This is a genomic window from Niallia sp. HCP3S3_B10 (assembly GCF_052064465.1).
Taxonomy (GTDB): domain Bacteria; phylum Bacillota; class Bacilli; order Bacillales; family Cytobacillaceae; genus Niallia; species Niallia hominis.
In genome coordinates this window covers 1-57,671 of record NZ_JBQHVO010000005.1, presented here as the reverse complement: position 1 = coordinate 57,671, position 57,671 = coordinate 1, and the positions used below count along the sequence as shown (strand labels likewise).

The window sequence follows — 57,671 nt, the reverse complement described above, 5'->3', positions numbered from 1 at the left end:
CTTATGGATATTTTAGTAATAGAAGATAATAAAAGTGTTTGTTCCATGCTGGAAATGTTTTTTATGAAGGAGGGCTTTCAGGTAACCTTTCTTTCTAACGGCTTGGAAGGATATAAACATTTGAAGCAAAATAAATATGATATGATTATTTTAGACTGGATGCTTCCAGATTTAGATGGTATAACAGTTTGTCGCAAAATAAGAGAAACAGATAAAGAGACACCTATTATTATGTTAACAGCAAAGGATGGGGAATCAGATCAAGTACTTGGGCTAGAAATGGGAGCAGATGATTATGTTACAAAGCCCTTTAGTCCACTAGCCTTAATTGCAAGAATAAAGGCAATTTGGAGAAGAAAGTCTAATGAAGAAGATGGAAGCGGAAATGCAATTATTAAAGTAAATAAAGAAACGAGAGAAGTATTGATTGATGATCGACCAATATTGGGATTAACACCAAAAGAATTTGATTTACTTTCATTCTTTGTTCAGCACCCTAAACAAGTGTTTTCCAGAGAACAGATATTACAGCAAGTATGGGGATTTCAGTTTTATGGAGATGATCGTACGGTTGATGTCCATATTAAAAGACTCAGAAGAAAAATAGGAAGAGATAGTCAGCCCTTTTTACATACAGTATGGGGTGTAGGATATAAATTCGATGAAACGGTGGTAGTACATGAGAATTAAATACATCTATCAGCAGCTAATAAGTCATTTAAGTGTCATTCTGGTGGCACTATTAGTATTAAGCTTGGTTTTTTCCCATTATATAGAGAAATTAGTATTTTCGATGAAAGCAGATGAATTACAGGGCTATGGATATAATATTGTTCAAGATGTTCAAGGAGCGGATCTATGGTCTGCTTCCACGTATTCAACTTTATTACGTTATTCCGAAGAGCTGAAGGGGACAGGAATAACGATAGGCATATTTAATACACAACGAAACCGGATTTGGTCTTTCGGAAAAGATTTGGATATCAATATTACTACGGCAGAGTGGGATGAAATAAAAGACGGAAGTAGCACGGTTATTAAGCCTAGTACAAGAAGAGGAGATCAAGAGGTAGCACTTGTTGCGATTCCATACTCTGTTAATGATGTTGTTGTGGGTGGAATTATTTTAACATCTCCTCTTGTAGAATCGAAAGAAATGATTCAAGAAATTAATCGCTATTTGATTTATATTCTCTTCTTAGTTTTTGCAATTGCTTTATTAATGAGTTTCATTTTTTCAAGGGTGCATGTTAAGCGGATAAAAAAGCTCCAGGAAGCTACAAGTCATGTTGCAGAAGGGGATTATAGTGTAAAAGTATCATCCTCTACTTTTGATGAGATAGGGGAACTAGGTCAAGATTTTAATCAGATGGTAGATAGACTAAGAGAATCAAAAGAAGCAATAGATGCGTTAGAAAATCGGCGCCGACAATTTATGTCTGATGTTTCACACGAATTAAAGACTCCTTTAACAACGATAAGCGGCGTGATTGAGGGCTTAAATAATAATATGATACCAGAAAATGAGCGGGATAAAGGACTCAAACTAATTAGCCAAGAAGCAAAAAGACTTATCCGGCTAGTAAATGAAAATCTTGATTATGATAAAATTCGCTCCAATCAGATTGTTTTAATGAAGGAATTCATTTCCCTTGAAGAAGTTTTGGAGATTATTTATGAGCAGCTATCCTTTCTAGCAGAGGAAAAGGATGTAAAAATCTATGTAGAAGTCGATCACGATGCGGTAATTTATGCAGATTATGATCGTTTAATCCAAATCTTAATGAACATTACGAAGAATAGCATTCAGTTTACTGAAAATGGAAGCATTTGGCTGAGTGGCCGAATGGAATCCGACAGAACAATCATTGAGGTTAAGGATACTGGCATTGGAATAGATGCGCATGAAATAGAAAATATTTGGAAGAGATTTTATAAAGCAGATCTCTCAAGGACGAATAATCCATATGGAGAATTTGGACTTGGTTTATCGATTGTTAAACAATTAGTGCAGTTCCATGAAGGGGATATTCAAGTAACGAGTGAAAAAGGGAAAGGAACAACCTTTACCATTTTCTTTCCACTTCCACAGGAAAAGTGACGGTGCTAAATTCATTTGTATAGCATAGGCTGAATGGGGCTCATTGTTGCGAGTCACTTAAGTTCTAATATCCACTTAGCAGAAAAGCTAGAGATTAGTACTCAAAGGATATTTAGGAGGAATGGAATTGTTCCGAAATTCTTCTATGTCTTTTCAAATTTTGTTCATAATTTATTCATATATATTGGTTACTATGTATGTATAAAGACGTTAATTGAAATGAAAAGAAAATAAATTAATGGAAATAATTGTTCGAAATTAGAAATAGGAGGAGAACAAAAGATGAGTGATTATGAAAAAAGAAATGAATGGGAGAAAGAACTGCCAGAAGATAATCAACTGAACTTAAATACAGATGATTCTTCTGAAAAGAAGCAAGAACAAGCAAATGAGGAGGAGCCAAAACTTAAAGAGGAAACAGATATGCGACAAGAATCAGAACAGCCTATTTTATCTTCTGATATAGATGAACATATCCGTCTTGATAAAGAAGAGATGGAGGAAGTGAAAGCTACGGAACAAGCAATCGCAAGTTCAACTGAAGAAGGTAGAACAGAAAGAGCCCAATTCAATAGTAAAAAAGGTAATTCAAAAGCAAAAGGTTTCTTCTCTTTGTTGGCAGCAGGTATAGTAGGTTCCGCCTTAACTTTTTTTACAATTCCATATACTGATTTGTACAATGATTCTTATGATAAGCTGGAAAAGCAAGTGTCTGAGCTTTCTACTAAAGTGGAAAGCAAGCAAACAGGAGCCATTACAGCCAATACAACAGCCAATACAACAACTAGTGATGGGACAGTAGCTATTGCTGATATGGTAGAAGCTTCTTCTAAAGCAATCGTTGGAATTGAAAACCTTCAACAGCAACAGTCAAATCCATTTTCAGAAGAATCCAGTGATGTGGAGTCTGGGTCAGGTTCTGGCATAATTTTCAAAAAGGATGATCAGTATGCATATATTGTAACAAATAACCATGTTATTGAAGGGGCAAATTCATTAGAAATCTCTCTATATAGTGGAGAGAAAACGGATGCAAAATTGATTGGCGCAGATGCTTTAACCGATTTAGCTGTCGTAAGAATTGATGCCAAATATGCAACAGATGTCATTAATTTTGGAGATTCTTCTACACTAAGACCTGGAGATCAAGTATGGGCAATTGGTAATCCCCTTGGCTTAGAGCTATCTAGAACGGTAACACAAGGAATTGTTAGTGCGGTAGAACGAAGCATAACGGTTAATACATCTGCAGGCGATTGGGAATTCAATGTAATCCAAACAGATGCAGCGATAAATCCTGGTAATAGCGGAGGAGCTCTTATTAATTCTTCAGGAGAGGTAATAGGGATTAACAGTTTAAAAATTGCTGATTCTGGTGTAGAAGGATTAGGATTCGCAATCCCAAGTAATGATCTTATACCAATAGTAAATGATATTATTGAAAAAGGAAAAGTAGAGCGACCATATCTTGGGGTAGGATTAGCGAGCTTAGAGGAAGTTCCTAGAATGTATTTACAAGACCTACCAAACGAGGTTTCAGAAGGAGTAATGATTACAAATATTGATTCGAATTCTGCTGCTGCAGAGGCGGGCTTAAAAGTACAAGATGTGATTGTCTCTATTGATGGGAAAAAAATCACGAATTCAACCGATTTGCGTAAATATCTTTACACAGAAGTGAAAGTAGGAGACAAAGTCGAGTTAGAATTCTATAGAGATGGTAAATCGCAAAAAGTGGAATTAACATTAACAAGTAATAATACAACAAGTTAATCGACACGTTTCATGTGAAACATAAAAAAATTGTCGAAAAAATTCCATCTTATTTTAAAGGTAGGATGGAATTTTTTTAAATCTGTTAATAATTTCGTCATAATTATATGATAATATAATGTAAGAGTTATAATGGGGATATGCTCGTTATATCCAAAATTTTGTGCAGAGAGGATTTTAGCTTAATATGAAAAATAAAAAGGTTCTTATTCCTATTTTAGCGGTAGTACTAGTAGCGTTAATAATAGGAGCGGTTTATTTAACACAGCGAAGTGAAACGGTTGCAACAGTAGATAAGGAAAAAATTACGCAAGAACAATTAAATGAAGAGCTAAATAAGCAATATGGCGCAAGTGTATTAAGTATGATGATTTCTAATAAAGTTGTAGATCTGGAAGCTGATAAGGAAAAAGTGAAAGTAACTGATAAAGAAATCCAAGCAGAATTGGATAAGATGGTTGAACAATACGGTGGACAAGATACCTTTAATACATTATTAGCTCAAAATGGATTAACAGAAGATGTGTTTAAAGAGCAAATTGAGCAAAATTTAAAAGTAACAAAAATTCTTGAGCCTTCTATCGAAATCACAGATGATGAGATTAAAACATACTTTGAAGACAATAAAGAAAGTTTAGACACACCAGAGCAAGTAGAAGCAAGCCATATTTTAGTAGAAGATGAAGAAACAGCTAAAGAAGTGAAGAAGAAGCTAGATGAAGGTGGAGACTTTGCTGAATTAGCGAAAGAATATTCAACCGATACACAAACAAAAGAGAGTGGTGGAGAATTAGGTTATTTCTCTTCAGGACAAATGGTTGAAGAATTTGATAAAGCTGCTTTCGCTATGGATGTAGATGAAATTAGTGATCCAGTGAAAACAGATTATGGATATCATATTATTAAAGTTACTGGCAAACAAGAAGCAAAAGAAGCAACATTAGAAGAGTCAAAAGATCAAATTAAAGAAACATTATTAGATCAAAAAGTACAAGAGCAAGCTAGCACTTGGTTATCGGAGGCAACTGCAAAATATAAGATTGAAAATAAATTAGAAGCTGATGCTGAGTAAATAAAGAGGTTGTGACATAAGTGTCCTAGCCAAAAATTAGAGCCAAACAATTACACGAAAATTTTCGTATAGTTGTTTGGCTTTTTTATGAGCTTTTTTTAATAAAGTGGACTAATATCAACATTCGCAGGCAGCTCAAATGGGTTCTTACCATTGATATGATCAAAAAATAATATCCCATTTAAATGATCTATTTCATGCTGAAAAACGATTGCTTCATAATCCTTCAATTTAATTTTTACTTCTTCCCCATTAATAGTATAAGCTCGAACGGTTATTCTTCGGTAGCGCGGAACATAGCCTACGATTGGTCGATCAATGGAAAGGCAGCCTTCGCTTTCCGGTATAAAGGTCATGGCAGTAGAATGACTAATTATTTTTGGATTAATGAGCATAAATTCCAACGGTTCGCCATGTTCTTGTTTTATATATGCGGCAAACATTCGTTTATTTAATCCAATTTGATTAGCTGAGAGGCCAACACCAGCCCGTAATTGATATTTTTCTGATAGGACAGGATCCTGACTATTTTTCAAGTATTGCAACATGCATTCAAGCTCTTCTCGATCCTCTTTCGTAGGAGGAATCGTAACTTCTTTTGTTTTTTCCCGAAGGATGGGGTCGCCTTCTCTTACGATATCCTCCATTTTTATGATGTAATCTTTTGTAAATTTACTCATGTAATAACTCATCTCCACAAATATTGTATATAAGTAAAATAGCAGAAGGTAGTTAGTATGTCTATTCGTAAAGCATATAAGTAGGTAAATTTGAGTTTTTTGATGGAAAGGTTCTAGCAACAAAACGGTGATAATTTTAGTAGAAAGCTTACATATAAAACAATGAACAGGAAAGGATATAAAAGATATAAAATAATTATCTAAAATGGAAAGGAAGAATAAAATGAAAAAAATGATGCTAATAATGCTAGCTTTTGTAGTAGCATTAACAGGCTTTGGTTCATTGACTAGTGCAGCTCCATCCCTGGCAACACCAGACAAAAAGGAAATATCTCAAGAAGATACACAGTTTTTAAAAGAAATGGCAAAAAGTCTTGGCATTAAAACAGAAGGAAAAGATCCTATTGCAATAAAAAAAGAAATTCATGAGGTATTAATAAAGAAAGAGGCAGAAAAATTAGGAATCAAAACAGAAGGAAAAGATATACAAAAGATAGCGATGGAAGTACATACTGCTCACTTAAAGGAAGAAGCAAAATCGCTTGGAATTAACACAGAAGGAAAAGATGGCAAAACATTGATGAAAGAAGTATTTGAGGCGAAAATTTCGAAAAAGGCTAAAGAGTTAGGAATCGATACAAAAGGAAAGAATATGCAGAAATTGGGTAAAGAGGTTCACGAAAAAATGATTATGGTGGAAGCAGAAAAGCTGAAGATCAAAACAGAAGGAAAGGATTTAAAGCAAATTGCTGATGAGATAAGAGATTCACAAATTATTAGTAAAGCGAAAGAGCTAGGGCTAGATACGAAAAATAAGGAGCCAAAAGAATTATTAAAGGAAATGATGATTAAGCATCCTGAGGAAGTGAAAAAGTTAAAGCTATTTCCATCATATGGGCAACATTTCATGTTTAAAAAGCACCATAAAATGAAACGAGAAGACTAAAAATCAAGCGGAAAAATCACTTATAATGTCAGGTGGTTTTTCTTTTTTATTTATACGTTCTATATATTGAACATATAAACAGGTTACAATTTTTCAAAATTTGGGAAAAGAATAGAAAAAACCAATAATATACAATGTTTGGGCAAAAGGATATTTTCTCCAAAAAAATAGGAAAGGTGACTAAGTGTTCAATATATTGAAATGAATCCTTTGACCTATTAACATACAGAGTTTTGAAACGTTTTATCTATTTTTCAAAAAAAAATAGATAAATACATGTTATTTTCCTGAAGGATTAGTATGCTTAAATTAGCAGACTTAATCAGTAATAATTTATTAATTGAAAATTTACACAAAAATTTTCATAGAAATAGGAAGTAATTATTTAAGGGAAAGAAATCTGTTAAGTACCTGCAGTAAAATGGGAGTAATAGGAGGAATAAAGATTGAAACAATATTCCAAACTACGAATTACGGAAAAAGATGATAATATTTATAAGGCACTGTGTGATTTGTATAAGGAAAAAGGGGAAAAAGTAGGGATTGGACCTACTGAGATTGGAATAAGAGTTGGAAGAGATTCTTATGATGCTTCTGCGTATTGCAATGCATCTTTAAAAAAGCTAATTCATTTCAAAAAAATAGAAAAAGTAGATAGTGGAAAATACATACCAATCGATTAAAAACAGCTGTAGGAAAAACGAGTAAGAGGGAATTTTTCTTAAAAGGGTACCATGGGATAATTGGAGGCGTTATTATTCATAATTTATGGATAATCTCATCGACAACGTTCTTAGAGTGGTAACCTAATTAAGGGGAATTCTTTTTTGTTTTTTGGGAAATTAATCTAACTAGAAAGTTGCTAAGTATGTATTTTTTTGTAAATAAAAAATGATGAAATACAACAAAAAATGATTGCATGTTATACAAAGTATTGTATAATAATTGGGTAAAAGTAAACTTTAAGTTTATAAATACCAAACTTTTATGTCTTTGTGTTTACTATTTCTAAACAAAAAGTAGGTTGAATGATGGAAATTGGCAAAAAAATAAAAAATTTACGGTTGAAAAAAGGACTTACACAAGAAGAATTAGGGGAACGAACGGATTTAAGTAAAGGGTATATATCCCAGCTAGAGAGAGATTTAAGTTCTCCTTCTATTGAAACGTTTTTTACTATTTTAGAGGTATTAGGATGTACACCAAAAGAATTCTTTGATGATGATGAACGAAAGCAAAAAGTTATATATACAGAGGACGATATCACCGATTTTTTTGATGAGGAAAAAGGCTATCGCATTCAATGGCTAGTACCAGAATCGAATGAAAAGGAAATGGAACCAATCCGGTTATTCTTTTATCAGCATGGAGAATTTAAACAATTTGAACCATCTCTATCGGAAACATTTGCCTATGTAGTGGAAGGCGAAGTATTGCTTAAATTAGGAAAGCAAGAGTATAAGGCAAAAAAAGGGGAATCTATTTATTATCATGCTACAGAAGAACACCAACTAGTGAATTTAGCAGATGGTGTAACAGAATTGATTCTCGTAGTTACCGAATCTTACTTATAAGGAAGGATTTTTTTGCTAATAAAATACTGTTTACTTTAGATTTAGCTGCTTTGTAAACAGAGGGAGCTTTAAAGACGATAAAGGGCTGTCAACAGCAATCTTACAAAATAATAGATAAAGAGGAGGATATTATGTCTGAGCAGCATATTATTCGATTTGAAAATGTAACAAAAAATTATGATCAAGATACAACTGTTCTAAAGAATGTAAGCTTTGAAATTGAAAGAGGTAAATTTTATACCTTGCTTGGACCATCTGGCTGCGGGAAAACGACTGTTTTACGATTAATTGCCGGATTTATGGAACCTACAGATGGAAATATTTACTTTAATGGGAAGCAGATTAATAAAATTCCAGCCAATAAGAGACAAGTAAATACAGTTTTTCAGGATTATGCGCTTTTCCCCCATTTAAATGTATTTGAAAATGTGGCCTTTGGTCTGCGCATAAAAAAATGGAAGAAGCAAGTAATTGAAAACAAGGTGAAAGAAGCGCTTCGTTTCGTCAATTTAGAAGGCTATGAGAATAGAGAAATCAGTGAAATGTCTGGTGGGCAGAGACAACGTGTTGCTATAGCTAGGGCCATTGTAAATGAACCAGAGATTATTCTTCTAGATGAACCATTATCCGCATTGGATTTGAAGCTTCGCACGGAAATGCAGTATGAACTTAGAGAATTACAAAGAAGATTAGGTATTACCTTCATCTTTGTTACACATGACCAAGAAGAAGCATTGGCGATGTCGGATGAAATCTTCGTTTTAAACAAAGGACGAATCGAGCAAAGTGGAACACCAATAGATATTTATGATGAACCAATTAATCGCTTTGTTGCAGATTTTATCGGTGAATCCAATATTGTTCCTGGATTGATGAAAAAAGATTTTATTGTCCATTTTGGAAGCAAAACGTTTGATTGTGTGGATGGTGGATTTAATGAAAATGAAGCAGTGGAAGTAGTAATTCGCCCCGAGGATTTAGAAATTTCATCTGTTGAGGCAGGAAAGCTAAAGGTAAAAGTAGACTCTCAATTATTTAGAGGAGTCCATTATGAGATTTGTGGCTATGATGAAGACGGAAATGAGTGGCTTGTCCATTCCACAAAGAAAGCTACTGTTGGAACCGAAATTGGTCTTTACTTTGAGCCAGAAGCCATTCATGTTATGCGACTAGGAGAAACAGAGGAAGAATTTGATAAGCGACTAGAAGCGTATGAGGGTGTAGTCAATGAAAAGTAATACAAAATGGTATACTTTCCCATATTATCTTTGGATTGCACTCTTTGTCATTGCCCCAGTTGCACTGGTTGTCTATTATTCATTCTTTGATATTGAAGGGGCATTTACGTTTGAAAATTATCAGAAGTTCTTTACACCTGTTTATTTAAAGATGACATTAAGTTCCTTTTGGTATGCATTTTTAATCACATTCTTTTCCTTGCTAATTGCATATCCTACCGCTTATTTATTGACGAAAACAAAGCATAAGCAATTATGGCTGTTATTAATTATATTACCTTCCTGGATTAATCTTTTATTAAAAGCTTATGCTTTTTTAGGGATATTTGGAACACATGGTGCAGCAAATCAAATGCTGGACTTTCTGGGAATAGGCGAGCAACAGCTATTATTTACAGACTTTAGTTTCCTATTTGTAAGTGTATATATATTTATACCTTTTATGATTCTTCCTATTTTTAATGCATTAGAGAAGTTAAATCCTAGCCTAGTTGATGCTTCCCAGGATTTAGGAGCATCTTCTTGGACGACGTTTAAAAAGGTAATATTCCCACTTACAATAAATGGAGTGAAATCAGGGTGCCAAGCTGTATTTATTCCGGCTTTATCACTATTTATGATTACACGCCTAATTGCAGGTAATCGTGTGATTACATTAGGAACTGCAATAGAACAGCATTTCCTTATTACACAAGATTGGGGAATGGGTTCAACAATTGCTGTATTTTTGATTATTAGCATGATTATTATCATGGTTCTTACAGGGAACAGAAAGAGAGGGGTATAAAAATGAAAAAGCTATCAAAATTATCTGTTCTCTATTTATGTATTGTTTTTGTCATTTTATATGCTCCAATCTTTTATTTAATCTTCTATTCCTTTAATAGTGGAGGAACCATGCATGATTTCGATTCCTTTACATTTGATTGGTATAAAGAACTATTTCAGGATACAAGATTACTAGTGATCGTTTTAAATACGATAATAATTGCCCTTTTATCTGCAGCAATTTCAACCATTATAGGGGTACTTGGAGCGATTAGTATTTCCATGATGAGGAAAAAGGGTCTTCGAAATTCTATTTTATCCTTAAATAATGTTCTAATAGTAAGTCCAGACGTTATTATTGGTGCGTCTTTCTTAATTTTCTTTACTATCATTGGAATTAAACTAGGTTTCTTTTCCGTACTATTATCACATATTGCCTTCTCGATTCCGATTGTTGTCATTATGGTATTACCAAAGCTAGAAGAAATGAGCCCAACTTTAGTTGATGCAGCATTAGATCTTGGAGCAAGCTGGAAGGATGTTCTTACAAAAGTTATCATTCCTTATATCTCACCGGGGATATTTGCTGGATTCTTTATGGCGTTGACATACTCCTTAGACGATTTTGCTGTAACATTCTTTGTAACTGGTAATGGATTTACGACGCTGTCTGTGGAAATCTACTCTTTAGCAAGAAGAGGTATTTCTTTAAATATAAATGCATTATCAACCTTGTTATTCTTATTCACGCTGCTTCTTGTGATTGGCTATTATTTCATTACGCAACGTGTCAATAAAGCTTCGCAAGCGGGGGTGAGAAAATGAAGTCTCTAATTCGCGGATTAATTACTATCTTTGCACTGTCTTTCATTCTTTTATTTATTGTTAATCAATTAAATTCAAGCAGAGGGTATACAAGTGGTAATACATTGACAGTATATAACTGGGGAGATTATATCGATGCAGATTTAATTACTAAATTTGAAGAAGAAACAGGAATTAAGGTTATCTATGAAACCTTTGATTCCAATGAAGCGATGATGACAAAAATTCAGCAGGGAGGAACAAGCTATGATATTGCGATTCCCTCTGAATATATGATTGATAAAATGAAGGAAGAGGATTTATTAATTCCGATTGACCATGCTAAAGTTCCTAATTTGAAAAACATAGATAGTCGATTTATGAATCTATCCTTTGATCCAGACAATAAATTTTCGATTCCGTACTTTTGGGGAACAGTTGGAATTGTCTATAATCCAACGATGCTTGGTGGAAAAGAAATTACTTCTTGGAATGATTTATGGGATAAAGATTTAAAAAATGAAATTATGCTTATAGATGGTGCCCGTGAAATTATGGGGATGAGCTTAAATAGCTTGCATTACTCTTTAAATGATAAAGATCATGAGCATTTGAAGGAAGCAAAGGAAAAATTAGATATGTTAACGCCGAATGTAAAAGCGATTGTTGGAGACGAAATTCGAATGCTCATTGAAAATGAAGAAGCATCTATCGGTGTCTTATGGTCTGGAATGGCAGCTGAGATTATGTGGGAAAATGAAGAGGTAGAATATGTTGTTCCAGAAGAAGGCTCTAATCTTTGGTTCGATAATATGGTTATTCCCAAAACGGCAAAGAATGTGGATGGAGCTCATCAGTTTATTAATTTTATGCTGGATGCCCAAAACGCTGCGCAAAATACAGAATATGTTGGCTATTCAACCCCAAACAAGGCAGCGATGGAATTTTTGCCAGAAGACATTACTGGGGATGAGCGCTTCTATCCTGATGAAAAAATGACTTCAAAATTAGAAGTGTATGAGAACCTAGGTCATCGTTCATTAGCGGAGTATAATGATTTATTCCTAGAGTTTAAAATGCATCGAAAGTAAATAACGGAAAGAAAACAGTTCGCTAAACTATAGTGAACTGTTTTTTACTTCTAAAGGGATGTTAATCTGTATCCCCTTTATGTGAAAACAGCTTATTAAACAATTTCTCTACATTTTTGTATGCAACCTGACTATACGGAAAATACTAACGGAAAACAAGGTGGGTTATAAAATGAAAAAAATAATATGGTTCTTGTGTTTTCTTTCCTTTCCGTTAGGGATTTCCGCACAAGAGGTGGATTCCTCTAAGAATCAAGTGAGAAAGGAACTTGCAATCGTTATTGATGATTTTGGTAATAATATGAAAGGAACAGATGAGATGCTCAACTTACCTGTTCCCATTACGGTTGCTATTATGCCTTTTCTTTCCACAAGTAAAGAAGATGCTATTCGTGCACATAAAAAGGGACATGAAGTAATTGTTCATCTGCCATTAGAACCGAAAAAAGGAAAAAAAAGCTGGCTTGGACCTGGTGCTATTACAACAGATTTATCAAATGAGGAAATTAGAAAGCGAGTTAAGGGTGCTATAGAAAGCATTCCTTATGCAGTGGGAATGAATCATCATATGGGGTCAAAGGCAACGGAAGATGAAAGGGTAATGAGAATTATCCTAGAGGAGTGTCATAAGCATAATCTTTACTATTTAGACAGTAAGACAACAAATAAAAGTGTTATAAAAGAGTTAGCAGAGGAACTCCATGTACCTTATTTAGAAAATGATCTCTTTTTTGATCATATTTACACAAATCAGCATATTGCTAAACAAGCTAGTAGGTTAGCCAAAAGGCTAGATAAGGAGCAGGAGTTTATTGCTATTGGCCATGTAGGAATCTCTGGTCCTTCTGTAGTAAGTGTTTTAAAAGAATACATTCCAGTCTATCAAAAGGATGCTGATATTGTACCGCTTTCTACACTAGTAGAAGGCTATGAACTGCTTGATACTGATTTACCATAAGAAAAAGAGCAAAATCATCACGCTATATCGAAATCGATATATAACGCTGATTTGTACTCTCTTAATTAGATTAAACTATGAAACGGGTTTCATAACAATAGCTGTTTTTGAAAAAAATGACAAAATACATGTTGCTTTATAGAAAAAGGAGACAGACCGTTTTTCTAGTCTGCCTCCTTCTTTGCAATGTATTAATTATTTAGAGAATTATCATCATTTGGTTTTTGGATAGATGTTTGATCGATTTTTGTATCTAGTTTATCCAATCTTTTTTTGGCAAAGTCTTTGCCTCCGAGACCAAATGCTAATCCAAATGCTAAAGCAAGTCCGCCTAGGATTAGGATAAAGGCAGAATTCACAATAGAAGATGCTACCCCTAATTGGTCAAGTGCCATAAAAACGGAAATGGTAATGATCGCATATTTTGCAATTACCGGTAAAAGCTTGAAGTGAGCGCCTTGTAAAACACTGCTTAACAATTTCTGGACAAGATAGCCTAACCATAAGCCTACGCCAATGATTACTATTGCAGCGAGAACCATTGGTAAATAAGCAATAACAGCAGTTGATAAGGTTACTAAAAATTCTAGTCCTACTATATTTAATGCCTGTACTGCTAATAAGAAAACAATCAGGATTTGTACGATAGAACCAATAATATTTGAAATACTAGTATTAGGGTTAATTCCCATTTTTCGTACATAAGTATCTAGACTAAGCTTTACCAATAAGGTAACAACCATTTGCTTTACCCATTTTCCTATCCAAATGCCTACTAAGATGAGGATAATGGCAATAGCGATATTCGGAATCATTGTTAATATATCATTTAACATGTTAATAGCTGGCTGGGAGATTCCTTGAATATCTAACTTCTCAAGCGCTGATATAACAGTTGGGATGAGAATGAAAATAAATACAATGTTGCCAATAACAGAAGATAGGCTTACATTCTCTAAAAGCTTGCTTATGCCTAATCGATTAGCTAAAGAATCTGTACCAATTGTTTGTAAGAAGTTTGTTAGAATGGTACGAACAATCTTTGCAACAAACCAACCGACTAAGACGATTAGTGCAGCTGCTAGTAGCTTTGGTAAAAAGGCAAGTATGTTTTGAAGCATATTGGCAAATGGTTCGGAAACACCATATAAATTTAGTGCATCTAATACTGCAGGTAAGAATAACAATAGGACTAAGTAGAAAACAATATTTGCGACTTTATCCATTATATTTTGCGGGTTATTCTTTTCTGTAAGATTCCATTTTTGCAGTTTCTCATGGACCTTTAAGGTAGATCCTGTTTTTTTAATAAGGAATTTTAACCCAGTTGCGATGATCCATGCTACCACAAGAATCAATCCGGCTTTTAGAATATTAGGAATAGCTCCAAGTATAGAGGACAGCATATTCACTAATGGAGAAGTAATAGCCGTTAAATTTAAAATATTAAAGAATAGGGAAAAGACGAAAACCAATAATAAGTAAAACACGATTTTACTAATAATTTTTTCAGATGAATATTTTCGTGGTTTTCCTTCTGGGAAAATTTTATCATCCAATTTTGTTTTCTGTAGTCCTTTATATAGGGCTTTTTCAATAATTTTAGCAACAATCCACCCTATGATTAAAACAACCACAGCTAAAATAAAATCTGGTAGCTTGTCCCAAAAGGAATTCCAATTCCAATTATAGTTCATATCCTTCACTCCTTGTTTTTAATTTATACTACTAATACCCAGCGAGTGAAGGATTAAACGTTGTATATAATAGAGCTTCTAATCAAGAATATATATAAAAAAAGAGAAGAGCTTAATGATAGCCTTCTCATTTAGGGTGCAATATTTTTTGTTAATAGGTTTATTTTAGGGCTTTTTCTTCAAAATCATAAAGGCAATCATTACTACCTACCATGATTAGAATATCTCCTTTAAGGATTACTTCATTTGCCGATGGAGAGACGATTGTTTCTCCTGCTCGCTGGATGCCAATAATTGTACAGCCATATTTTGCACGTACGTCTAAGTCTAAAATGGATTTATTATGTATTTTAGCTGAAGCCACCATTTCGACAATTCCGTGTTCTTTCGAAAGCTGAATATAATCAATCATACTGTCGGAAATAACGTGATGGGCAATTCTTTTTGCCATATCCTGTTCCGGATGAATCACACGGTCAGCACCAATCTTCTCTAAAACACGTTTATGATATACATCTGCTGCTTTTACCCAAACTTGGCTAATGCCCATTTCTTTTAAAAGCATAGTAGTAAGGGTGCTAGATTCTACATCATCTCCAAATGAAACAAAGGCATGATCAAAGTTTCGAATACCGATTTGTGTTAGTGATGCTTCGGTAATATTCGTCATTTGTACGCAGAGTGTAGCGAATGCTCGATATTTTTCCACTTTTTCCAACGACTGATCGATTGCTAATACTTCTGCTCCCATTTTATGAAACTCTTCTACTAAACTGCCACCAAAGCTGCCTAGTCCTATCACTACAAATTGTTTTTTCATACTTACCCTCCTAGGGATGAAAAAATACATACTTTGCCATCATTATACTTTTTTATAGAAAAGAAATAAAATAATTTTTCTTTTTTGATAGGGAAAATAGTATTGGGGAAGAGGGGTTTCCTTCCAAATAAAAACCACTTTTTCGTTAGAAAGAAAAAGTGGTTTAACTATGTTTATTCAGAAAGATACGCTGTTAACATCCATAAATGTTTCTCAATTTTGCCAATTAGATCGACTGCTAAATCATTTGTAATTACATCTTCTAATTCATCTGCATGTTCTGCTAATGCTTTTAATTGTGTGTTAATTTGGCTGTAATCTTCTACTAAAGATTTTACCATTTCGTTGGCAGTTAGTTTCTCTGTACTTTCTTTTAATGTTGAAGTTTCGATAAATTCTTGTAATGTTGAAACAGGTTTTCCACCAATTGCAAGAAGGCGTTCTGCGATTTCGTCTACTGCTTCAGCAGCCTCGTCGTACAATTCCTCAAATTTTTCATGAAGTGTGAAGAAAAAAGGCCCTTTTACATACCAGTGATGTTGATGAAGTTTTGTGTATAATACGCTCCAGTTAGCAATTTGTACGTTTAGTTCTTTTTGTAATTCAACTTTTGTTTGTAATCCCATTTTAACAAACTCCCTTCGATTGATTATATATTAATTATAACAAATATTAATTTAAAATCAATATTTATTTATAATTATTACAATTTATTTTTAAAACAAATGAAAAACGCTTGTCATCTCAATAGGTGAAGGAGGGGGTAGATTTTTACTTTTTATTTTTTGTTGTCCTATAAAAATTTATACCCCAATTAGACCGGAAAGGAAACAAAAGGAAGAAAGAATTCATGAAATGGACATATTTAAAAGAGGATGGGACAAAACTAAATAACTAATCTTTAAAGACGAACAATCTTTAATCCAGCTCTTAAATAAAGCTACTTTATTTTTTAAAAATATAGTTAAGTGTAAAAACTAAGTCGTTCCATTGCGCTACAGACGCACGATGCGCCGGGGAGGAAGCTGAGCCTCCTCGCTGCGCTGCGGGGTCTAAAGCTTCTCTATTTCCCGCAGGAGTCGAGCGACCTCCGCTCCATTTCACTTCGTTTTTAAACATTTTCCAAAAAACAAACACGAACTATAATATAATTATTTTGCATTATAGTTCGTGTTTGTTGTTGGTTTAAATACTTATGTCCCAGCCTCTTAACGGCAAAACATGATTCTCAATTTAAAAAGATAGAGAATTGCTAGAAAACATATAGGACTTATAATGATAACGAATGCTAAAAATGAGTCCCATTGCCATCATATTCGTCATTAATGAGCTACCTCCATAACTAATAAATGGAAGGGGGATGCCTGTTATTGGTAACAACTGTATCGTCATCCCGATGTTTTCGAATACATGGAAGGTTATCATGCTAATCACTCCAACAGTAATATAAATACTGTAAGGATCAGCTGTTTTTAATGCTGTTCTCACAAGGTGATAAATTAAGAAAAAATAAAGAATGATAACAATACTGCCACCAATAAAACCGTATTCTTCTCCGATAATGGTGAAAATAAAATCTGTATGTCTTTCGGGGATATATACTTCCTCATTTCCTAATCCTTTTCCGCTAATTAGGCCAGAACCTATTGCCATTAGGGATTTAACTAACTGCAATCCTGCATCCCCCGCATTATGGGGATCAAGCCAAGAGCTAATACGATCGAATTGATAGGGATCGACTCCCAAATATTTTTCTAACAGTTCTCGCCCAAAGATAGCTAAGTAGAAAACGATAGAACCAAAGGCGGCAGCTGATCCATATAACGGAATAAGAATTTTCCATGAAATTCCTGATACTAGCATCATGCCAATTAAGATTGCCATTAGCACGAGGGTTGTACCAAAGTCCTGTACAATGACTAAACCAATCGGTATTCCAGCCACAATTCCAAGCTTACACATTAAAATAAAGTCAGTTAAGAGCGACTTATAAATAGTTTTCTTATGATGATTCGTTATAACTTTTGCGATTGCTAAAATATAAAAAATCTTCATATATTCAGATGGTTGAATACTACCAATGTGAGGAATGACATACCAGCTTTGGGCTCCACCCCTTTTAGGAGTAAAATCGGTTACTGGGGCAAATAAAAGACCAATTAGTAATAATGCTCCTATCCCATAAAGAATCCACGTTATTTGTTGAATCTGTTCATTATCAAAATACATAATAATAGCAATGACAATAGAACCAATTGCATACCACATAATTTGTGATTGTAAGTAGGAAGCGTTTGCGCTGTATATAGCAATACAGCTAACTAAACAAAATAACATAAGCAAAAGACATAATGTCCAATCGAAACGTTCGGAAAATCCTTTTTTCGTTCTCATTCTAGCAAACCCCTAGTTCAAATTTCTTATATTTATATAGACGGAAGAGAAGGTGAATTTGTTTCCTTATTTTTCATAATCCAGTGAAAATATTGGTTTGTATCTAAAGCTGAGGTAATTATTACAAGTATATGGTCAGAGGCAGAATCAGTATGATCTAAAAAAAACAATTTATAATCCAAACCAAATATATGCCCAAAGTGTAAAATAAATTACCAAACGCAAAAAAAAGACTGTCCAAGTTAGACAGCCTTTCTTTCACATTAAATGAGCTAGAAAAATTTGGGCAATTCCGAAGTAAATAAATAACGAAAAGATATCATTAAGCGTCGTAATTAACGGACCTGATGCAACGGCAGGGTCAATATTTAATTTATAAAGAATAATAGGAATAATGGTACCTGATAATGTTCCGATTATAAGTGTACAAATTAATGAAAGGCCAACAACTAAGCCAAGCATCAGATCGCTTTGCCAAACATAGGCAATAATCATAATAATAACGCCACAAGTAATCCCGATTATCAAGCCAACTAATAATTCTCTAAATATCAACTTTGTTACAACTGTTTTATTTATCGTATTAGAAATAAGTCCACGTACAACAACTGCTAATGATTGTGTTCCTGTATTACCAGTCATCCCTGAAATCATAGGCATGAAAAAGGATAGAGCCACTACTTTAGTCAGAACATCTTCATAATTGCTTATAATGCTTCCAGATACGACGCCAATAAATAAAAGTAAGATTAACCAGGGGAGTCTACGATAGGCTGCTACAGATGCTTTTGTATCAAAATCAATCGATTTCCCTGAGGCAGATAGTTTTTCGATATCTTCATTTGCTTCTTGGAAAACGACGTCAATCATATCATCGACGGTTACAATTCCCATCAAAATATTATCATCATTCACAACTGGAATGGCTAAGAAATCGTATTTTTGTATGGTTTGTGCCACTTCTTCTTGGTCTTGGTCCACTGTAACACTAATGACCCGTTCATACATAATGTCACGAATTTTATCCTGTGGTTCAGCAATCAAAAGGTCACGATAGGAAACAACACCAACCAATTTTCTATTTTGATCAATCACGTATAGATAGCTTAATGTTTCTGCGAAATCTGCAAACGATTTTAGCTTATCAACAGCTTCACGAGTAGTGTAATAATCGCGAATCCAAACAAAACGGTTTGTCATGAGACGTCCAGCAGTTTCGTCAGGATAGTTCATTAAGTTTTGTACAATTATAGACTCTTCTTTTTTCATTTCAGAAAGAAGCTCTTTAATTCTATCTGGTGCTAGTTCATTTAAAAGGGAAGCTAGATCATCATTATCCATTAAATCTAGCACTTTCCCGGTCTTGTCCATTCCTAATGTGTTTAGAACCTCAAGTTGTTCTTCTTTATCTAATTCTTCTAAGAGATGGGCTAATAAGTCGACTTTCAGAAAAAGCAAAAAACGAGCCCTATGCTTTTCGGGGAGGCTCTCATAAATTTGAGCTATATCATATGGTTGTAGCTCATCAACGATGGATTCAAATTCAGATTTATTATTGTCTTTTAGCGTCTGAATGATGTGAAGTGTGATTTGATTTTCTGTCATTTGGTGTATCATACTTCTCACTCTCCCTTCCGAGGTTTAAGGCAGTTATTCGACATATACCCTGTCTTATTATATGTAAATTAACGAAAGAATGAAATGGATAATTCTTTGCAAAAAAGGAGATCTTGAGAAAATTTTTGATAAAACACATAAAAAAACCTTGTTAAATATTCTGACAATAAACTTGAAAAGATTAGATTCTAAATTAAAATAGGGATATAACATGAATGACCGCAGGCAGCTGCCGCTATTGCGACTTTTTTTCGTATATCCTTAATAATTGGGTTAAGGGTCTCTACTAGAAACCGTAAATTTCTTGCTACGAAAAATATGCTTAACTAGCATATTTTTCGTAGTTTTTTTGTGTTTATTCCGAAATATAAACAAGCACAGGGGGATTGGAATGGGAAATATTTTAATCAGAAATGCACAAATAGTTACGATGAATCAAGCAGAAGATATTATTTTGGGAGATATTTATATAGAAGAGAATATCATAAAAGCTATCGGAAGAGATCTTCAAATAAATCATGTAGACAAAATTATCGATGCGACAAACAGAACGGTAATCCCTGGTTTTATTCAAACACATATTCATTTATGCCAAACATTGTTTCGCGGCAAAGGGGATGATTTAGAACTGATGGATTGGCTTAGAAAAAGAATTTGGCCACTTGAAGCCGCACATGACGAAGAGTCTATTTATTATTCAGCGATGCTTGGCATAGGAGAGCTGCTGGAAAGTGGAACAACTACGATTGTGGATATGGAAACCGTCCATCATACGGAATATGCTTTCCGTGCCATAGCTGAGAGTGGAATCCGAGCTGTTTCTGGGAAAGTGATGATGGATAAAGGGGATGAGGTTCCTTTGGCATTACAGGAAAAAACAGCAGAGTCTATTCAGCAAAGTGTCGACTTGTTGGAGAAGTGGAATGGCTTTGATGATGGAAGAATTCACTATGCGTTTTCGCCCCGCTTTGTGGTCTCATGTACAGAGGAGTTATTGAAAGAGGTAAAGACGCTTTCGGATAAATATAGGGTCAAGGTACACACCCATGCTTCAGAAAACAAGGGAGAGATTCAGATTGTGCAAGAAGAGACGGGGATGAGAAATGTTGTGTATCTAGATCATCTTGGATTAGCAAATGAGCGTCTGATTTTGGCGCATTGTATTTGGCTAGATGAAGAAGAGAAACGAATTATTAAAGATAAAGGAGTGCATGTGAGCCATTGTCCGGGTTCTAATCTAAAGCTCGCCTCAGGGATAGCAGATACACACCATCTCCTTTGTAATCATGCTTCGGTTAGCTTAGGAGCAGACGGTGCTCCATGTAATAATAATTTAGATATGTTTAATGAAATGAGATTGGCCGCACTTATTCAAAAGCCTATTCATGGTCCAACTGCCATGGATGCAAAAACAGTCTTTAGAATGGCGACTATAGGTGGAGCAAAAGCAGTTGGCATGGAAAAAGAAATTGGCAGTCTTGAAATTGGCAAGAGAGCAGATCTGGCTATTTTAAATCTGCATAATTTTCATACCTTTCCTTCCTATGATGTGGACCCGATTTCGAGAATAGTCTATTCCGCAACAAGAGCTGATGTTGAAACGACCATAGTGGACGGTAAAATAGTGATGGAAAATAAAATAATCAAAACGGTGGACAAACCTATTGTACTAAATGAAGCAGATAAAAGTATTAAAAGGCTGTTGAGCAAAACAAATATAAGTTAGTGCTAGCAATATACCGTGCTTCAGGGAGTGGTCATAACCATTTTTCTAAAGCACGGTGTTTTTTTGTGGTCTCTATAGGATAAAAGGGAAGAATGACTGATAGTAGGAAAATGTTGTTCCTTTTTTCTAAATTGAAAATTTTGTAAGCTATTTTGCCTAAATTTTGTTAAACTAAAATGGTTACAATAAGCACAACTAGATGTATGATGGAAAGTAAGGATAAGGGGTCTGTTCCATACGGACTTAAATAGAGGAAAAAGGGAAAAATTTTCTTGTAATCAGATAAATAAAATGGAATAAAAGCAATTTCAGCAATTAGAAAGTAAGCTAAAGCTATCCGTTTACAAGCTAATAATGTTTGGAGGTTTACTTGATGAAAAAAGGCAGTAATGATATTCGAGATGTGGTTTATATCCATTTAAATGAGAAAGAGCGCTTTGTTCTTTCTTACGGTATAGAGTTTAGAGAGTTTTATAGAATTTTGGCTGAGACTCTTTCCTCTGTTTTGTTGTTAAAGCATCAGTTTGAAGATGGAGAATTTAATATTCATACACAGTTCGAATATGTTCCAAACACTAAATTAGCAAAGTTATCAAAGGAAGATGTTTACGGATACGGGGATTTTGTATGGGTCGATTTTGATGAGACAGAGATTTTAGATATCTTAGAAGGTCAAACAATTGCCGAGCTTCTTTATTTGGGACATAAGCTGGAGCCGCTAAGAAAACCATTTTTTCAGCAATTGAATAATCAATATGCTTATTTGGCCCATGATGATGGCTGGTTTAATAAAATCTATTATAAGAACATGGATTCTTTTTATCAATTATTTGGGGATGTCATTGCAAAGAAAGTGACAGACCTTAAATTAGAGAAGGGGTTGCTTGGACTCAAAAAGAAGCGGATATATCCTTCCCCTCCTAATGAAATCGTCATGGAGCTAAAACATTATATGAATGAAGGAATGGTGTTATCCATTGAAAAAGCCTCTCAGACGCGATTGAAAATGGAAATTCCAATATGGATTTTAGGCGATTTTGATAATATGGATGATATGTACGAGGAATATGAGAAGAATAGCAAACAAAAAACGGATGCCTTGCTTATTTTTGACAAGAAATTAAGAGAATGGCATTTAACGAAGGCTTAATTGGTGGATAATATGAGTGAAAGAATAGTTGTAGGCTTTCCAGCGGAATTAAAGAAAATGACTTTTGTGGAGCGGCCTAACCGGTTTATATTGCATTGCTTGAATGAAGAGACAAATCAACTCGAAAGGGTGCATTTGGCCGATCCTGGAAGACTAATGGAGCTTTTAATAGAAGGGGTAACTATTTATGTTCTCCCAAGTATGAATCCTAATCGAAAAACGAAATGGACGGCAGTTTATGTCGAATCAAATGGTATTCTAGTGTCTATCAATACAACATATCCTAATAAGCTTGTTGAATCTATATTGAAAAAAGCAATCATTGAGGAGCTTTCTGTCTATCGATGGGTGAAATCGGAATACACATATGGAAGCTCTAGATGGGATTTTTTATTAGAGGATGGGGAAAAAAATCAGCTCCTTCTTGAAGTGAAAAGCGTTACATTAGCCAAAGATGGAATAGGGATGTTTCCTGATGCTATCACGAAAAGAGGCTCTAAGCATGTGCAAGAATTAACGGCTATTGCTAAGGAAGGAACATTTAAAACAGCTATTTTATTTGTTGTGCAAAGAGGAGATGTTGAAATAGTGACAGGTGCAGCAGAAATTGACCCAGTCTTTGCGAAAAACTTAGAGGAAGCTGCAAAAGCAGGGGTGCAATTACTAAGCTACACTTGTGTTTTAACAGAGCAAGGAATCGGATGGGGCAATGCTATTCCAGTGGATCCATTTTTAAAAATTAAATAAAAGGACATTTATTTTTGCTACCTTTGATGTATAATCAAAAAGGACGAAAAATGAAATAGATAGATGATGGTGAGACTTTTTGTAAAAGATTGATGAGGAATGTCGAAAGACTTTCTCTTTTTTCAGAAAGACTCTTAAAAGGGAAGTTGGTGAAAATCCAACACGGTCCCGCCACTGTAAATGATTGCACATGGAGAAGTGCCACTGTACTTACCTGTATGGGAAGGTTCTATTGTTGCGACAATCATGAGTCAGGAGACCTGCCATTTTCTATACACCTAAATAAACCTACGAGGATAGGGAGGTGTGGAGCGCGCTTTGAAATTATTTTTAAAGTCATCCCAACATCTCTATGGACGATAATAGGGATGTTTTTTATTTTTCACATATTTATTTCAGGAAGGTGAAGAATGATGAAAAAGTTTTATTCTTTATTTTTAGCAATACTGCTCGTAGTTGGGTCGCTTGCTGGATGTGGTGAAGGAAAGACAGAAAATAATAATGATAACAAGGAGCAGTCAACTGCACAAGAGGCTGCTTTTCCTGTAACGATTAAAGATGCAATCGATCAAGAAGTAGTAATTGAGGAAAAGCCAGAAAAAATAGTTTCTTTAATGCCTAGTAATACGGAAATTGTATTTGCGCTTGGGCTAGGAGATGAGTTAGTTGGAGTTAGTGATTATGACAACTATCCAAAAGAAGCAGCGGAAAAAGAAAAAGTAGGCGGCATGGAATTTAATGTGGAGAAAATAATCTCACTGAATCCAGATGTAGTTTTAGCACATGCATCTAGTGCCCATAATTCGACAGAAGGCTTGCAGCAAATCCGCGATGCCGGAATTGATGTTGTTGTTGTGAATGATGCAACTTCTTTTGAGGACGTCTATAAAGGGATGGAAATGATTGGACAGGCTACTGGAGCAGAAACGGAAGCAGATAAGCTTGTTGCTGATATGAAAGAGAAGTTAGCTGCTATCAAGGATAAAGCAGCAGCGATTTCTGATAGTGACCAAAAATCTGTTTATATAGAAGTAAGCGGAGAACCAAGTATATTTACGACTGGTACAAATACATTTATGCAAGAGATGTTAGATACCATTAATGCGAAAAATATTATTTCGGAAGAAGGCTGGATTCAAGTAGACCAAGAGGCAGTGATTGCAGCAAATCCAGATGCTATCATTACTACTTATGGTGCTTACTCAGAAACAAGCCCAATCGATCAAATTAGCTCGAGAAAAGGTTGGGAAGAGATAAAAGCAGTAAAAGAAAAGCAAATAGTAGATGTTGATTCTGACATGGTAACTCGTTCTGGTCCTCGTTTAGTTGAAGGAGTAGAGGCCGTTGCCGAAGCGGTGTACCCAGATGTTTTTAAATAAAAGAAAAGCGGCTTATGTTTATGCCGCTTTTTTTCTCCTTTTTGCGATTGTAATGGGAATATCTGTTGGAACTATATCTGTTCCTATTTTGTCTGTGGTAAAAATATTAGCAAGCTATGTTGGGCCAGAAAGCTTATTAACTAATGTCGAGCCAATGCATATCAATATAGTCCAAAATATTCGACTCCCTAGAGTGCTGTTGGCGGGACTTGTCGGTGCGAGCCTATCCATTTCGGGAGCTGCTTTCCAAGGGTTATTGAGAAATCCATTGGCAGATCCTTATACACTTGGGGTTTCATCTGGTGCTTCTGTTGGAGCTGTTATTACATTGTTCTTCCAATTAAGTATCCCATTTCTTGGCGCACTGACTTTGCCATTTATGAGTGTACTATTCTCCTTCTTTACGATTTTATTTGTTGTCTTTTTTGCGAAAAAAATGGATCCTGCGATGCGAGTGGAAACGATTATTTTAACAGGAATTATTATTGGTTCTTTTTTAAGTGCATTTATTTCGCTTATGATCGCATTAACAGGCAATGAACTTCGCCAAATTATTGGCTGGTTACTTGGAAGTGTCTCCATGAGAGGGTGGGAATATATAAAAATTATTCTTCCTTTCTTTGTAGTTGGTTCTGGTCTTCTTCTTTCGCAAGGAAAGGAATTAAATGCTTTAGCGTTTGGCGAAGAAAGAGCACAGCATTTAGGTATTCATGTACAAAGAAGAAAAATGATTATTTTGCTGGCTGGCTCTATGTTAACAGGTGCAGCGGTTGCAGTATCTGGGACAATCGGATTTGTTGGTCTTGTTATTCCACATTTTGTTCGAATCATTGTAGGGTCAGATCACCGTCATTTAATGGGGGTATCCCTTTTTGCAGGCAGTGGCTTTATGATTCTGGCTGACTTATTAGCTAGAACAATTATTTCTCCAACAGAACTTCCGATAGGGGTTATTACAGCTTTAGTAGGTGCCCCGGTGTTTGCGGGATTATTACTGAGAAGAAGGAAGAGGAGTTTAAACTAATGCTTAATGTACAGAATCTCTTTTTTCAATATGAAACAAAACAAATTTTACAGGATATTTCTTTTACGGTGAATAAAGGAGAAATGGTTGGTATCCTTGGACCGAATGGTAGTGGGAAAACGACGTTAATGAAAATTATTAGCGGCATTTTAACTCCACAGGAGGGACAGGTTGAGATAAAAGGCAAACCAATCGAGCAGTATAAAACGAAAGAATTAGTAAAGGTAGTCGCAGTCCTGTCTCAGCATGTGAATGAATCTTTTTCCTATACCGTTCGAGAAATCGTATCACTCGGGAGATATGCTCATCAATCCGGGCTGTTTCAGTCCTGGAGTTCTCAAGATGAAGCAGTAGTTACAAGCGTGATGAAACAAACGGGAGTCTTTTCATTTCAAGAGAAATCCATTCATGAATTATCTGGAGGCGAAAAGCAGCGTGTTTATTTGGCACAGGCACTCGCACAAGAACCAGAAATTCTCCTATTAGATGAACCTACAAACCATTTGGATTTATCTTATCAGAAGGAGTTATTGGATAACTTAAGAGAATGGAGCATGGAAAGAGATTTAACGATTGTTTGTATTTTCCATGATTTGAACTTGGCAGGATTATATTGTGATCGGCTGCTTTTATTACATGATGGAATGGTAGAAGTAGATGCCGCCCCTTCTAATGTATTGCAAGAAGAGAGGGTGAAAAGAATCTATCAAACAGATGTGAAAAGTACTTTTCATCCAAGTAGACCAGCTCCGCAAATAGCTCTAGTACCAAGAAATAAAGAGAGAAATAATAGGAAAATAGATACGGAAGCTATTACCATTTATTCAGATCGTGTAGAGGTAAAGGTTCCCTTTCCACTATACACTCTTTCATCAGGTGTAATAGGTGCAGGGATGGGATGGTATAAATGCTTTGTGAACAGACATGTGGATAAGAGATATCAATGCGAAGATTATCGGGAAGAAATGGAGGGTTATTTGCATCGAAATGGCTTTATTCCATCAGAAACTGTAGGGATGATGACAGCTGTTTACACAGAGGATGTAGCATATGAGCTTATCGAGCAGCGGGATTTTTCTGTGATGATTGTCGTAACAGGCGGAGTAGGAAATGCTGTTGATGCCGCAAAGACTAACGAGCATTCTTCCTTCTTAAATCCTGGAACCATTAATATTTGGATTTTTGTTAACGGGACATTATCAGAGCAAGCCTTCGTGCAAAGTGTCATTACGGCCACAGAAGCAAAAGCAGCGGTCTTGCGAGATCGGAAGATAAAAGATTTGGAAACAGGAACCATTGCAACAGGTACGTCAACAGATAGTATATTGGTGGCTGCTACCCAAGAAGGAGCCTACCTCGAATTTGGAGGTACGATAACAGCGCTTGGAAAATGTGTAGCACAAGGAGTCTATCAGTGTTTAGCAAAGTCGTTAGATAAAAGGAATAGGAGGATAGCACCTAAATGATCGGCCATTTGATTAGCATTACACTTGCGATTGTTTTAGATAAGCTTATTGGTGATCCTCCAAGCTGGCCACATCCGGTAAAAGGGATGGGGAGATTGATTTCCTTTCTAGATCAAAGATTAAATAACGGAAAGAGTCGGAGAATAAAAGGGTTATGGATGCTCAGCACGGTATTAATATTTACCTTTTTGATTAGCTACGTCCTCGTTTATATTAGCTATCAGCTTCATTGGTGGGTCGGGGTAATCGTGGAAGCTCTTCTTATCGCCACAACGATTGCCCAAAAGAGTCTAAAGGATGCTGCGATAGAGGTTTATGATCCATTGCAGGCTAATGATTTAGAGATGGCAAGAAAAAAGCTGTCTTATATTGTAGGCAGAGATACAGAGCAATTAGAGGGAGAAGAAATTGTCCGTGCGACGGTAGAGACAGTTGCAGAAAATACTAGTGATGGTATTACTGCTCCACTGTTTTGGGCATTTATTGGCGGAGCTCCCTTGAGTCTTGTATATAGAGCGATTAATACATGTGATAGTATGGTTGGTTATAAGAATGATAAATATGGAGATTTTGGGTATTGTGCTGCGAAATGTGATGATATCGTCAACTATTTGCCTAGTCGAATAACAGCCATTCTCGTGCTGTTAGTTAGTCGTAGTCCTTTCTATCGTAAAAAGGAAGCCTGGAAGTTGTTATTTCATGATGCAATGAAGCATCCCTCTCCAAACAGCGGCTGGGGTGAAGCAGTGACTGCGATTATCCTTGGTATACAGCTTGGTGGGATTAACTTTTACAAAGGAAAGAAGTCAGATCGTGCACGTATGGGAAGAGCACTGCAGCCTTTAGGAACTAGACATATTATCGAGTCGACTAAAATTGCTGATAAAGCTGTTGTTTGCTTTTATCTCTTTTTATGTATAGGAGGAATTGGATTTGAATTGGCCAATGCATGGAGCTAATCCTCAGTATATTTATGAAAAGACAAATGTAGAAATGCCGGTAAATACGATTGATTTTAGTGCTAATATCAACCCATTAGGACCTCCGACTATTTTATCGGACAACTGGGATGACTTATTTCAGACAGTCCATCTTTATCCAGATCCTTATGCAAGCAGTCTAAAAGAGAAAATTTCAGATCAGTATGGGCTTTGTCCAAAGCAGCTTTTAATTGGTAATGGAGCTGCGGAAATTATTTCTTTGTTGGGAAGAATTTTGGCGAGGAAAAAGGTATTATTGCTCCAGCCAGCTTTTTCTGAATATGAAGAAGTATGCAAAATTAATCATTGTGACATCTATCATCATTATTTAACAGCGGAAACAGGATGGGAACTAAATCCATCTAATTTGGAAAAGGATATCCGCCATGTAGATGCTCTATTTTTATGTAATCCTAATAATCCAACAGGGATATTTTATCCGAAACAAGTAGTAGAAGAATTGTTAGTTATTTGTAAAAAAAATGATTGCTATGTCATCCTAGATGAAGCTTTCTATGATTTTGTAATTGGATATGAGGATATGCTTCCTCTCTTAAAAAAATTCTCCAATCTTATTATTATCCGTTCCTTGACAAAGATGTACAGTATTCCAGGGATTCGCCTTGGTTATGCATTCGCATCAGAGGAACTGATTGCAAAATTACAACAGTTTCAATCTCAATGGAGTATTAATGGAATTGCTTTAAGGGTTGGTGAATTATTAATGGGACAAGAGATGTTTTTAAATAAAACGCAAAGTTATATGGAAGAGGAAAAGAAAAGGTTATTTTCCTTTTTTAATAAACAGCAATTCGCTTATTCCACTTCTGCTGCTAATTATTACCTGTTAAGAGATACTAGTTTTACAGACCAAAAAGAGCTCCTGATTTTCTTATTAAACAATGGCATCATAGCAAGACATACATATAATTATCCGGGTTTAGATGGAAGATGGCTACGGTTTGCGATTAAAAGTAAGTTAGAGAATCAGCAATTGCAAGGAGTGTTAGCTAAATGGAAACAAAGTCATCCATCATCTTTGTAACTGGAGGCGTGAGAAGCGGAAAATCTTCTTTTGCTGAGAGATTGGCAATAGAATATGCAGAGAATGAAAAAGCAGATTTACATTATATAGCCACAGCTGTTCATTCAGACACAGAGATGCAAGAAAGAATTGCAAGGCATCAGCAACGAAGAAAAAAACAAAAGGTAAAATGGAATAGCCATGAACAAGCAGTAAATATTGGTGAATTGGCTGGAGTTTTTTCAAAAAAGGATGTTATACTACTCGATTGCTTAACTGTATTAGTCAATAATGAACTTTTTTATAAAGATCAACGGCAAGAAATGCTAGAGCTAAAGCTGAAAAGGGAGCTAATAGAGTTAAGCCGAAGCTGCAGATATCTTATTCTTGTGAGTAATGAAGTGACATATGAGATGTCATCAGATCCATTTGTACAGAACTACTGCAGGCTTTTAAATCAACTCCACTATTTCCTCGTGCAGCATGCAAAGGAAGCTTATTTGGTAGAATTCGGAATCGCGAAAAGCAAGAAGGGAGGAAAAAAATGAAGGGGGTAATGATACAAGGAACTTCATCTGATGTTGGGAAAAGTCTGATTGCTACTGCTATATGCAGAATGGTGGCAAATGAGGGGATAAAGGTGGCTCCATTTAAGTCACAGAATATGTCTAATAATTCTTATGTCACGGTAGATGGAAAAGAGATTGGCAGAGCACAAGGAATTCAGGCAGAAGCAGCAAGGACGGTGGCAACTGTTTGGATGAACCCGATACTCTTAAAGCCAAGATCTGATTTACAGTCAGAGGTTGTCCTGCTTGGGGAAGCTAGTACGACTCTATCTGGAAGAGGGTATCGTGAACAGTTTTATGAGGAAGGAATTTGTGTTATACAAAAAAGCCTGGATTACCTGCAAAGCCATTATGAGATGACTATTATGGAAGGTGCGGGAAGTCCAGTTGAAATAAATTTGAAAGACAGAGAGCTTGTAAACATGAAGGTAGCAGAAATGGCTGATGTTCCTGTCATTCTCGTTGCGGATATTGATCGCGGCGGCGTGTTTGCGAGTATCATTGGAACCCTTGCCCTATTTTCAGAAGAGGAAAGGAGCAGGGTAAAGGGAATTATAATAAATAAGTTTCGCGGCGATCCAACTCTCTTTGAAGATGGGGTTCAATGGCTGAAGGAAAAGACAGGCATTCCTGTCCTTGGAGTCCTTCCTTTTATTCATAACCATATGATTGAAGGAGAGGACTCATTATCTATCCGAGAGAAAAGATTTACAACTACTAAAGCTGTGATTGATTTGGCAGTAGTAAACAATCGTTATATGTCCAATTTCACAGATATAGAACCATTTTTTCTAGAAGAAGACGTTAGTATCCGCCTGATTAATAAAGGCGAAGATTTAGGGAATCCAGATGCGGTTATTATACCAGGTACGAAAAGTACAATAGATGATTGGAAAGAAATGAAGAGGAAAGGATTAGCATCCCAGCTTAAAAGCTATTATAAGCAAGGTGGCAGAGTAATCGGATTATGTGGAGGCTATCAAATGCTTTGTACTACTTTGAAGGATCCACAGGGTGCTGATACTGGAAGCAGAGGCGAAGAAATAGAGGGACTAGGACTTATCCCCGCAAGCACGACCTTTGAAAAGAAAAAAGAGACGATTCGAGTGGAAGGCAGTTATCATCCTTCTACGAAGTTAGCATCAGAAAGAATAGAGGGTTATGAGATTCATTTAGGAAAAACAGAATATGCTTCTATAGACGATAGATGCCCGTTTTTATTGCTTCATAACAGCAGGGAAGAAGGCTATTATCGAGAAGATGGAAGATTGATAGGTACTTATATGCATCATCTATTTTATAATGATGCATTTCGCCATACGTGGTTAAATCAAATTCGAGTGCAAAAAGGAATGATGAAAAGGAAAAGGCTGTTTATACAAGAACAGAAGGATAAACGCTTTGATGCACTTGCTCATGAAATGAAAAAACATTTGAATTGGGAAAAACTATGGAATATCCTTCAGGCTGGTGATTGATAATGAAGAAATGGTTTATTGGTTTTCTCTTAAATATACAGTTCTTTACGGCGATACCAGTGAGAAAGGAACTTCCAATGGAAGGGGAATTTCTTCAGAAAAGTATAAAGACATTCCCTTTGCTAGGACTTTTTCAAGGCTTTATTTATATGAGCTTCTTCTTTTTGCTAAAAGAATATACGCCGTTTACAGCACTTGCAGTAGCTTTTTTTGTCTGGGCCAGTACGATTTTGTTAACTGGAGGGCTTCATTTAGATGGCTGGATGGATGCAAGTGATGCTTATTTTTCTTATCAGGATAGGAAGAAAAGATTAGAGATTATGAAGGATCCACATGTTGGCGCCTTTGGTCTTTTATCCGTCATTCTGTTATTGAGTGCGAAGTTTCTTTTTATCTATGAAATCGTGACACGTATGCAAGACTTTACCTATCTTTTTGTCATGCTCCTGCCGTTATTTTCTAAAGCTGTAATGGGATGGATCTTGCTATTTGTTCAAGAGGCAAAGAATGACGGGCTTGGCGCATACTTTAAAAGGTCTGTTGAAGGGCAGCGAGCATTTTTTTATAGTCGCTATTTTGCACTTGTTCTTCTATTTATCATCTTATTGAATACACAATGGCTGCCACTGTTCTTTCTGTTTCTCTTTATTAGCATCTGCAGCTATATTTTATTAAGTCGATTTATGAAGCGAGCTTTTGGGGGATTAACAGGTGATTTATTAGGGGCAAGTGTAGAAGGGACGGAACTGGCATTATGGGCGACACTATGGTTATTGCATTATTTCGTCATGGGTTAACTGCCGAAAATGAACGAAAAGCATACATTGGCTGGCTGGATGCTCCTTTAAGTGAAAACGGGAAAGCGGACCTTTATGAAAAAGGAAGCCCAGTGTCTAAATATGAATGGATAAGTACAAGCGATTTATTGCGAGCGAAAGAGACAGCAACTTATTGGTTTCCTGAACAGAGCATACACAGTACTCCTAATTTTCGAGAAATAAATTTTGGAGAGTGGGAAGGAAAAACATATGACCAACTAAAAGAGCTCCCTGACTATTGCAAATGGCTAAATGCTCCGTTTACAGTTTCAGCAACAAATGGAGAATCCTTTAAAGAGTTTGTTATGCGAGTAGATACAGGCTGGGATCTTTTAATTGAGCAGAGTAAGAAAAGCGATCGAATGGCAGTTGTCACACATGGTGGGGTTATTCGTTATTTACTTAGTAAATATGGTGTAACAGAAAAGGAGTTTTGGGATTACAGCATTTCGCCAGGAGAGGGCATCGAACTAATATGGTCCAATAAAGAAAGGTTTAGGAGGAAGGAAAGATGCACTTTATTACAGGAGGTAGCTTTCACGGGAAAAAAAGCTGGGCAGTCTCCTTTACGAAGGAGCAAGGATTTACAGTAGGAAAGGTCCTCCGTTTGTTTGATGAAAAGGAAATAAAGATTACAACGGATGAGAAGGATTCCTTTTATATGTTAGAAGGGTTGGAGTGGATGATTAAAAATCGTCTGAAAGAAGAAACGTTGGAGCAAACGATCCATTATCTAGAAAAACAAGTAGAGACTTTACTTCAATGGGAAAGAGAAGAGAAAAAGCGCTGTGTGTTTATTATTGGTAGCGATATTACGAAAGGCATCGTACCGATTGATAAGGAAGATCGCTTTTGGCGAGATGCTACAGGACTGATTTTTCAACGAATTGCAGCAGAGGCAGATAGAGTGGATGTTATTTGGTATGGGTTGAATGAGCGATTAAAGTAGTTGGTGAATTTGGTTTGTGGGTGACTGGTAGGGAGGCTATGGGATTAGTGAAAGTGGTTTTTAAAAGCGGGATGAACGCTGAAATCCGAAGCGGGCAAGAGAAAAGTGGTTTTCAAAAAGCAAGACAAGTTCTAAAGCAACAAAGCAACTACAAGAAAAAATTACATTTAACGTAAAAAGCACTAATCGCAAAAACACTAAACAAATAAACAGAAAGAGGGATAGAATATGCGAATTTATACAAAAACAGGTGATAAAGGGGAAACTAGTATAATTGGGGGAAGAGTATCAAAGGATGACATTCGTGTAGAAGCATACGGTACAGTAGATGAATTAAATTCTTTTGTTGGATTGGCAGTTGCGCAATTAGCGGGAGAACAATTTGCTGATATTAAAGAAGACTTAGAGAAAATTCAGCATGAATTATTTGATTGTGGGGGAGATTTAGCGAGTATCTCAAAAAGAAGAGAATGGAAGTTAACAGAAGAGGCTATTGCCTATTTAGAGGAACGAATTGATGCTTTTATGGAAGAGACGCCGGATTTGGAGCGATTTATTTTGCCGGGAGGGACAGAAGCAGCAGCGACTGTGCATCTAGCACGAACAGTGACAAGAAGAGCGGAACGCTTAGTGGTGACATTGGTGAAAACGAATGAAGATATACCGGAATTGCCATTAAAATATTTAAATAGACTTTCTGATTACTTTTTTGCGCTTGCAAGGGTGATTAATTATAGAAGCGATGTGGCAGATGTCGAGTATGTACGTAGTGCAAAGGTATTTCGAACAACTAAAAAGGGAGAGAGAAATGAACGTAAAGAAGATTAATATCCTTGCTATTTTTATTGCAATTTCGGTTATTGGTGCTTTTATAAAAATTCCAAGCTTCATTGGAAGTGTTGCACTCGATAGTTTTCCGAGTCTTATTGCGGGTGTATTTTTAGGTGGGATTGCTGGAGGAATAGTAGCTGCTTTCGGTCATCTGGTGTCTGCTTTGATTGGAGGACTCCCACTCGGAATTTTTCATTTATTTATTGCGATAGAAATGTGTTTGCTTGTTTTTATTTTTACTAAAATCTATCAGAATGGAATTAGAATTATCTCCTATTTATGGTTTGTGTTAGGAAATGGAGTTCTACTGCCCCTTCCTTTCTTATTCCTAATGGGAAAAGGTTTTTATATTTCTATGGTTCCAGTATTGTTGATCGGTGCTGTATTAAACGGCATTATTGCTCAGCTGTTAATGCCGAGGCTAGAATCTTTCCTTAAAGGGTGGGGAGAGGCGAAGCAATGAGAGATGTACAAATTGTTCCCTGGAATCAAGAAGAAGTAATGGTTATTAGTGCAGATAATAGTGGAGGGATTGGGCAGAAAGAAGAGGATCAAGTTTCCGTTCCCTATGATATAGTTTCTTATTTTTCTTTTCGCGTAGCAGTTATGGAATGTTTGGCAGCAGGAGGAATCCCGTTTTCGGTAATTTTGCAGAATTTTTGTGGAAATGATGCTTGGATTCCCCTTGTAACAGGTATACATAAAGGAGTGCAGGAGCTTGGGTTAGATGGTGAGCTTGGAATAACAGGCAGTACAGAGAGCAATTTTTCCTTCTGTCAATCAGCTGTTGGGCTTACGATTCTTGGAAAAAGACAAGCTGATTTCAAGGAGACATCCATTGTAAATGGAAGAATTGCGGTTATTGGAAGTCCCCTTGTTGGGGAAGAAGTAATGTTACAGGAAGATAAAGTTGTTCCCTTATTTTTGTTTTCTCATTTTGCAAAGGAAGTAAAATGTCGATTACAGCCAGTTGGCTCTAAGGGAATTCTTTATGAATTAGGACAGTTAAAGGGGAAGCTTTTTCAAGAAGAAGAAGTGACATGCTCTGTTGATCTTTTAAAATCTTCTGGTCCAGCTACATGCTTTATTGTCGAGTATGAAAAAGAAATGGAATCAGAAATAAAAAGGTTGGCAGGTGGCTATTTTCATGAAGTACTTGTTTCTTTGAGATAAGATAAAGGAGCAAGGATAATTTTTCTTTCTTAGGGAGAAATTTTAAATAAATAAGCTCCAATTTAGCCCTTTTTTCATATGGTAATAAGAGTTAAAATGGAAAAGGATTATTAGGGTCTGATTAAATTGTTATTTGACTTACATGTTTTCTTTTTAAAGGTCTGGTTCTAGTGGTAGAATAAACAAGTGCATTGATTAAATGGAGGTAACTCATAATGAAAAAGAAACTTGGATTATTATATGGCGGAAAATCTGCTGAACATAAAGTTAGTATGCAAACAGCAATGGCAGTAATTAAAGCATTAGATACAGATAAATATGATATTCATCCAATTTACATATCGGAGAGTGGTGAATGGGTGCGCGGACCACAATTAATGGGACCTGTTGAAAATGTAAAAGAGCTTGCGTTTAACTCACAGGAGCAAATCGGATCAAATGCGCTTTCTACTACTCTCTTCCAAGCAAATGATGAGGCTTCCTTAGATGTTATTTTTCCATTACTTCATGGACCAAACGGCGAAGATGGAACCGTACAAGGATTGCTGGAACTTCTGAATCTTCCTTATGTTGGAAATGGTGTTTTAGCATCATCAGCGGGAATGGATAAAGTAATTATGAAGAATATATTTGAAGTAGCTGGACTAAACCAAGTAAAATATAATTCTTTTATCCGCAGTGACTGGCAAAGTAATAAAGCGGCAGCGTATGATCGTGTGGAAAAGGAATTAGGTTTTCCTTGTTTTGTCAAGCCTGCTAATCTTGGATCAAGTGTAGGAATTAGTAAATGTACGACTAGAGAAGAATTAGAAACTGCCTTTATCGAAGCATTCCAATTTGACCGCAAAATTATTGTCGAAGAAGGCTTAATAGCTAGAGAAATTGAAGTAGGGGTACTAGGAAATGATCACCCAGAAGTTTCTGTAGCAGGAGAAATTGTTCCGAAAAAAGATTTTTACGATTATAAAGCAAAGTATGAGGATGGAGATACAGCTTTAATTATTCCAGCAGAAGTTACAGAATCTGAATATGCTGCTATTAAAACAGATGCGATTAAAGCATTTAAAGCACTTGATTGTTCTGGCCTTGTACGTGCAGATTTCTTCCTTACAAAAGAGGGGGAAGTTTATATTAATGAAGTAAATACAATGCCTGGATTTACACCGTTCAGCATGTTCCCATTATTATGGAAGCACACAGGTTTAGAATATGATGCTTTAATCAATAAATTAGTAGATCTTGCAGTGGAAAGACATACAGAAAAACAAAATATCAAATATACGATTTAATAGAGAAGAAATGGGAAGGCATTTGTTAATTGGATGCTTGTTAACCGATTCAGATTGCTCCATAGTAAATAGACTTTAGAACATGTATATTTGTATAACAACGGTCAAAAGGAGAGGTGAGAATAATACCTCTTCTTTTGTTCCATCAAATATCAGGTTTCAGCGGAAAATAATAAATATTTTTTTAATAAACTATTGGAAAAAGGAGGTTTTTTCGTGATTAAACGTACATATGCAGAAATAGCAAAAATGGCCGGCAATGTGGATTCTTTCACGCAATTTGCGGATGTTCAAATTAATGGGGTAACCATTGATTCTAGAAAAATTGAAGTAGGGCAATTATTTATTCCATTTAAAGGAGAAAGAACGGATGGGCACCAATACGTCGAAGATGCGATAAAACGAGGAGCAGCTGCAGCTTTTTGGCAAAAGGATGTTCCGAATCCACCAAAGAATCTGCCGCTTATCTTTGTTGAGGATTCTTTAACAGCTATTCAAGCTCTTGCTAAAAGCTATCTTCAGCAGTTGAGTGTTAAAGTAGTAGGAATTACAGGAAGCAATGGGAAAACTTCTACAAAGGATATGACAACTAGTCTCCTTTCTTTAAAATATAAGGTGCAAAAAACAGAAGGGAATTATAATAATCATCTTGGTCTTCCTTTAACTGTTCTTGGTTTAGAAGAGGATACGGATATTGCTGTCTTAGAAATGGGAATGAGTGGAAGGGGAGAAATTGACTTTTTGAGCAGACTAGCTGAACCCGACATTGCTGTTATTACCAATATCGGCGAATCCCATATGCAGGATTTAGGCTCAAGAGAAGGAATCGCAGAGGCGAAGTTAGAAATATTAAATGGATTAAAAGACAACGGCAGATTCATTTATTTTGGTGACGAGCCACTTCTTTCAAGTCGTATGAAAAATAGTACTCTTGATAAGAAAACCTTCGGGATGAATCCTTCTAATGATTTATATCCTCTTCATATCCAGACACAAAACAATGGCAGTGTTTTTCATATTAATAAGATTTCTGATCCATTTGAACTACCGGTTCTCGGAAATCACAATATTTTAAATGCATTAGCGGCAATGCTTGTGGCAGAGTATTTTAACATTCCTTTTGAAGTAATGAATAAAGGACTACAATCATTAAAGCTTACTAATATGCGTATGGAATTAGTGGAAGGAAAATCAGGTGTTAAAATTATTAATGATGCTTACAATGCCAGTCCAACTTCGATGCTTGCTGCAATTGATGTTCTAAAAAAGCTGCCAGGCTATAAACAGAAAATCGCTGTTCTCGGTGATATGTTAGAGCTTGGGGATAATGAAGAGACATTTCACTATGAAATAGGCGAAAAACTAGAGGGAATTGATTATGTTTTGACATATGGAAATCTGGGAAGTTTTATTGCAAGAGGTGCGAAAACGGCTCTCCCAGAAGATCGTATATTTACCTTCCAGGACAAAGTACCGTTAATACAAACATTAACCCATTATGTAAATAAAGAAACAGTAGTTTTAGTTAAAGCCTCTAGAGGAATGAAGCTGGAGGAAATCGTTAAGGCTATTCAATAGTTGAAAGAGGCCAGCCGATAGATAAGCGGAAAATCGTTTTCTTGTAGGTTTGGCTTTTTTAATTTAGCTAATTTGTCTTTTGACAACAACAGGCGTCATTATAAAGGGAAAGTTCAAGTGTTGGAAAAATTACCTTTATAGTGTAAAATAACTCTAAAAGGAGTGGCTATAATATGACAGCTTGTATGTTTATACATGGATTTACAGGTTCCCCGATGGAAGTGGAACCACTGGCTACATATATTCAACAACATTCCAATTGGGAATGTATCATCCCCACACTACCTGGCCATGGAAATGAATTGAGATTAAAGGGCATTATGTATAATGAATGGCTTTTGCATGCAGAAGATACGTTAAGAGATTTATTAAAAAGACATGATACCGTATATGTTGTCGGATTTTCGATGGGAGGATTAATAGCAAGCTATTTAGCAACAAAATATCCTATTAAGAAATTAATCCTATTGAGTGCAGCAGCTTATTATGTGAATTTTGTCCAGCTTCAAAAGGACATAAGAATAATCTGTGCGGATTTTTTTCGAGGGCGAATGAGAGAAAATGAGTTATTTACTCGCTATATAAACAAAATAAAAAGTACCCCATTAGCTGCTACTATCCAGTTCCGAAAGCTTGTCCAATATGTGAGACCATTGTTGTCTAACATCCACGTACCAACTTTGATTGCCCAAGGAGAGAAAGATGGCATTGTGCCATTGAAAAGTGCAAACTATTTATACAATACCATTCGCGCTGAAAACAAGAAAATCATCTATGTAGAAGATTCCAAGCATTTAATTTGTCATTGTGAGAGAAAAGAATTATTATTTCAAGAAATAATAACATTCCTCAAGGAGCCCTCATAAATTAGAAGTGACAACATAAAAATTCTGATGTATAGAAGTTTGCTTGAATGGAAAGAGTAGGATAGGCAAGCTTTGCCCTTCTATACTCTCCAATTAAGCATTGTTAGAGAGAACAATAGGAAAAAGATACTATTTCTATAGGAAATGATAAACGAACGCTGCAAACTCTCTTTTGTGTAAAACGTTTACAATGCGAAAATGGGGAAAACATGTATAAAACGTAGATTTTCGAATACCCAATTTATTGCAAAGCGTATTTCTTAGTGATAAGATTATTTTAAAAAGTAACGTGAAGAAACATAACATTTGGGGCATAATGTTAGTAAAGTATAAACATTCTATTTTAAACGATAAATTAGTCAAATAGAGAGAAATGATCTAAAGTCCCACTTATAAACTTCATTATGACTGTCACTTCCTGCTTATGGGAATTTGAGGGATAGCTTGGAAATCAACTGTCCTTAAAGGTCCGAATGGTTCAACTGACAATCGGTGGGAGAGAAGGGTAAACACCACTGACGAAAGGTTCCCTTGATAAGAAATGCTTTGTTATGAATGAGTTGTTTTCTTTTTAAAGGTAAGTATGTGTTATTTCTTTGTATTTGGCTAACTTTTCTCAGATTAGCTAATTTGTTTAAAGCTCCGTGAAAAGATCATGTTGTTTTCGAACGTGAATTTTGAAGATTCTCTATGAGAGAATAGACATTATCACAAATTGGTAACAGAGCTATTAATAAAATAATAAATAGAAGTCATTTGAAATTTCCTCCTATTTAGAACTTGGTTAAATAGTATCTCATAACTAATAAGACTTAAATAGTAGCATATACCTCATCATTCTCCTGATAAAGGTTGTAAGGCTATTGAAACCAACAATAACTTTCATCATTTATATAATAACGACTATCGTTTCTTTTTAATTGTATGGGGAAAGGCATAATGTGATGAATACGATATGCCATTTTAATATGTTTTCATTTAGAAAGTGAGGTACATACGAATGGTTGACATGATGGAGTACATCCATCTGTTTATGGATATTTTTAATGACTAGAAGGAGATTGGATATATTGGTAAAGTTTCAAGATTTAGGTATTAGTCCTGCTACAATGAAGGCATTAAAAAGAATGGGCTTTGAAGAAGCTACACCTATTCAGGCAGAAACTATTCCATTAAGTCTTCAAAATAAAGACTTAATTGGTCAAGCGCAAACAGGAACTGGGAAAACAGCAGCTTTTGGAGTGCCATTGGTGGATAAGATTGATGTTGCAAAGGAAGTAATCCAAGGGATTATTATTGCACCGACAAGAGAGCTTGCTATTCAAGTATCAGAAGAATTATATAAAATCGGCTACGGAAAACGTACAAGAGTTTTATCTATTTTTGGCGGACAGGATATAAATCGCCAAATCCGTGCTTTAAAGAAAAATCCCCATATTATTGTCGGTACACCTGGACGTATATTAGATCATATTAATCGTAAAACACTTCGTTTGGATAGTGTCAAAACGGTTATATTGGATGAAGCAGATGAAATGCTGAATATGGGATTCATTGATGATATTGAATCAATTCTTTCAAAAATCCCAACAGAAAGACAAACATTATTATTCTCAGCTACTATGCCAGCACCAATTAGAAAAATGGCTGAGCGCTTCATGAAAGATCCAGAAGTAGTAAAAGTGAAAGCGAAGGAAATGACAGTACCATTAATCGAACAGTATTATATTGAAACACAGGAGAAAACGAAATTTGATATTCTAACAAGACTATTGGATATTCAATCGCCTGAGTTGGCAATTATTTTTGGTCGCACAAAACGTCGTGTTGATGAACTTTCTGAGGCATTAAATCTGCGTGGTTATACAGCAGAAGGTATTCATGGAGATTTAAGTCAGGCAAAACGTATGTCTGTACTTCGTAAATTTAAAGAAGGAACCATTGATGTACTTGTCGCAACAGATGTAGCAGCACGCGGACTGGATATTTCTGGTGTAACGCATGTATATAATTTCGATATTCCTCAAGATCCAGAAAGCTATGTTCACCGTATTGGCCGAACTGGCCGTGCTGGCAAAGAAGGTGTCGCTATTACATTCATTACGTATAGAGAAAGATCTTATCTTCAAGTTGTGGAAAAAACAACAAAGAGAAAAATGGAAAAAATGATTCCGCCAACAGTGGATCAAGCAATTGAAGGTCAGCAAAAAGCTGTGATTGAAAAAATTTCGCAAATTATGGATGAAAACAATTTAGATTCATACCGAAATGTAGCAGACGAATTATTAGAGCAAAAAGATGCTTCTACAATCGTTGCAGCAGTTCTAAAAATGCTGACAAAAGAACCGGATACAACACCTGTTAAGTTAACAGAAGAGAAACCACTACCGGTTAAACGTGATCGTAGACCATATGATAAAAATAATGATCGTGGTGCTCGTAAAAATTATAATTCCCGTCAACGACAAGGTTATAGCAGTAACAAACGCCAAGGACAATCAAGTGGTGGATACAATAAATCTAAGTCTTACCGTTAAGCTTAGCATGAAAAGCCTCAATGAAAAAATTACTTCATTGAGGCTTTTCTTATATTTGATAGAAAAAATCTGAAACTACTTTCTCCTATTTTCGTATATAGTTAGTATAAACAGACAAAATGTAGAAAAAGGGGGAAAGTAATTGATAGCGATACCTCAAAATAGATTATCGAAAAAGGGAATAATTGTTTGGCGAATAACAGGAGTAATATCCTCTCTTATCATGATGGCTATTGGCGGTGGTGTAATCACACTGGCTATTCTTTTTGACTGGCATATTCTGATAAGTATAGGGATAATTATTTATCTTCTTGTTCATACAGTGCTGACCATTGGTATTCTACCACCTTTAAAATGGAAGAGGTGGAGATACGAAGTCAGAGGAGATGAAATTGAAATTCAGCAAGGTGTCATTGTAATTAAGCGAACTCTAATTCCGATGATTAGAGTTCAACATGTAGACATGAAGCAGGGACCATTGTTAAGGAAGTATGAGCTTGCGACAGTTTCTATTTCTACTGCTGCTACTATCCATGAAATTCCTGTGCTTGAAGTAGAGGAGGCAGAGGAAATAAGACATTATATTTCTAGCAAAACGAAGGTGGCGGAAGAGGATGTTTGAAAAAAGAAGACTTCATCCTATTTCGGTTCTTTATATAATTTTAAAGCGTCTAAAAGAATTGATTTTCCCTTTTATAGGAATTATTGTACTTGGAGGAAAGCCTTCAGACTGGGGATTATATACGATTTTAGGAGCAATCCTGCTCCTTGTTGTGATTTTAATTAGTGGTTTTTTGCACTGGAATTATTTTACTTATTACGTTGTAGGAAATGAATTGCGTATCGAGTATGGGGTATTTGTTAAGAAAAAGAGGTATATACCCTTTGAACGAATTCAAAGTATTGATTTTACTGAAGGGATTTTTCATCGTCCGTTCCGTCTGGTGAAAGTTAAGATAGAAACAGCAGGGGGCGTAGAAGCAGAAGGTGAGCTTACAGCTATATCAAAAAAGCTTGCCGAAGAGCTAAAAAGATATATCATAAAAAAGAAAAACGAAGAAATAGTATTGGAAGAAGAGATAGAAGAGATAGAACCTGTTCAACAAGAAATCTATCGTATCACGAATAAACAGTTAGCTATTTTGGCCACCACATCTGGTGGAGTGGGAGTGATTATTTCCGCGATTTTCGCCTTCGTTTCCCAGTTTGAAGAATTAATTCCAATCAAAAGAATTTATGAGCAAGTTCATCAGTTCATTACAAGTGGATTGGCCTTAATTTCTATCGTTGTATTTATTTTATGTGTATTATTATGGATTTTATCTTTGTTTATTACATTGCTCAAATATGCGAATTTTACTTTATCAAAGACGAATGATGATTTGATTATTACACGGGGGTTAATTGAGAAAAAGCAAATTACGATTCCGTTAAAACGCATTCAGGCAGTTAAAGTAACGGAGGCTATGCTTCGCCAACCATTTCATTTAGTAGGCGTATCCTTAATTAGTGCAGGAGGATCTTTTAATGATATAGAAGCTGCAAATGTATTGGCAGTTCCCTTGTTAAAGAAAAAGGATTTACCGCAATTACTAAAGGAAGTGGTTCCTGAATATGAATGGAGTGAGCAGCTAATACCACCACCAAAACGGTCTGTTTGGCGATATATTGTTAAAAACAGCTGGATTGCACTACCTATTATTAGCACACTCATTTATTTTTTTCATGGATGGGGAATGCTATCGTTATTGCTATTATTGATTTTACCAATGTGGGGATATTGGAATTATCGCTCAGCAGGCTATGCTATCTTAGGTAAACAACTAACCTTATCCTTCCGTCAATTCCACAAGACGACATTTATTATGAAGCGTAATCGTATTCAAGCTCTCTATTATACAGAGGGATGGTGGCAAAGAAAGGGAGAGCTTGCCTCGATTGAAGGAGTAGTTCTTTCTGGTGCCGGGGGGGCAACGGGTGTGGTTACAGACCTTTCAAAAGGTGATGTGAAGAAGGTTTATGAGTGGTATTCCTATAGATAAGAAAAGAAGGTTGCTATAAAGGCAGCCTTCTTTTGTAATAAGCTAGTGATGTTATCGTTTATTGACTAAGCAAGCCAATAATGGCAAGGCCGAAGATAATGATCCAAATAATAATGGATTTTCCTTCAGGTTTTTTTGTGTGCCGAAGCTGCTGTTTTAAATAGTACCATTCCTCTTTATAGCTGGAAATAATCTTCTTTCCCTTTGATTCAGACAAGCTTCCAATGATTAGACCAGTTAGAAAGCCAAAAATATGGGCAACAATATTTATGTTTGGCTGTAAAAATGTCATGATTAAACTAAGAACAGCGATGGTAGTAATAATTTGTGCATTACTTTGAGAAATGATATCTTTTCGAAAAACGACTAGACTAATATAATAGCCAAATAAGCCGAAAATTGCCCCACTAGAACCTAAATGTACATAAGTAAGAGGTTCAATCAGGAGTGTTATAATATTTGCTGCAATACCGGTAATTAAGTAAATAAAGAGAAATTTAAATTTGCCAAGGATTCTTTCTAATGCAGGACCAAATAAAAAAATACTAAAACTGTTAAATAAAAGATGAGCAAATCCTCCGTGAATAAATATAGGAGTAATTAATCGCCACCATTCCCCTTCTACAATATATAGATTGACACCTATCATTAAATCTAACAGATGTTTGTTTGGGAAGATGGGCAAATTTGTTAACAAAAATAGGACTAGGTGAATGAGCAGGATTGCAGATACGACTGGATAATACGAAATATACTCTCTAAAGTTTTCTCTTCTGGTAAACAACCGTATTTGATACCTCCTAATAAAGCTTCTTTCTACAATAATAGCCAAACAATAGGAAAAGATACAATATATTATGCGTATAAATAATGGAATAGAAGGAGTTGTCTTATGATAAAAGGGACAGGAATAGATATTACGGAAATAGAAAGAATAGAAACTTTGATGCAAAGAAAGCCGAATTTTGCAAAGCGGATACTTACCGATATGGAAATGGAAAGATATGAGCTGCTGTCAGGTCATCGTAGAAGTGAGTTTCTAGCAGGGAGATTCGCAGCGAAAGAAGCTTTTTCAAAAGCATTAGGAACAGGGATAGGAGGAAGCCTAAGTTTTTTAGATGTGGAGATTAGCTATGATCCCCATGGAAAGCCATGCATTTTAAAGCCATTTTCTCAAGGTGTTCATTTATCTATTACCCATAGTAAACAATATGCCTTCGCACAAGTAATTATTGAAGAATAAGGAAAAGAGGTGTTTCGCCTTTTTCCTTTTTTTTATGAAAAGTTTATTGATTCCCACTAGATTGTCATTTCCATAAACGAAATGACAATGAAAAGAGATATTATTCCAAGTAGCATATTCCCGAAGGTTGTCTCATATATTCATAGAGAAATAGGAGAGACAAGTATGGGTTTTCGGTTTCTAATAGAAAATTCACAAGGATAAGGGTATGGAATTTTTTAATAGAAATGCTGTTTGCTTATTTTTCTCTCTTTCTACGTGAAATGAAAATAGGGGAGTTGAAAAAATGAACAAGAAGATTTGGTTGCTATTTGTAGGGCTAACGGTCATGCTTTTGTTAACTGCCTGTGGAACAAAATCGAAAGAAGATGTTCTGACTGATTTAAAAGAAAAGGTCGAGACAAAGGGGTATAAAGCAGACGCCGAAATGACTCTCAAAATGGGGACAGAGCCGCAAACATACGAAGTGGAAGTCTGGCATAAGGACCCAGATTTTTATCGAGTAAATCTAAAGAATTCGGCAAAGAATCAGAGTCAAATGATCTTAAAAAATGAAGAAGGTGTGTATGTTTTAACTCCGGCTTTAAACAAAAGCTTTAAGTTTCAAAGCGAGTGGCCAGAAAATAGTAGTCAGGCATATCTCTATGAGTCTTTAGTAAAAGATATTGAAGAAGATAAAGATGTGAAATTTTCTGCTACAGATAAGTATTATGTATTTGAAACGAAAACACGCTATCAGAATAACAAAATGCTTCCAACACAGGAAATTGCTTTTAGTAAAAAAGATCTTTCTCCTGTGAGTGTGAAGGTTAAGGATGTAGAGGGAGTAGCGCTTGTTACGGTTAAGTTCTCGAATGTAAAGTTTGACGTTTCCTTTGATAAAAAGGATTTTGATTTACAAAAAAGTATGACAGCAGCTAAGATGGTAATCCCGGTAATGGGAGAAATAGAAGATAAAGAATTTGCTGTGAAATATCCTGAAGAGCCGTTAGAAGGAGTTAGCTTGGTAGAAGAAAAGAAAATGGCTACGGAAAACGGAAATCGTGTTATTTTAACCTACGATGGGGTAGTGTCCTATACCATTATTCAGGAAAAAGCAGAGGTAGCACCAGCTACAGCAGGACCAATTGTTAGTAAGGGAGATCCAGTGGATTTAGGCTTTACTATTGGGGAAGTTACGGATTCAAAAGTATCATGGACGTTTGAAGGCGTTGATTATACAATTGCATCAAGTGACCTAACTCGAGATGAATTAGTTACCGTTGCGCGCTCCGTTCAAGGAGAAGCGATTAAATAAACAATTTTGAGCAGCTTCTATAATAGAAGCTGTTTTTTTGATGTATAAATGAAACAATACATACAAACATATAAGGATTGGAATTGACAAGCGATAAAAACAGTAGAATAATTTAGGATACAAGTTTGTTATTTCATGAAGGACGTGTGAGGATTTTGATTCAAGAAGATACCTTTTATCGAGATACATGGGTGGAAATTGATCTTGATGCGATTGCATATAATGTTAGGGAATTAAGAAAAAGAGTACATGCTGATAATAAAATAATAGCAGTAGTGAAAGCAAATGGATATGGTCATGGGGCTCTGCAAATTTCCAAAGAAGCATTGCTGTCAGGTGCAGACTGTTTAGCTGTTGCCTTTTTAGATGAAGCGATTCATTTAAGAAAAAATGGTATTACTGCACCCATACTTGTTCTTGGAGCAAGCAGACCGCGCGATGTAGCGATAGCTATAAAATATAAGGTGACTTTAACGGTTTATCATATCGATTGGTTGGAAGATGCTATCCAATTTTTAAATAAAGATGCGCACGTGGCGATTCATTTAAAATTAGATACAGGCATGGGTAGAATTGGGCTGAGAAAGGAACAAGAGATTCAGCAGGTGGAAGAGTTGCTGGCAAATCATCCGAATATTGTGGTGGAAGGAGTTTTCACTCATTTCGCAACAGCAGATGAAAAAAATTCTATTTACTTTGAGAAACAAATCCAGCGTTTTAAGGAACTACTTGCTGCATTTTCAAAGCTGCCAGCAATCGTTCATTGTAGTAATAGTGCCGCGAGTCTTTTGTATCCTGATTTACAATACAATGCTATTCGTATGGGGATTTCCATGTATGGATTGACGCCATCTCTTGAGATTGAGTCTGATTTGCCTTATTCCTTAAAAGAAGCTTTTTCCTTGCGCACAAAATTGGTCCAAGTGAAAAAATTAAACAAGGGCGATAGGGTAAGCTATGGTGCCACATATGAGGCAGAAAAAGAGGAATGGATTGGTACTTTGCCGATTGGCTATGCAGACGGGTGGTTGCGGAAATTGCAAGGTCAAGAGGTTCTCGTAGAAGGAAAGAGAGTGCCGATTGTCGGGAGAATTTGTATGGATCAATGTATGGTAAGGCTTCCGTACTATTTAGAACCAGGTACGCAAATAACGTTAATTGGGAAGCAAAAGGATGAAGAAATCTCTGTTAATGAAATTGCTACTAAATTAGACACAATCAATTATGAGGTCACATGTATGATTTCCGCAAGAGTCCCCCGTATATATAAAAAAAATGGTGTTTTTGAAGAAACGGTAAATCCCTTAATTAGTGAGATGGAGTAACGGATTATAACTGAAAAGTATAGCAGGATTTATTTTTGGCGAGAATTGTAAAAGAATAATTCAACATTGGGCTGAAAATAAAAGTAATGGATGATCAAAGAAATGAATACATTAATTATGGTCACATATACCAGCTAGAAATAATAATAGATGAAAAATATGGTAAATCCCCTCTTTGTTTTGAGAATATTTTTCGCTTTTTCCATTCTTTGATGCATAAAAGGGATAATTTTTGGTGGATAATACAGTAGAATTGCTGAATGGACTTTGCAGAAACAGTTATTAGTGGTATGATTAAAAAAAGCAGAGCTAAAAATGGTGTGTAGTGATGGTGGAGGTGTATCTTTGTGTCTGAATCCAGCGCAACGACAGAGATCATGATAAAATTACCAAAGCATTTGTTAACTGAATTGGACGGCTTCGTTAAGCAGGAAAATGTAAATCGTAGTGAATTTATTTATCAAGCAACGAAAATGTATCTTCGCGAACGTAAAAAGAGACATATCCGCGAATCGATGAGACGAGGATATATGGAGATGGCTAAATTAAATTTATCCATTGCATCAGAAAGCTTTCTCGCAGAATACGAGGCAGAGCATACAGTAGAACGTCTTGTAAGCGGAGGGTAATCCTTTGATTGTCAAACGTGGTGACGTTTATTTTGCAGACCTATCCCCAGTTGTTGGTTCAGAGCAAGGCGGCGTCCGTCCTGTACTTGTCATTCAAAACGACATCGGGAATCGGTTCAGTCCCACAGTCATTATTGCAGCAATTACAGCTCAAATTCAAAAGGCTAAATTGCCGACTCATGTGGAAATTGATGCGAAGCGATATGGTTTTGAAAGAGATTCAGTAATTCTTTTAGAACAAATTCGTACGATAGATAAACAGAGGCTAACGGACAAAATTACTCATCTCGATGAGGAAATGATGGAAAAAGTCGATGAAGCTCTACAGATTAGTTTAGGTCTCATTGAATTTTAATGATAGAATGCGCTCGTTTGGAGCGCTTTTTTTTATAGCGTTTTTTGTTCTGTTATGTATAAGAATGTAACCCCCTTCGTATTGTAGGAGGTTATTTTTTATTGGAAAGGAAGCGTAATTCTCTAAAAGGATAAAATATTTCTTAATTAAAGGTTTTAAATATAATCAGATAGGGAATATAGAAAAGTCAAAACCTATATACATATAGGATTAGTTAATTATCAAGCGAAAAATAATGCCCAAAAATAGAGGGCACTGAAAAAGTATAGTTTTTTCAAATTAAATAAGAATTTATTTATTTGAAAGCGAATATTAAGTTGGTTTGGAGAGGTGAACGCTTGACTCCTATGGGAGCAGCGAGAAAGTCCGAGACCCTGCAGGAGCGTAGCGACGAAGCGGCTCGGCGCTCGCCCCGTGGAAAGCGAGCGGTAAGCCTCGGAAAACAAAAACCTACACTAAGTTAGAAAGGTTTGGTAACTACCGATTCACCAGGTAATTCACTTTTTCAGTGGCCTCAAAAATACCGCTTGTTTTTTCAATATATAAGTTTTTGAAAATAGAAAGTATCTCTTTATGTGATAAAATGGAGGAAAGCTGTTTTAAAAACATCGAGCAATCAAATCAATGGAAATGAGCATACAGGATATTTATCTTTCGATGAAAGATAGTTTTATTTTGTTTGGCAAAATTGTATAAAAGAAATGCTTGTTTTGGATTGGTTTTCGTCCATTTAGTTGAACTAAAAAAGAAAAGGAAGTACGTAAAAATATATTAAATGAAAGTTGGTTGGTTTTGGGTGAATAGAGTGAGAATACCAATATTAAAACTGTATGACTATTTGCTAGTATCCATTCAGTGGGAATTAGATGACCAAACAGCCCTTCAGTTTCAAGAGGATTTATTAAATAAAATCCATGAAACTAGTGCAAGTGGAGTAGTGATTGACTTAACATCCATTGATTTTATAGACTCATTTATTGCCAAAGTATTAGGTGATGTTATCGGTATGTCGAAGCTAATGGGGGCTAAGGTGGTACTGACAGGGATTCAGCCTGCTGTTGCCATCACCTTAGTAGAGCTAGGTATCAGTTTGAACGATGTTTTAACTGCCTTAGATCTAGAAAAAGGTTTGGAGAAATTACAACAGGAATTGGAGGATTGACCTATGGGAGACCAATCCTGTGTAAAAATCGTAAATGAATGGGACATCGTTGCAGCTCGGCAATTAGGTAGAAATATTGCAAGAGAGCTTGGCTTCGGTATTGTAGATCAAGCTCGTATTACTACTGCGATTAGTGAACTTGCAAGAAATATCTATTTATATGCTGGACAAGGGCAAATTTGTATAGAGAAGCTTTTTGATAATGGGAAAGCGGGCTTGAAGCTAATTGCTAAAGACAGTGGTCCTGGAATAAAAGATATAAGACAAGTAATGCAAGATGGTTTTTCTACCTCGGGTGGGTTAGGTGCTGGATTACCAGGAGTAAAACGGTTGATGGATGCGTTTGATATCAAAACCTCTATAGGCGAGGGGACAGAAATTCAGGCAGTGAAGTGGCTAAGATAAGGGGGAGAGAGATAATGGATTTCCGAGAAATGATGGAATCTAAGTATCGAGATCTTCTTGTGAACTATATTAAAGATGAATCTGAACAAGCGCTTTATCAAGGGCAAAAGTTTAGTAGGAAATCGATTGAACAAAAAATATCACCAGAAGATATAATCAGTTTACATAAATCTATTTTAGTGGATTTATATCCGGATATGCCTGAATATGTAACGAAATCTTTTGATATTCTTTTAGAGGTTATGATAGGCTATGGATTTGCTTATAGAGAACATCAAAGTCTTCGCCATGTTCAGCAAGAATTAAGAAGTGAGATGGAAATCGCTGCAAATGTCCAACAAACATTATTAAGTACAGATATTCCAAAAGCAGAAGGGTTGGATATTGGCGCAATCAGTGTTCCGGCAAAAATGATGAATGGAGATTATTATCACTTCGTTCATGATGATGATCAAATCATTAATATTGCCATCGCGGATGTAATTGGAAAAGGAATTCCTGCTGCTATGTGCATGTCGATGATTAAGTATGCAATGGACAGTCTCCCAGAAAATAGGAATAAACCAAGCAATGTATTAGAAAATTTAAATAGGGTAGTAGAGCAGAATGTAGATCCTAGTATGTTCATTACGATGTTTTACGGAGCATATGATACATTGTCGCATGTATTTCACTATGCATCGGCTGGTCATGAACCAGGTCTTTATTATCAAGCGAAAACAAAACAGTTTAGTGAGCTTAAAACAAAGGGCTTATTACTAGGTGTAGATAAAAAGACAAAATATCAACAATTTGAAAAGGAAATTTATCCAGGTGATATGATTGTTTTAATGTCAGATGGAGTAACAGAAAGCAGAACGAAAGAAGGCTTTATTGATAAAGAAATTCTTCTAGGATACATAAGAAAGCATATGCATTTAGATGCACAAGATATTGTCAAAAATGTTTATATGGAATTAGAAAAAATTCAAGAATTTCATTTGCGTGATGATTTTACTTTAATTATTTTAAAAAGAAAAGTTTAACTCCGTAAACGATGGGGTAAAAGACAATATCGTAATCATGTAAAGGTGGGTCGGGATGAATATCATAATAGATGTAAAGGAAAAAGAATTGGATGTAGAAGTTAAAGTTTCTGGTGAAATAGATGCGTATACAGCTCCGAAATTAAGAGAGCGTATTTATTCCTTTTCTGAAAAAGAAGGAATAAAAATGGTAATAGATTTATCAGATGTTAACTATATGGACAGTACTGGTTTAGGCGTGTTTGTGGGGATATTTAAGAATGTCCGAGCAAACAATGGTGAATTCAAGTTGATTGGTCTATCTAGTCGTTTAATCAGGCTATTTGAAATAACTGGATTGGCAGATATTATAGACATAAATAGTAAGATAGAAGGTGGAATCAAATGAGTCATTTTGAGTACATCGAAATGAAAATCCCTTCTAAACCAGAGTATGTTGGCATTATTCGCTTAACACTATCTGGGATTGCAAGCAGAATGGGCTTTAGCTATGACGAAATTGAAGATTTAAAGATAGCTACTAGTGAAGCATGTACAAATGCTGTGCAACATGCGTATAAGAATAAGGACGCAGGAGATGTTTTGATTGGGTTTCGATTATATAATGATCGACTAGAGGTTATTGTCGCCGATAATGGAAAGAGTTTTGACTTTCATTCTACGACCAAAGATTTAGGTCCGTATGAACAGGATGAGTCAGTAGAATTTCTTCGTGAAGGGGGACTTGGCCTATACTTAATCGAAACATTAATGGATGAAGTAAAGATTCACCATAATAACGGGGTAACTGTTTTCATGACTAAATACCTCGAAGGAGAGCAGGTGGAGAGGGATGCAGAAACAATCTCAACCTAATCGCCATTTATCAAAGGAAGAAGTAAATGAATTAATTAAAGAATTTCAACTGACGCAAAATGAGAAAGCCCAGGAAGCACTTGTCTTAAATTATCGTGATTTAGTAGAAATGCTGGCAAGGAAATATTCTAAAGGGAAAATGTTTCACGAAGATATCGCACAAGTAGGAATTATTGGATTAATAGGAGCCATTCAACGTTATGATGAAAGCTTCGGCAAGAGTTTTGAGGCCTTTGCTGTACCAACTATAATTGGCGAAATTAAACGGTTTTTAAGAGATAAAACGTGGAGTGTTCATGTACCAAGGCGTATTAAAGAGCTTGGACCTAAAATAAAGAAAACGGTAGAACAGCTTACTACCGATTTACAGCGTTCTCCAAAGGTAAATGAAATTGCTGATTATCTAGAGGTATCCGAGGAAGAAGTGCTAGAAGCGATGGAGATGGGCAGAAGCTATCAGGCTTTATCTGTTGACCATTCGATTGAGGCAGATTCAGAAGGGGGAACCGTTACTCTCTTAGATATTGTGGGGGATGTAGATCAAGGATTTGAAAAAGTAAATCAAAAACTAGTGCTAGAAAAAGTGTTGCATGTATTAACGGAGCGAGAAAAAAGTATTATTCAATATACATATTTGGATAATCTTAGTCAGAAGGAAGCTGGAGAAAAGCTCGGGATATCTCAAATGCATGTTTCTAGGCTTCAAAGAAGAGCGATAAAAAAGCTCCAAGAAGCAATACAGGCAGAGTCCAATAATTCGGAGTTTATCTTATGAATGAATTGAAAGATAATAATGTCCATGTACTTGCCTATCAGACTAGCAAGAAAGGGAAAACCCTTTGTGGAGATAGTTTTTTTTATACATCAACGGATGAATACTTTGTTTGTGTATTAGCAGATGGTCTTGGAAGCGGCGAATACGCAAATGAAGCATCCGTTGCAGTTACCGAGATGATTAAAGAAAATCATGCGAAATCTGTTGAGGAATTAATGGAACTATCTAACAATGTTCTTATAAAGAAAAGAGGAGCGGCAGTCTGTGTTTTCAAAATTAACTATGCTACCAAGACAGTTATTTATAGCTGTGTAGGTAATATTCGATTCTTTCTTTATTCTCCTTCAGGCAAATTGACTTATCCACTCCCAGTAACGGGTTACTTATCAGGAAGACCTCAACATTATCATACGCAACGTTTTGCCTTTGAAAATCACGCGAAATTCCTTGTTTTTTCCGACGGATTTAATATTCAAGGAATAAAAAATTTGCTAAAAGGATATTTGCCTATTAGCTCCATAGCAGATAGTATTGTTGGAAAATATAATAATTCAGATGATGATTCTACTTTTATATTGGGAAGCTTGCTTTAAAGTAAGCTTTTTTTTGCTGTTTTATTATATTTTTTTCTGTCGGTTATATCAACAAGCTTTTGAAAGTAGCTCTCTTTATTTATGAAATAGATACTTGCTTGATAGCTATTAAGAATTGCCAAAGGAAGAAGGCAAATTCCTTTCTATTGATAATAGGCTTTCATAGGACCTTTTGATAAAATAGAATTAGGTAAAAATTGAAGGACTAACTTTTAGTGTGGAAAGAGAATGGATATTATATTTTTTTAGTGATTGCTCGATGGATTAGAAAGGATCGTGAGTTGTGTGGAGAAAGTTTTGGAACAGGAAAAAGGGCAGGATTATTTAGCTATTATTGCAAAAGAACAGAATGTATCGATTAAACAGGTGAAAAGTGTTATTGCGCTAATAGAAGATGGGAATACAGTTCCTTTTATTGCTCGATACAGAAAAGAACAAACAGGAGCACTAGATGAAGTGCAGATTAAGGATATTATCGATCGCTATACATATATTCAAAACCTAGCTCAAAGAAAAGAAGAAGTTATACGTTTAATCGAAGAGCAAGGCAAGCTGACAGAAGAATTGCAAAATAATATTATGAAGGCAATCAAGCTCCAGGAAGTAGAAGATTTATATCGTCCATATAAACAAAAACGCCGTACGAAAGCTACTATTGCGAAAGAAAAAGGATTAGAACCTTTTGCGGACTGGTTATTAAGTCTGACAAAGGAAAAATCGTTGGATGAGGAAGCCTGTAAATATATATCCGAAGAAAAAGAAGTATTAACAATTGAAGATGTGATCAATGGTGCGAAAGATATTTTAGCAGAGCGCATATCAGATGATGCAGAGAGTAGAAAGTGGATTAGAAACAAGACGATGCTTACTGGGAAAGTTCAAACTAGCTCTAAAAAGTTAGAGAAGGACGAAAAAAATATTTATGAAATGTATTATGAATATGAAGAGCCAGTAAATAAAATTGTTCCTCATCGTACACTAGCTGTAAATCGAGGAGAAAAAGAAGATATCTTAAAAGTAGCTATCAGTGCTCCAACAGATGTAATAATAGAATACTTAGAGAAAAAGTGGATAAAAAATGAGTATTCTCCTGCAACAGTAATTATGAAAGAAGCAATAGAAGATGGTTATAAACGTCTTATTCAGCCGTCTATTGAGAGGGAAATAAGAAATGAGTTAACAGAAAAGGCTGAGGAGCAGGCAATACATATTTTCTCGGAAAATCTTAGAAATCTATTATTACAGCCACCCCTTAAAGGGAAAATGGTTCTCGGAGTGGACCCAGCTTATCGGACAGGCTGTAAATTAGCTGTAGTCGATGAAACGGGGAAAGTATTAGAAATAGGAGTAATTTATCCCCATCCACCAGTGTCCAAAAGAGCAGATGCAGCTGCAAAGTTTCAAAGCATTCTTGATCGCTATCATATTGAAATGGTTGCAGTGGGGAATGGTACTGCTTCGAGAGAAACAGAACAATTTGTTGCTGAGATGCTAAATAAGCAGAATAAAGAGATTTATTATTTAATCGTAAATGAAGCTGGAGCTAGTGTTTATTCAGCTTCCGAAATTGCAAGAGAAGAATTCCCGGATTTTCAAGTGGAAGAAAGAAGCGCAGTGTCTATTGCGAGGAGATTACAAGATCCATTAGCAGAATTAGTGAAAATCGATCCAAAATCTGTAGGTGTTGGTCAATATCAACATGATGTATCACAAAAAAAATTAGCAGAATCATTACATTTTGTTGTAGAAACAGCAGTTAACCAAGTTGGAGTTAATGTAAATACTGCATCGTCTTCTTTACTACAATATGTTGCTGGCCTTTCCAAGGCTGTTGCTAATAATATCGTAAAAAAACGAGAAGAAGAAGGTAAATTCAGCAATCGCAAACAATTAAAGAAGATACCACGTTTAGGGGCTAAAACATATGAGCAAGCTATCGGCTTTTTGCGCGTATTAGATGGGGAAGAGCCTTTAGATCGAACTGGCATCCATCCTGAACATTACGGTGAAGTAATGAAACTTCTATCTAAATTAGGATTTAAGTCACAAGATATCGGCACTCCTGAATTAAAGGAAGTACTAACAAAAGTTGAAATGAAGGATATTGCACAAGAACTTAATATTGGAGAACTTACATTAAAAGATATTATTGATGCATTGGTTCGTCCATCTCGAGATCCACGGGAAGACCTTCCTGCACCATTATTGCGAAAAGATGTATTAAAACTAGAAGATTTACAAACGGGAATGGAATTACAAGGTACGGTTCGAAATGTAGTCGATTTTGGTGCATTTGTAGATATTGGAGTTAAACAAGATGGTTTAGTTCATATTTCTAAGTTGAGCAATAAGTTTGTTAAGCATCCACTTGATATAGTAAGTGTAGGGGATGTAGTTACTGTTTGGGTAGACAGTGTAGATCAAAATAAAGGAAGAGTTGCGCTTACTATGTTAAGTCCAAAAGACGAGAAATAATAAAGAAGGATCGCCTGTTTTTTAAGCGTGGAAATACAGGTGATCCTAATTTTTAGGAGTAAAGGATTTTTACACATAATCGAGCACTAAAGGATAGCTAACTTGGAGTATTTTTACGGCAATAGTAATACCAGCATTGATTTAATAGCTTTACTTGATAGCTGTTTTTTTCAAAGAAGGCTTTTTTAATTTGGTTTTGTAACCAATTAGGCATTATATTCACTCCTTGTTGTAATCATTAAACTCGGTTAGGAACGAAAAATCGTTCCTTCCACTTTCTTGAAATATCCATCAATAGCGCACTTCTCTCTATAATATAATGGATAAGAAAATGTTTTGATTTGGACGGTGTTATATCATTCGATAAGATTTAGTAAGGTATAAGTTTATTGTATGCTATAATAGTTTGTCTTGTTGAGGAGGGATAAACGGATCAATGACAAATGAAGAATTACAAAGATTAGTTGAGGATATTTCTTGGAAGTATTTTGAAAGAAAGTTTGAACATGAAGCATCTTTTAATCTTAGATTAAGAACTACTGGGGGAAGGTATTTATTAAACACTCATAATATTGAAATTAATAAAACGTATTATGAGGTATTGGGATTAGAGGAGTTAATAGGTATTATTAAGCATGAATTATGTCATTATCATCTTCATTTATTAAACAGAGGATATCAACATAAGGATGCTGATTTTAAGACGCTTCTTAAAAGAGTAGGTGGTCCTAGGTTTTGTTCTTCTCTACCAGCTGAAAGGAAGAAAGGGCAATCGAAGAGAGTTCTTATTTATTCTTGTGTTTCATGTCAACAAAAATATACTAGGAAAAAAAGAATGGACATAAGAAAGTATGTTTGTGGAAAATGTAGAGGAAGATTAAAATTAGAAGAAATAATTAGTGTTGATAAGTGATTTTCAATGAGGAATTTTATTTTCGAAAAAAGTTTTGAAAGGTGCTTGACTTATTATTTATATGTCCTTATAATGTAAAGAGTCGACAAGAGAGCAACTTGTTAATGCAACTGCTGGCAACTGTCTCGTTAGATAGTTGGACAAGTCGATGAATATTATTCCGCAGTAGCTCAGTGGTAGAGCATTCGGCTGTTAACCGAACGGTCGTAGGTTCGAGTCCTACCTGCGGAGCCATTTTGGGGAAGTACTCAAGAGGCTGAAGAGGCGCCCCTGCTAAGGGTGTAGGTCGCGTAAGCGGCGCGAGGGTTCAAATCCCTCCTTCTCCGCCAGAAAGCAATTTAAAGTTATGGCCCGTTGGTCAAGCGGTTAAGACACCGCCCTTTCACGGCGGTAACACGGGTTCGAATCCCGTACGGGTCATTTGTTATTTGTAATTTTGAAAGTTTGGTCCGGTAGTTCAGTTGGTTAGAATGCCTGCCTGTCACGCAGGAGGTCGCGGGTTCGAGTCCCGTCCGGACCGCCATTTAAATTTTTATTATTGGGCTATAGCCAAGCGGTAAGGCAACGGACTTTGACTCCGTCACTCGTTGGTTCGAATCCAGCTAGCCCAGCCACGAGCCATTAGCTCAGTCGGTAGAGCATCTGACTTTTAATCAGAGGGTCGGAGGTTCGAATCCTCCATGGCTCACCATTATATATATTAGAATAAGCGGGTGTGGCGGAATTGGCAGACGCACTAGACTTAGGATCTAGCGCCGCAAGGCGTGGGGGTTCGACTCCCTTCACCCGCACCATCTAATAAACGAAAAAGATTTATGAATGTACAATAAATTATCTCTTGTAGTGCGGTCGTGGCGGAATGGCAGACGCGCTAGGTTGAGGGCCTAGTGGGGGCAACCCCGTGGAGGTTCAAGTCCTCTCGGCCGCATCAAAAAAGTGTTGACAGCCGATAAAATATGTTGTATGATTATAAAGTCGCTTTCGGAAATATGCGCCCGTAGCTCAATTGGATAGAGCGTCTGACTACGGATCAGAAGGTTATGGGTTCGACTCCTTTCGGGCGCGCCATATTCGGGAAGTAGCTCAGCTTGGTAGAGCACTTGGTTTGGGACCAAGGGGTCGCAGGTTCGAATCCTGTCTTCCCGACCATTGATATCAAGCTTAAAAATAAATATCAACCTTATAATGCGGGTGTAGTTTAATGGTAAAACCTCAGCCTTCCAAGCTGATGTCGTGGGTTCGATTCCCATCACCCGCTCCAAATTTTTTATTGCTCTTTGAAAACTGAACAAACAAACGTCAACAATAATCATTTTATAACGAATGTTATAGAATGACAACAAGTAACAAAAAAGCTAGAGTTTAGCAATGAGCTAATCAACTCTTTATTGGAGAGTTTGATCCTGGCTCAGGACGAACGCTGGCGGCGTGCCTAATACATGCAAGTCGAGCGGACTTTA

Annotated in this window: 57 protein-coding genes, 11 tRNA genes, 1 rRNA gene and 2 riboswitches; of the genes, 61 read left to right on the top strand and 8 right to left on the bottom strand. The window is 35.9% G+C overall.

The features are described from left to right. Nucleotides 1–3 precede the first annotated feature (3 nt). The 4 genes from ACTNDN_RS04595 to ACTNDN_RS04580 all read left to right on the top strand — a co-directional run bounded on the left by ACTNDN_RS04595 (nt 4) and on the right by ACTNDN_RS04580 (nt 4,946). Nucleotides 4–690 (top strand): response regulator transcription factor, encoded by a 687-nt coding sequence (locus ACTNDN_RS04595; RefSeq protein ID WP_048716883.1) that lies wholly within the window; start codon nt 4–6, stop codon nt 688–690. After that, on the top strand, nt 680–2,101 hold the full coding sequence (locus ACTNDN_RS04590) for a sensor histidine kinase (protein WP_048716880.1): 1,422 nt from the start codon (nt 680–682) through the stop codon (nt 2,099–2,101). The genes ACTNDN_RS04595 and ACTNDN_RS04590 overlap by 11 nt, the downstream gene beginning before the upstream one ends. A gap of 282 nt (nt 2,102–2,383) precedes the next feature. Continuing rightward, nucleotides 2,384–3,874: a S1C family serine protease gene (locus tag ACTNDN_RS04585; protein ID WP_251627855.1), complete on the top strand. Its 1,491-nt coding sequence runs from the start codon at nt 2,384–2,386 to the stop codon at nt 3,872–3,874. A 187-nt stretch (nt 3,875–4,061) separates the two neighbouring features. Continuing rightward, nucleotides 4,062–4,946, top strand: coding sequence for a peptidylprolyl isomerase (locus ACTNDN_RS04580; RefSeq protein ID WP_031536259.1), 885 nt, complete (start codon nt 4,062–4,064; stop codon nt 4,944–4,946). A 98-nt stretch (nt 4,947–5,044) separates the two neighbouring features. Here the strand turns inward: ACTNDN_RS04580 and def are convergent, their stop codons facing one another. Continuing rightward, nucleotides 5,045–5,626: a peptide deformylase gene (gene def, locus ACTNDN_RS04575; protein ID WP_031536260.1), complete on the bottom strand. Its 582-nt coding sequence runs from the start codon at nt 5,624–5,626 to the stop codon at nt 5,045–5,047. 223 nt (nt 5,627–5,849) lie between these two features. On the opposite strand from def, the gene ACTNDN_RS04570 reads away from it, so the two are divergent. The 8 genes from ACTNDN_RS04570 (at nt 5,850) to ACTNDN_RS04535 (ending at nt 13,005) form a co-directional block, all read left to right on the top strand. Further along, nucleotides 5,850–6,572 (top strand): hypothetical protein, encoded by a 723-nt coding sequence (locus ACTNDN_RS04570; RefSeq protein WP_031536261.1) that lies wholly within the window; start codon nt 5,850–5,852, stop codon nt 6,570–6,572. Between the two features lie 446 nt (nt 6,573–7,018). After that, nucleotides 7,019–7,255 carry a hypothetical protein gene (locus ACTNDN_RS04565; protein ID WP_031536262.1) on the top strand — a complete coding sequence of 79 codons (237 nt, stop codon included), beginning with the start codon at nt 7,019–7,021 and terminating at the stop codon, nt 7,253–7,255. A 348-nt stretch (nt 7,256–7,603) separates the two neighbouring features. Then, complete coding sequence (locus tag ACTNDN_RS04560) at nt 7,604–8,146, top strand: helix-turn-helix domain-containing protein (RefSeq protein ID WP_031536263.1); 543 nt, start codon at nt 7,604–7,606, stop codon at nt 8,144–8,146. A 131-nt stretch (nt 8,147–8,277) separates the two neighbouring features. After that, nucleotides 8,278–9,384, top strand: a complete 1,107-nt coding sequence (locus ACTNDN_RS04555; RefSeq protein ID WP_251627853.1) for an ABC transporter ATP-binding protein — start codon at nt 8,278–8,280, stop codon at nt 9,382–9,384. Continuing rightward, complete coding sequence (locus ACTNDN_RS04550) at nt 9,374–10,171, top strand: ABC transporter permease (protein ID WP_251627851.1); 798 nt, start codon at nt 9,374–9,376, stop codon at nt 10,169–10,171. The genes ACTNDN_RS04555 and ACTNDN_RS04550 overlap by 11 nt, the downstream gene beginning before the upstream one ends. Before the next feature lie 2 nt (nt 10,172–10,173). Beyond that, the gene (locus ACTNDN_RS04545) at nt 10,174–10,977 is read left to right on the top strand and encodes an ABC transporter permease (protein WP_031536266.1); all 804 of its coding nucleotides are present in this window, start codon (nt 10,174–10,176) and stop codon (nt 10,975–10,977) included. Next, nucleotides 10,974–12,047 (top strand): ABC transporter substrate-binding protein, encoded by a 1,074-nt coding sequence (locus tag ACTNDN_RS04540; RefSeq protein WP_031536267.1) that lies wholly within the window; start codon nt 10,974–10,976, stop codon nt 12,045–12,047. The genes ACTNDN_RS04545 and ACTNDN_RS04540 overlap by 4 nt, the downstream gene beginning before the upstream one ends. A 172-nt stretch (nt 12,048–12,219) precedes the next feature. Continuing rightward, complete coding sequence (locus ACTNDN_RS04535) at nt 12,220–13,005, top strand: divergent polysaccharide deacetylase family protein (protein ID WP_031536268.1); 786 nt, start codon at nt 12,220–12,222, stop codon at nt 13,003–13,005. 191 nt (nt 13,006–13,196) lie between these two features. Here the strand turns inward: ACTNDN_RS04535 and ACTNDN_RS04530 are convergent, their stop codons facing one another. From ACTNDN_RS04530 to mgtE, 5 genes are all read right to left on the bottom strand, one after another. After that, the gene (locus tag ACTNDN_RS04530) at nt 13,197–14,702 is read right to left on the bottom strand and encodes a mechanosensitive ion channel (protein ID WP_031536269.1); all 1,506 of its coding nucleotides are present in this window, start codon (nt 14,700–14,702) and stop codon (nt 13,197–13,199) included. 160 nt (nt 14,703–14,862) lie between these two features. Beyond that, the gene (locus tag ACTNDN_RS04525; protein ID WP_031536270.1) at nt 14,863–15,522 is read right to left on the bottom strand and encodes a potassium channel family protein; all 660 of its coding nucleotides are present in this window, start codon (nt 15,520–15,522) and stop codon (nt 14,863–14,865) included. A gap of 173 nt (nt 15,523–15,695) precedes the next feature. Next, nucleotides 15,696–16,148, bottom strand: a complete 453-nt coding sequence (locus ACTNDN_RS04520) for a Dps family protein (protein WP_031536271.1) — start codon at nt 16,146–16,148, stop codon at nt 15,696–15,698. Between the two features lie 607 nt (nt 16,149–16,755). Continuing rightward, on the bottom strand, nt 16,756–17,916 hold the full coding sequence (locus tag ACTNDN_RS04515) for an FtsW/RodA/SpoVE family cell cycle protein (protein ID WP_235252103.1): 1,161 nt from the start codon (nt 17,914–17,916) through the stop codon (nt 16,756–16,758). 258 nt (nt 17,917–18,174) lie between these two features. Further along, nucleotides 18,175–19,533 carry a magnesium transporter gene (mgtE, locus tag ACTNDN_RS04510; protein ID WP_235252104.1) on the bottom strand — a complete coding sequence of 453 codons (1,359 nt, stop codon included), beginning with the start codon at nt 19,531–19,533 and terminating at the stop codon, nt 18,175–18,177. 231 nt (nt 19,534–19,764) lie between these two features. Then, nucleotides 19,765–19,863, top strand: a riboswitch (purine riboswitch). Nucleotides 19,864–19,924: 61 nt separating this feature from the next. Between mgtE and ACTNDN_RS04505 the strand changes: the two genes are divergently transcribed. The 23 genes from ACTNDN_RS04505 to ACTNDN_RS04395 all read left to right on the top strand — a co-directional run bounded on the left by ACTNDN_RS04505 (nt 19,925) and on the right by ACTNDN_RS04395 (nt 43,159). Then, nucleotides 19,925–21,259, top strand: coding sequence for a 5'-deoxyadenosine deaminase (locus tag ACTNDN_RS04505; RefSeq protein WP_031536274.1), 1,335 nt, complete (start codon nt 19,925–19,927; stop codon nt 21,257–21,259). Nucleotides 21,260–21,632: 373 nt separating this feature from the next. Further along, complete coding sequence (locus ACTNDN_RS04500) at nt 21,633–22,409, top strand: hypothetical protein (protein ID WP_251627849.1); 777 nt, start codon at nt 21,633–21,635, stop codon at nt 22,407–22,409. A 12-nt stretch (nt 22,410–22,421) separates the two neighbouring features. Beyond that, nucleotides 22,422–23,156, top strand: a complete 735-nt coding sequence (gene sfsA / locus ACTNDN_RS04495; protein WP_031536276.1) for a DNA/RNA nuclease SfsA — start codon at nt 22,422–22,424, stop codon at nt 23,154–23,156. An 83-nt stretch (nt 23,157–23,239) separates the two neighbouring features. Further along, a riboswitch (cobalamin riboswitch) is annotated at nt 23,240–23,438 on the top strand. Nucleotides 23,439–23,569: 131 nt separating this feature from the next. After that, on the top strand, nt 23,570–24,535 hold the full coding sequence (locus ACTNDN_RS04490; protein WP_031536277.1) for an ABC transporter substrate-binding protein: 966 nt from the start codon (nt 23,570–23,572) through the stop codon (nt 24,533–24,535). Beyond that, complete coding sequence (locus ACTNDN_RS04485; protein ID WP_031536278.1) at nt 24,522–25,559, top strand: FecCD family ABC transporter permease; 1,038 nt, start codon at nt 24,522–24,524, stop codon at nt 25,557–25,559. The genes ACTNDN_RS04490 and ACTNDN_RS04485 overlap by 14 nt, the downstream gene beginning before the upstream one ends. Beyond that, nucleotides 25,559–27,025: a heme ABC transporter ATP-binding protein gene (locus tag ACTNDN_RS04480; RefSeq protein WP_031536279.1), complete on the top strand. Its 1,467-nt coding sequence runs from the start codon at nt 25,559–25,561 to the stop codon at nt 27,023–27,025. The genes ACTNDN_RS04485 and ACTNDN_RS04480 overlap by 1 nt, the downstream gene beginning before the upstream one ends. Beyond that, nucleotides 27,022–27,984 (top strand): adenosylcobinamide-phosphate synthase CbiB, encoded by a 963-nt coding sequence (gene cbiB / locus ACTNDN_RS04475; protein WP_031536280.1) that lies wholly within the window; start codon nt 27,022–27,024, stop codon nt 27,982–27,984. The genes ACTNDN_RS04480 and cbiB overlap by 4 nt, the downstream gene beginning before the upstream one ends. Then, a complete protein-coding gene (locus ACTNDN_RS04470) occupies nt 27,959–29,050 on the top strand; it encodes a pyridoxal phosphate-dependent aminotransferase (protein WP_031536281.1) in 1,092 nt (363 codons plus the stop codon). The genes cbiB and ACTNDN_RS04470 overlap by 26 nt, the downstream gene beginning before the upstream one ends. Continuing rightward, nucleotides 29,020–29,577: a bifunctional adenosylcobinamide kinase/adenosylcobinamide-phosphate guanylyltransferase gene (locus ACTNDN_RS04465; protein ID WP_031536282.1), complete on the top strand. Its 558-nt coding sequence runs from the start codon at nt 29,020–29,022 to the stop codon at nt 29,575–29,577. The genes ACTNDN_RS04470 and ACTNDN_RS04465 overlap by 31 nt, the downstream gene beginning before the upstream one ends. Further along, on the top strand, nt 29,574–31,076 hold the full coding sequence (locus ACTNDN_RS04460) for a cobyric acid synthase (protein ID WP_031536283.1): 1,503 nt from the start codon (nt 29,574–29,576) through the stop codon (nt 31,074–31,076). Before ACTNDN_RS04465 ends, ACTNDN_RS04460 begins: the two co-directional genes overlap by 4 nt. A 2-nt stretch (nt 31,077–31,078) precedes the next feature. Next, nucleotides 31,079–31,873: an adenosylcobinamide-GDP ribazoletransferase gene (cobS, locus tag ACTNDN_RS04455; RefSeq protein WP_031536284.1), complete on the top strand. Its 795-nt coding sequence runs from the start codon at nt 31,079–31,081 to the stop codon at nt 31,871–31,873. Beyond that, nucleotides 31,843–32,487 carry a histidine phosphatase family protein gene (locus tag ACTNDN_RS04450; RefSeq protein ID WP_048717456.1) on the top strand — a complete coding sequence of 215 codons (645 nt, stop codon included), beginning with the start codon at nt 31,843–31,845 and terminating at the stop codon, nt 32,485–32,487. The genes cobS and ACTNDN_RS04450 overlap by 31 nt, the downstream gene beginning before the upstream one ends. After that, nucleotides 32,406–32,843 (top strand): bifunctional adenosylcobinamide kinase/adenosylcobinamide-phosphate guanylyltransferase, encoded by a 438-nt coding sequence (locus tag ACTNDN_RS04445; RefSeq protein WP_031536286.1) that lies wholly within the window; start codon nt 32,406–32,408, stop codon nt 32,841–32,843. Before ACTNDN_RS04450 ends, ACTNDN_RS04445 begins: the two co-directional genes overlap by 82 nt. 47 nt (nt 32,844–32,890) lie before the next feature. Next, on the top strand, nt 32,891–33,019 hold the full coding sequence (locus ACTNDN_RS04440; protein WP_269320376.1) for a hypothetical protein: 129 nt from the start codon (nt 32,891–32,893) through the stop codon (nt 33,017–33,019). A gap of 52 nt (nt 33,020–33,071) precedes the next feature. Next, the gene (locus ACTNDN_RS04435) at nt 33,072–33,671 is read left to right on the top strand and encodes a cob(I)yrinic acid a,c-diamide adenosyltransferase (RefSeq protein WP_031536287.1); all 600 of its coding nucleotides are present in this window, start codon (nt 33,072–33,074) and stop codon (nt 33,669–33,671) included. Further along, the gene (locus ACTNDN_RS04430) at nt 33,652–34,137 is read left to right on the top strand and encodes an ECF transporter S component (RefSeq protein ID WP_031536288.1); all 486 of its coding nucleotides are present in this window, start codon (nt 33,652–33,654) and stop codon (nt 34,135–34,137) included. Before ACTNDN_RS04435 ends, ACTNDN_RS04430 begins: the two co-directional genes overlap by 20 nt. Further along, nucleotides 34,134–34,847: a hypothetical protein gene (locus ACTNDN_RS04425; RefSeq protein ID WP_031536289.1), complete on the top strand. Its 714-nt coding sequence runs from the start codon at nt 34,134–34,136 to the stop codon at nt 34,845–34,847. Before ACTNDN_RS04430 ends, ACTNDN_RS04425 begins: the two co-directional genes overlap by 4 nt. A 215-nt stretch (nt 34,848–35,062) precedes the next feature. Further along, complete coding sequence (locus tag ACTNDN_RS04420) at nt 35,063–36,136, top strand: D-alanine--D-alanine ligase (RefSeq protein ID WP_031536290.1); 1,074 nt, start codon at nt 35,063–35,065, stop codon at nt 36,134–36,136. Between the two features lie 216 nt (nt 36,137–36,352). Next, the gene (locus tag ACTNDN_RS04415) at nt 36,353–37,714 is read left to right on the top strand and encodes a UDP-N-acetylmuramoyl-tripeptide--D-alanyl-D-alanine ligase (RefSeq protein ID WP_031536291.1); all 1,362 of its coding nucleotides are present in this window, start codon (nt 36,353–36,355) and stop codon (nt 37,712–37,714) included. A gap of 173 nt (nt 37,715–37,887) precedes the next feature. Further along, complete coding sequence (locus ACTNDN_RS04410; RefSeq protein WP_031536292.1) at nt 37,888–38,580, top strand: alpha/beta hydrolase; 693 nt, start codon at nt 37,888–37,890, stop codon at nt 38,578–38,580. Nucleotides 38,581–39,626: 1,046 nt separating this feature from the next. Next, entirely contained in the window at nt 39,627–41,117 is a 1,491-nt protein-coding gene (locus ACTNDN_RS04405) for a DEAD/DEAH box helicase (RefSeq protein ID WP_081836568.1), read from the top strand. Between the two features lie 142 nt (nt 41,118–41,259). After that, a complete protein-coding gene (locus ACTNDN_RS04400; protein WP_031536294.1) occupies nt 41,260–41,739 on the top strand; it encodes a PH domain-containing protein in 480 nt (159 codons plus the stop codon). Next, complete coding sequence (locus tag ACTNDN_RS04395) at nt 41,732–43,159, top strand: PH domain-containing protein (protein WP_031536295.1); 1,428 nt, start codon at nt 41,732–41,734, stop codon at nt 43,157–43,159. Before ACTNDN_RS04400 ends, ACTNDN_RS04395 begins: the two co-directional genes overlap by 8 nt. 58 nt (nt 43,160–43,217) lie before the next feature. On the opposite strand, the gene ACTNDN_RS04390 is transcribed toward ACTNDN_RS04395, so the two are convergent. After that, nucleotides 43,218–43,943, bottom strand: a complete 726-nt coding sequence (locus tag ACTNDN_RS04390; RefSeq protein WP_031536296.1) for a rhomboid family intramembrane serine protease — start codon at nt 43,941–43,943, stop codon at nt 43,218–43,220. A 108-nt stretch (nt 43,944–44,051) separates the two neighbouring features. Here ACTNDN_RS04390 and acpS point away from each other — a divergent pair, with 108 nt between their 5' ends. The 13 genes from acpS to ACTNDN_RS04325 all read left to right on the top strand — a co-directional run bounded on the left by acpS (nt 44,052) and on the right by ACTNDN_RS04325 (nt 55,298). Beyond that, a complete protein-coding gene (acpS, locus tag ACTNDN_RS04385) occupies nt 44,052–44,402 on the top strand; it encodes a holo-ACP synthase (protein WP_031536297.1) in 351 nt (116 codons plus the stop codon). A 286-nt stretch (nt 44,403–44,688) separates the two neighbouring features. Beyond that, nucleotides 44,689–45,699, top strand: coding sequence for a LolA family protein (locus ACTNDN_RS04380; protein ID WP_031536298.1), 1,011 nt, complete (start codon nt 44,689–44,691; stop codon nt 45,697–45,699). A 155-nt stretch (nt 45,700–45,854) separates the two neighbouring features. Next, entirely contained in the window at nt 45,855–47,024 is a 1,170-nt protein-coding gene (gene alr / locus ACTNDN_RS04375; RefSeq protein WP_031536299.1) for an alanine racemase, read from the top strand. A gap of 347 nt (nt 47,025–47,371) precedes the next feature. After that, complete coding sequence (locus tag ACTNDN_RS04370) at nt 47,372–47,653, top strand: CopG family ribbon-helix-helix protein (RefSeq protein ID WP_016201247.1); 282 nt, start codon at nt 47,372–47,374, stop codon at nt 47,651–47,653. A 4-nt stretch (nt 47,654–47,657) separates the two neighbouring features. Beyond that, nucleotides 47,658–48,008, top strand: coding sequence for a type II toxin-antitoxin system endoribonuclease NdoA (gene ndoA, locus ACTNDN_RS04365; RefSeq protein WP_016201246.1), 351 nt, complete (start codon nt 47,658–47,660; stop codon nt 48,006–48,008). A gap of 805 nt (nt 48,009–48,813) precedes the next feature. Further along, a complete protein-coding gene (locus ACTNDN_RS04360; protein WP_031540168.1) occupies nt 48,814–49,170 on the top strand; it encodes an STAS domain-containing protein in 357 nt (118 codons plus the stop codon). A 3-nt stretch (nt 49,171–49,173) separates the two neighbouring features. Next, a complete protein-coding gene (locus tag ACTNDN_RS04355) occupies nt 49,174–49,575 on the top strand; it encodes an anti-sigma regulatory factor (RefSeq protein WP_031540169.1) in 402 nt (133 codons plus the stop codon). Between the two features lie 14 nt (nt 49,576–49,589). Then, on the top strand, nt 49,590–50,600 hold the full coding sequence (locus ACTNDN_RS04350; RefSeq protein ID WP_031540170.1) for a PP2C family protein-serine/threonine phosphatase: 1,011 nt from the start codon (nt 49,590–49,592) through the stop codon (nt 50,598–50,600). 55 nt (nt 50,601–50,655) lie between these two features. Then, a complete protein-coding gene (locus ACTNDN_RS04345; protein WP_031540171.1) occupies nt 50,656–50,988 on the top strand; it encodes an anti-sigma factor antagonist in 333 nt (110 codons plus the stop codon). Further along, the gene (gene rsbW, locus ACTNDN_RS04340; RefSeq protein ID WP_031540172.1) at nt 50,985–51,455 is read left to right on the top strand and encodes an anti-sigma B factor RsbW; all 471 of its coding nucleotides are present in this window, start codon (nt 50,985–50,987) and stop codon (nt 51,453–51,455) included. Before ACTNDN_RS04345 ends, rsbW begins: the two co-directional genes overlap by 4 nt. Beyond that, nucleotides 51,433–52,230 carry an RNA polymerase sigma factor SigB gene (gene sigB / locus ACTNDN_RS04335; protein ID WP_031540173.1) on the top strand — a complete coding sequence of 266 codons (798 nt, stop codon included), beginning with the start codon at nt 51,433–51,435 and terminating at the stop codon, nt 52,228–52,230. Before rsbW ends, sigB begins: the two co-directional genes overlap by 23 nt. After that, entirely contained in the window at nt 52,227–52,823 is a 597-nt protein-coding gene (locus tag ACTNDN_RS04330) for a PP2C family serine/threonine-protein phosphatase (protein WP_251627847.1), read from the top strand. Before sigB ends, ACTNDN_RS04330 begins: the two co-directional genes overlap by 4 nt. 285 nt (nt 52,824–53,108) lie before the next feature. Beyond that, nucleotides 53,109–55,298 carry a Tex family protein gene (locus ACTNDN_RS04325; RefSeq protein ID WP_031540175.1) on the top strand — a complete coding sequence of 730 codons (2,190 nt, stop codon included), beginning with the start codon at nt 53,109–53,111 and terminating at the stop codon, nt 55,296–55,298. A gap of 97 nt (nt 55,299–55,395) precedes the next feature. On the opposite strand, the gene cmpA is transcribed toward ACTNDN_RS04325, so the two are convergent. Then, the gene (gene cmpA, locus ACTNDN_RS04320; protein ID WP_109767903.1) at nt 55,396–55,512 is read right to left on the bottom strand and encodes a cortex morphogenetic protein CmpA; all 117 of its coding nucleotides are present in this window, start codon (nt 55,510–55,512) and stop codon (nt 55,396–55,398) included. A 222-nt stretch (nt 55,513–55,734) separates the two neighbouring features. Here cmpA and ACTNDN_RS04315 point away from each other — a divergent pair, with 222 nt between their 5' ends. The 13 genes from ACTNDN_RS04315 to ACTNDN_RS04255 all read left to right on the top strand — a co-directional run. After that, on the top strand, nt 55,735–56,211 hold the full coding sequence (locus ACTNDN_RS04315; RefSeq protein ID WP_031540176.1) for a SprT family protein: 477 nt from the start codon (nt 55,735–55,737) through the stop codon (nt 56,209–56,211). 159 nt (nt 56,212–56,370) lie between these two features. Continuing rightward, nucleotides 56,371–56,445: transfer RNA gene (locus tag ACTNDN_RS04310), tRNA-Asn, on the top strand. A gap of 4 nt (nt 56,446–56,449) precedes the next feature. Then, nucleotides 56,450–56,540: transfer RNA gene (locus tag ACTNDN_RS04305), tRNA-Ser, on the top strand. A gap of 19 nt (nt 56,541–56,559) precedes the next feature. Continuing rightward, nucleotides 56,560–56,631, top strand: a tRNA-Glu gene (locus ACTNDN_RS04300). 26 nt (nt 56,632–56,657) lie between these two features. Beyond that, nucleotides 56,658–56,734 (top strand) — tRNA-Asp (locus ACTNDN_RS04295). Nucleotides 56,735–56,750: 16 nt separating this feature from the next. Beyond that, a tRNA-Gln gene (locus tag ACTNDN_RS04290) sits at nt 56,751–56,825 on the top strand. Nucleotide 56,826: 1 nt separating this feature from the next. Beyond that, nucleotides 56,827–56,902, top strand: a tRNA-Lys gene (locus tag ACTNDN_RS04285). An 18-nt stretch (nt 56,903–56,920) separates the two neighbouring features. Next, nucleotides 56,921–57,005 (top strand) — tRNA-Leu (locus tag ACTNDN_RS04280). Nucleotides 57,006–57,056: 51 nt separating this feature from the next. Next, nucleotides 57,057–57,139 (top strand) — tRNA-Leu (locus ACTNDN_RS04275). A 63-nt stretch (nt 57,140–57,202) separates the two neighbouring features. Continuing rightward, nucleotides 57,203–57,279 (top strand) — tRNA-Arg (locus ACTNDN_RS04270). 4 nt (nt 57,280–57,283) lie between these two features. Further along, nucleotides 57,284–57,360: transfer RNA gene (locus ACTNDN_RS04265), tRNA-Pro, on the top strand. Between the two features lie 38 nt (nt 57,361–57,398). Continuing rightward, nucleotides 57,399–57,472: transfer RNA gene (locus ACTNDN_RS04260), tRNA-Gly, on the top strand. A gap of 124 nt (nt 57,473–57,596) precedes the next feature. Beyond that, nucleotides 57,597–57,671, top strand: a 16S ribosomal RNA gene (locus ACTNDN_RS04255); the annotation flags it as partial.

Bases quoted from the DNA above. Each gene is read 5' to 3' on its own strand.
- ACTNDN_RS04595 (WP_048716883.1), top strand. From the start codon at position 4: ATGGATATTTTAGTAATAGAAGATAATAAAAGTGTTTGTTCCATGCTG.
- ACTNDN_RS04590 (WP_048716880.1), top strand. From the start codon at position 680: ATGAGAATTAAATACATCTATCAGCAGCTAATAAGTCATTTAAGTGTC.
- ACTNDN_RS04585 (WP_251627855.1), top strand. From the start codon at position 2,384: ATGAGTGATTATGAAAAAAGAAATGAATGGGAGAAAGAACTGCCAGAA.
- ACTNDN_RS04580 (WP_031536259.1), top strand. From the start codon at position 4,062: ATGAAAAATAAAAAGGTTCTTATTCCTATTTTAGCGGTAGTACTAGTA.
- def (WP_031536260.1), bottom strand. From the start codon at position 5,626: ATGAGTAAATTTACAAAAGATTACATCATAAAAATGGAGGATATCGTA.
- ACTNDN_RS04570 (WP_031536261.1), top strand. From the start codon at position 5,850: ATGAAAAAAATGATGCTAATAATGCTAGCTTTTGTAGTAGCATTAACA.
- ACTNDN_RS04560 (WP_031536263.1), top strand. From the start codon at position 7,604: ATGGAAATTGGCAAAAAAATAAAAAATTTACGGTTGAAAAAAGGACTT.
- ACTNDN_RS04555 (WP_251627853.1), top strand. From the start codon at position 8,278: ATGTCTGAGCAGCATATTATTCGATTTGAAAATGTAACAAAAAATTAT.
- ACTNDN_RS04550 (WP_251627851.1), top strand. From the start codon at position 9,374: ATGAAAAGTAATACAAAATGGTATACTTTCCCATATTATCTTTGGATT.
- ACTNDN_RS04545 (WP_031536266.1), top strand. From the start codon at position 10,174: ATGAAAAAGCTATCAAAATTATCTGTTCTCTATTTATGTATTGTTTTT.
- ACTNDN_RS04540 (WP_031536267.1), top strand. From the start codon at position 10,974: ATGAAGTCTCTAATTCGCGGATTAATTACTATCTTTGCACTGTCTTTC.
- ACTNDN_RS04535 (WP_031536268.1), top strand. From the start codon at position 12,220: ATGAAAAAAATAATATGGTTCTTGTGTTTTCTTTCCTTTCCGTTAGGG.
- ACTNDN_RS04530 (WP_031536269.1), bottom strand. From the start codon at position 14,702: ATGAACTATAATTGGAATTGGAATTCCTTTTGGGACAAGCTACCAGAT.
- ACTNDN_RS04525 (WP_031536270.1), bottom strand. From the start codon at position 15,522: ATGAAAAAACAATTTGTAGTGATAGGACTAGGCAGCTTTGGTGGCAGT.
- ACTNDN_RS04520 (WP_031536271.1), bottom strand. From the start codon at position 16,148: ATGGGATTACAAACAAAAGTTGAATTACAAAAAGAACTAAACGTACAA.
- ACTNDN_RS04515 (WP_235252103.1), bottom strand. From the start codon at position 17,916: ATGAGAACGAAAAAAGGATTTTCCGAACGTTTCGATTGGACATTATGT.
- mgtE (WP_235252104.1), bottom strand. From the start codon at position 19,533: ATGATACACCAAATGACAGAAAATCAAATCACACTTCACATCATTCAG.
- ACTNDN_RS04505 (WP_031536274.1), top strand. From the start codon at position 19,925: ATGGGAAATATTTTAATCAGAAATGCACAAATAGTTACGATGAATCAA.
- ACTNDN_RS04500 (WP_251627849.1), top strand. From the start codon at position 21,633: ATGAAAAAAGGCAGTAATGATATTCGAGATGTGGTTTATATCCATTTA.
- sfsA (WP_031536276.1), top strand. From the start codon at position 22,422: ATGAGTGAAAGAATAGTTGTAGGCTTTCCAGCGGAATTAAAGAAAATG.
- ACTNDN_RS04490 (WP_031536277.1), top strand. From the start codon at position 23,570: ATGAAAAAGTTTTATTCTTTATTTTTAGCAATACTGCTCGTAGTTGGG.
- ACTNDN_RS04485 (WP_031536278.1), top strand. From the start codon at position 24,522: ATGTTTTTAAATAAAAGAAAAGCGGCTTATGTTTATGCCGCTTTTTTT.
- ACTNDN_RS04480 (WP_031536279.1), top strand. From the start codon at position 25,559: ATGCTTAATGTACAGAATCTCTTTTTTCAATATGAAACAAAACAAATT.
- cbiB (WP_031536280.1), top strand. From the start codon at position 27,022: ATGATCGGCCATTTGATTAGCATTACACTTGCGATTGTTTTAGATAAG.
- ACTNDN_RS04465 (WP_031536282.1), top strand. From the start codon at position 29,020: ATGGAAACAAAGTCATCCATCATCTTTGTAACTGGAGGCGTGAGAAGC.
- ACTNDN_RS04460 (WP_031536283.1), top strand. From the start codon at position 29,574: ATGAAGGGGGTAATGATACAAGGAACTTCATCTGATGTTGGGAAAAGT.
- cobS (WP_031536284.1), top strand. From the start codon at position 31,079: ATGAAGAAATGGTTTATTGGTTTTCTCTTAAATATACAGTTCTTTACG.
- ACTNDN_RS04450 (WP_048717456.1), top strand. From the start codon at position 31,843: ATGGTTATTGCATTATTTCGTCATGGGTTAACTGCCGAAAATGAACGA.
- ACTNDN_RS04445 (WP_031536286.1), top strand. From the start codon at position 32,406: ATGCACTTTATTACAGGAGGTAGCTTTCACGGGAAAAAAAGCTGGGCA.
- ACTNDN_RS04435 (WP_031536287.1), top strand. From the start codon at position 33,072: ATGCGAATTTATACAAAAACAGGTGATAAAGGGGAAACTAGTATAATT.
- ACTNDN_RS04430 (WP_031536288.1), top strand. From the start codon at position 33,652: ATGAACGTAAAGAAGATTAATATCCTTGCTATTTTTATTGCAATTTCG.
- ACTNDN_RS04425 (WP_031536289.1), top strand. From the start codon at position 34,134: ATGAGAGATGTACAAATTGTTCCCTGGAATCAAGAAGAAGTAATGGTT.
- ACTNDN_RS04420 (WP_031536290.1), top strand. From the start codon at position 35,063: ATGAAAAAGAAACTTGGATTATTATATGGCGGAAAATCTGCTGAACAT.
- ACTNDN_RS04410 (WP_031536292.1), top strand. From the start codon at position 37,888: ATGACAGCTTGTATGTTTATACATGGATTTACAGGTTCCCCGATGGAA.
- ACTNDN_RS04405 (WP_081836568.1), top strand. From the start codon at position 39,627: ATGACTAGAAGGAGATTGGATATATTGGTAAAGTTTCAAGATTTAGGT.
- ACTNDN_RS04395 (WP_031536295.1), top strand. From the start codon at position 41,732: ATGTTTGAAAAAAGAAGACTTCATCCTATTTCGGTTCTTTATATAATT.
- acpS (WP_031536297.1), top strand. From the start codon at position 44,052: ATGATAAAAGGGACAGGAATAGATATTACGGAAATAGAAAGAATAGAA.
- ACTNDN_RS04380 (WP_031536298.1), top strand. From the start codon at position 44,689: ATGAACAAGAAGATTTGGTTGCTATTTGTAGGGCTAACGGTCATGCTT.
- ACTNDN_RS04355 (WP_031540169.1), top strand. From the start codon at position 49,174: ATGGGAGACCAATCCTGTGTAAAAATCGTAAATGAATGGGACATCGTT.
- ACTNDN_RS04350 (WP_031540170.1), top strand. From the start codon at position 49,590: ATGGATTTCCGAGAAATGATGGAATCTAAGTATCGAGATCTTCTTGTG.
- ACTNDN_RS04345 (WP_031540171.1), top strand. From the start codon at position 50,656: ATGAATATCATAATAGATGTAAAGGAAAAAGAATTGGATGTAGAAGTT.
- rsbW (WP_031540172.1), top strand. From the start codon at position 50,985: ATGAGTCATTTTGAGTACATCGAAATGAAAATCCCTTCTAAACCAGAG.
- sigB (WP_031540173.1), top strand. From the start codon at position 51,433: ATGCAGAAACAATCTCAACCTAATCGCCATTTATCAAAGGAAGAAGTA.
- ACTNDN_RS04330 (WP_251627847.1), top strand. From the start codon at position 52,227: ATGAATGAATTGAAAGATAATAATGTCCATGTACTTGCCTATCAGACT.
- cmpA (WP_109767903.1), bottom strand. From the start codon at position 55,512: ATGCCTAATTGGTTACAAAACCAAATTAAAAAAGCCTTCTTTGAAAAA.
- ACTNDN_RS04315 (WP_031540176.1), top strand. From the start codon at position 55,735: ATGACAAATGAAGAATTACAAAGATTAGTTGAGGATATTTCTTGGAAG.